Below are 56,257 nucleotides of genomic sequence, written 5' to 3'. Positions count from 1 at the left end.
ATGCACCAGATGCGAGCCGAGTACGGCGCCGACGGCGAGGCCGGCGGGGTGCGGCTGTGGCACATGGTCCGGGGCGGGCAGAGCGAGGCGATGTGCGGCCGCGAGCTCGATCCCGGGGCTCCGGTGCGGGAGGCGGTGGACTGGGGGAAGACCCCCGAACTGTGCTGCCACACCTGCGGGGCGTACTTCCTGCGCGAGCAGCCGTACCTGGCGGCTGAGCACTCGTGAGGCCGGTGCGGCCGTGACGCCGGCGTCGCTGTGGTCGGCGCTACCGTGATCGGCATGGAGGAATCTTTCGTCCGGCCGCGGTCGTTGACCGGTGCGGCCGCCGGACTGAGGTCCGGTGCGCCGGGCCTGACCGAGCACGTGGACCGTCTCTGCGCGCTGGTCGAGCGGGTGGACCCGCTGATCCAAGCCTTCGTGCCGGAGCCCGGGCGGCACGGCCGACTGCGGGCGCGGGCGCGGGAGTTGGCGGCGCGGTACCCGGAGCCGGCCGGGCGGCCGCCGCTGTACGGGGTGGCGGTGGGGGTCAAGGACATCGTGCACGTGGACGGACTGCCGACGCACGGTGGTTCGGCGTTGCCGCCGGGGGTGTTGGCGGGTCCGCAGGCCGTGGTGGTGGACCGGCTGCTGGCGGCGGGGGCGATGGTCGCGGGCAAGACGGTGACCGCCGAGTTCGCGGCGAGCGCCCCGGGCCCGACCCGCAATCCGCACCATCCGGGGCACACCCCGGGCGGGTCCAGCAGCGGTTCGGCGGCGGCGGTCGCGGCGGGGCTGGTGCCGCTGGCGATCGGCACTCAGACGGTCGGTTCGGTGATCCGCCCGGCCGCGTACTGCGGGGTGGTGGGTTTCCGGCCGACGTACGGGCGGATCCCGATCGCGGGCGTGATCCCGAACGCGCCGAGCTTCGACACCCTGGGCGTGTTCACCGCCGACCTGGCGGGTGCGGCGCTGGCGGCCTCGCTGCTCTGCGACGACTGGCGGACCGGAGCCACCACGGACCCGCCCGTGCTCGGCGTGCCGGACGGCTCGTACCTGGAGCGGGCCGAACCGGCCGCGCTGCGGGCCTTCGAGGGGTGGGTGGAGCGGCTGGAGCGGGCCGGGTTGACGGTGCGTCGGGTGCCGCTGTTCCCGGACTTCGCCGAGGTCACCCGGCAGTTGCAGAACGTCAACCGTTTCGAGCTGGCCCGCAGCCACGCCGACTGGTTCGCCCGGTTCGGCGGCCTGTACCGGCCGGAGACGGTGGCGAGCATCCGGGTCGGCCAGGGCGTCGCGGCCGAGGACCGGGCGGCAGCGCTGCAGTTCCGGCAGCGGTTGCGCGAGCAGGTGGCGGCGGCGACCGCCGAGGCCGGGGTGGACCTGTGGCTGGCGCCCTCGGCGACCGGCGGTGCGCCGGAGGGCCTGCACAGCACCGGGGACGCGGTGATGTCGCTGCCGTGGAGCTTCCTCGGCCTACCCGCGCTGAGCCTGCCTGCCGGCCGGACTGCGGCCGGGCTGCCACTCGGCCTCCAGGTGATCGGCGCGGCGGGCGGCGACGAGCGGCTGCTCGCCCAGGCCGCCGTACTGGAAGGGGTGTTGGGTTAGGGCGTATGGGGGAGCGACTCAATCCGGTGGCCACCCGGGGCTCGGCGGTGGATGATCGCGGAACCGACCATCGTTGATCAGGTGATCGGATTCATTGCCGCTTGCCTGGAGGCTGCTGTCGTATGAAGCTCGTGGTCGAACTGCACGCGCAAGCCATGGAGTTGGCCGTCGAGGTGGTGGACACCGTACGGCCGGATCAGCTGGACCTGCCCACCCCCTGCGCCGGTTGGACGCTGCGCCGGCTGCTGGAGCACTGCGTCGGCCAGCACCAGGGCTTCGCCGCGGCCGCCCGCGGCGCCGGGCCCGACCTCGCGCTGTTCGCGGACGCCCCGGTCGACGCGGACCCGGCGGGCGTCTTCCGCCGGACCGGTGCCGACCTCACCGCCGCCTTCCGGGAGGCGGCCGCCGCCGACCGGGCGCTGTGGCTGCCCGAGATCCGCGACGGCGGACCGTTCCCGCTCGCGCAGGCGGTGGGCTTCCACCTGCTCGACACCCTGGTGCACGGCTGGGACGTCGCCGCCGCGCTCGGCACCGCGGGCGCGCTGGTCGCGGCGGTGGAGCGCGACGACGCCCTGGCCGACGCGCTGTCGGCGGTGACCGAGGCCGTCCCGAACACGCCTGAGGCCCGGGCGCCCGGCCGGGCCTTCCGTCCGGGCCTCGAACCCGGCGGCGCCGGCCGGTTCGACCGGGCCCTCGCACTGCTCGGACGAGACCCTGCCTGGAAGGCCTCCTAGGCCTTCCGGTCCCGGGACTCGTCCGGGAAGCGCGGCCCGCCGATCAGGAAGAGCAGCGCCGAGGTCGGAAAGCCGAGCGAGGCGGCCGTCAACACGATGAACTGCCAGAACATCTTCCGCTCCTCGTCAGTCCCGGGCCGCCCGGACACCCGTAGGTGGTGCCAAACCCGACCGGCCCCGATTGGCCGAATCGTCCAGTCGCTATTCGACGGTATGGCCGAATTGCCCCGGCTGCCACCGGGCGGCGGGCACCGGCCCGCGCCACACCGGCGCATGGGTCTGGGCGCGGGCCGGGGGCGGCGTCCACACTGTCGGGATGCAGCTACAGCTCGCAGGGGAAGCACGGCGGCCTGACCGCGAGAGCGAGGACTTCGCGGCGGCCTCGCCGGAGGCGCTGGTCCTGCTGGACGGCGCGAGTTCGCCGACCGGTCTGGAGTCCGGGTGCCGGCACGGAACGGCCTGGTACGTCCGTCGGTTGGGGGTGCACCTGCTCGCCCGGCTCACCGACCGCGTGGACCGCTCGATCGCCGAGTGCCTGGCCGATGCCATCGTGGAGACGGCCGCGCTGCACGGCGGCCGCTGCGACCTCGCCCACCCCAACACCCCCGCCGCGGTGGTGGTCGCGGCCCGGCGGCACGGCGAGTCGCTGGAGTACCTGGTGCTCGGCGACTCGCTGCTGGTGCTGGAGTTCAAGGACGGCCCGCCGAAGGTGATCGGGGACAACCAGCGCTTCCCCGACGGGGAGGGGCTGCGCCGCCAGGTCTGGGCGACCGTCCCCGGCACGGCCGAGCGGGCCGCGCTGCACCTGGAGTACGCGCTGGCGCTGCGCGCCGCCCGCAACCGGGGCAACGGCCCGTGGATCGCCGCCGCCAGCCCGCGCGCGGCCGAGCATGCCGAGACCGGCTTCGTCCGGCTGGACCGGCTGCACGCGCTGGCCGCCCTCACCGACGGCGCCTCGCGCTACACCGAGCGTTTCGGGCTCGGCAGTTGGGGCGATGTGCTGCGGCTGCTCGCGGAGTCCGGCCCGGGCGAGCTGATCGCCCAGGTCCGCGAAGTGGAGCGGACGGACGCCGCCTGCGAGCGCTGGCCGCGCGGCAAGACCCACGACGACGCCTCGGCCCTCTACGCGCTGCTGTAGCCGGGCCCGGACTCTCGCTCGATCTCCCACTGCCGTCACCTTGAAACGCCGACGTCGGTAATGGGCCGTTCCGCGTCAGGCCTTTCCATGATCTGCAAGGTGCCCGGAGTGGCCGTTCTGCCAGTTCGTGCGCTCACTGCAGGTCTTCGTGCGGGGTGTTGAGCAGCGGACTTGATCAGTTTGATATGGATTCGGATCGCCTACGACCAATGTGATCTACGATCAACTTCGATCAGGTTGCATCTGTTGTCGAATGGGCGTCGAAATGTCGTTCGATAAAGGCTTGTTGACATTGCATGGTGCAACATCTCGCTTTACTTGATCTCGATCTGTTGCCATTCTCGCCGTAAACGGCAACCCCCGGTGGAACCACCTGGACCACTACCTGGCCGACGGCAGCTACTTCGGTGACGCATACAGCGCCCAGTATTACCTCTGGTGGGACGGCGCGGTCCCCGACTGCCGCTAGTCGGGAGAGAGTTGTCGTGGCCCCGCCTCTCCGGCGGGGCCACGGCGGTGCGAAGCTTGGCGTCGACAGGCGACGTCGGACCTGAAGGTGGCGTGTTGAATGCGGATGAACAGGGCCCGAGTGGTCATCGCTGTAGTGGCTTTAGCGGTTCTCACCGCAGGCTGCAGCAAAGACGCGAAGACGGGCGGTGATTCCGACATCGTGGGCGAACCAGTAGTCCCGCAGATCGGAGCGGACCCGGCAGACGGCTCGCCGGTAACCCATCCGCTGGACGGTTACTCGGTCGGGGCCGAGGAGTCCGCGCTGATCTTCCGGGCCATGGGCCAGGCCACCCGGACCTGCATGACCGCCAAGGGGTTCGACTACGACCCCGGGCCGGCGTCGACACCTCCCCCGCCGACTCCCATCGACACTTCGCTCCTGGGCCTGCTCTCCGTCTCCGCTGCGCAGCAGACCGGGTACCACCTGCCGCCCAGGCCAGGCGGCAATGGCACCTCCGGTACGGGGAATCCGCCCGGGCAGGGCCCCGAATACCAGAAGGCCCTGTTGGGGGATCGCGGGATCAAGGGCGGTGCCGCCGACTCCAAGGCAGACCGGGGCTGCATGGGAGAGTTCGAACGGCGGCTCCAGGCGGAGGGCATCAAGGACACCGCCTCGGACTTGGTGGGCACTCTCCGTGGCAAGGCGTACGACCACGCCGCCGTCGACAGCCGAGTCCGCGCCTCGCTCGCGAACTGGCAGAGCTGCATGGCCAAGCTGGGTTACAACTACGCGAATCCGGTACAGGCGAGTTCGGCGGCCTGGCCGGAACAGGTGTCACAGGAGGAACGGGACACGGCGGTCGCCGACATGAACTGCAAGGGGCAGGTGAAGATGCTGGCCACCTGGGACGCCGTGCTGACCGCCTACCAACAGCTGTACATCAGCAGGAACGAGCAGGCCCTCCAAGCAGTCAAGGAGACCTCCCAGCAGCGGATTGCCGCAGCCAAGAAGCTGTTGGGCCAGGCATGACGGCGGTGGCCGGCGGCCACCGCCGTGGTTGGCTCCTGCTGCTCGTCCTGGCCCTCCTCGCCGTCGTCGGATTCGTTGGCACGCTCGCTGCGAACCGGTCGAGTAGCGAGAGCGGTGAGGCATTCACAGGTGAACGACTGCGCGTCCAGCAGGACTACAGTGACTACTGGAAGGCGATGCTGGTGGCCAATGAGTCCGGTGACGGCTCGGCACTGGCCGACCACGCGGCGGGGGAGCAACTGGAGATCCTGCGTGCGAACCTAGGCGCCCTGACTGGCGCTGGGCTCGTGGCCAAGGGGTCGGTTGACCACCAGATCCGGAGCATCACGGTGGACGGGAAATTGGCAACTCTGGTGGACTGCGTCGACGTTGGCAAGTGGATCCAGTACGAGGCGCGGAGCGGAAGTGTTCACCCCGGCCAAATGACGGACCGTCCGAAACAACTGGCGAGTTACACCCTCGCGCCCAGGGGCGGCCGCTGGCTGGTGACGCGGAGCGAGGTCCTCTCGGATTGCTGAACGCCGCCCCGGGGCGACTCCCGTGGCACTGCAGTACCAGCTCGGCCGCGGCCGCCATGGACGCCCTCGGCCAGTGGGCGGGGTCCTTGGGGGTCGGGGCGTTGCTCGTTCACGAACCCCCAGGGGGCGCTCCGGAAAGCGGCGCCACCACTTGCCAACCGCTGCGCCCAGATGCCGAGCTCGGCGGCGACCTCCTCATACGTCCTTCCGTCCGGGCAGCCGAGCACGATCAGGCGCCGCTGAGACATGCCTGCGACGACGCCGCCCACCTCGACCAGCGGGCCAGCGTCTCCTGGTCGTCGTCGGTGAAGATCGACTCGCCATCGGCCGACCCGTGCGCGGCAGGGGAACAGGCCGCAGATGACAAGCAGATCTCCGGCTCAGGACACTAGGTGCTTCTGAGCGCCTGCAGCGGGTCGGTGCGGGCCGCTCGCAGGGCCGGGTAGAGGCCGGCCAGGAGACCGACGACCGAGCCGATCAGCGGGGCGGGCAGGGTGGTGGCCGGCTGCAGCACGGCGGTCCACTCGCGGGCGGCGGCCACCCCGACCACCGTCACCACGCCGAGCCCGGTGCCGATCAGGCCGCCCAGGGTGCCGAGCGCCGTCGACTCGGTCAGGAACTGGGCCGCGATGTGGCCGGTCCGGGCGCCCAGCGAGCGGCGCAGGCCGATTTCCGGGGTCCGCTCCAGTACGGCGACCAGGGTGGTGTTGGCGATCCCGACCGCGCCCACCAACAGGCAGATCCCGGCCAGCGCGAGGAACAGTCCGGTCAGGTCGGAGGTCACCGTGTCCTGGAGGCTGTGCGGGTCCGGCGGCGGGACGACGGTGAATGCGTTCGGGGCGTCCGGCCGCAGGGCGAGCGGGAGTTGGTCGGCCACCACGGTCGCGGCGCCGACCCGGGTGGCGACCAGGCCCTGGGCGCCGTGGTCCGGCTGCGGGGCCGGGTTGCCGTACTTCTCCAGCGCCGTACTGGCCGGGATCAGCATGCTCAGCAGGGCGCCCGGCTGGCGCTGGACGTCCGAGTAGATCCCGATGACCGTGTACGGGACGCGGTCGATGAAGACGGCCGGCTGGGCGTCCAGCCGGCTCACCCCGAGCCGCTTGGCGGCGGCCTCGCTGAGCAGGACCACCGGTTGTGCGGTCTTCTGGACGAAGTCGTCCAGGGTCACCCCGGCGGTCAGGGTCGGCTCCATCGCGGCGACCGCGCCCGGGGTGGCCGCGAGGACGGACAGTCCGGTGCCCTCGTCGGGGCCGTCCGGCCGGCGGGAGAGCGTCGGAGCGCCGGGCACCGGCCACCAGACGCCGCCGGCCCGTACGCCGTCGATCGCGGCGATCCGGCGGTCGGCGTCGGCCGGGAAGTTGCTCGGCGGGTTGGTGCCGGGGGCGAGACCGTCGGTGTTCGGCCGGTCGGTCATGGTGACGGTGGTGGCCTTGGTCAGGCTGAACCGCTCGCCGATCTGGCCGCTGGCGGTCGCGGTCAGGCCGAGCACGGCGACGAAGGCGCCGATGCCCAGCACGGTGCCGAGCATGGTCAGCACCGAGCGGCCGGGGCGCTGCAGGACGCCGGAGAGCGCCTCGGAGAGCAGGTCGCGGGGGCTGAGGCGGGAGGGCGGCTCGGGGAGCACGCTGCGGCGGCGGCTCACCGGGGGCCTCCTGCCGGTCGGACGGCTTCGACCTCGTTGAGCGCGCCGTCGCGGATGGTCACCCGGCGCTCGGCGCGGGCGGCCACGGACGGGTCGTGGGTGATCACCACCAGGGTGAAGCCCTGCGCGTGCAGGGCGTCGAACTGCGCCAGCACCGCCTCGGCGTTGGCCGAGTCCAGGTTGCCGGTCGGCTCGTCGCACAGCAGCAGGCTGGGCCGGTTCACCAGGGCCCGGGCGATCGCCACCCGCTGGCGCTCACCGCCGGACATGGTGCTCGGCAGCGCGTCCGTGCGGTGGCCGAGGCCGACCAGGTGCAGCGCCTCCAGGGCTGCGGCGTGGCGGGCGCGGCGCGGGGAGCGGTTGTAGACCTGGGCGAGGACGACGTTCTCCTCGGCGGTGCGGTGCGGGAGCAGGTGGAAGGACTGGAAGACGAAACCGATCCGGCGCCCGCGCAGGGTTGAGCGGTCCCGGTCGCGCAGACTGCCGGTGTCGATGCCGTCCAGTTCGTAGCGGCCGGTGGTGGGGGTGTCGAGCAGGCCGAGCAGGTGCAGCAGGGTGGACTTGCCGGAGCCGGAGGGGCCGGTGACGGCCAGGTACTCGCCGCGGCGGACGGTCAGGTCGGAGGGGTGGAGCGCGACCACGGGTGGGCGGCCGGGGTGGGTGCGGCCGATGCCGGCCAGGGCGATGACGGGCGGTTCGCCGGAGGGCTGTTCGGCGACGGACGGTTCGACGGTCACCGGCCGACCACCACCTGGTCGCCGACGCGCAGTTCGGCGCCCTCCGTCGGGGTGACGGCCACCATGCCGTCCGCGGAGACACCGGTGGTCACCGGGACGGTGGTGCGGTTCCCGGCGGCGTCCACCCTGGTGACGGAGGCCCGGCCGGCCGCGTTCGTGGAGATCGCAGCGACCGGGACGGCGGTGACGGGGGCGCCCGCCTTGTCCTTGAGGACGGTCAGGCGGACGTTCTTGCCGTTCAGCGCCGCCGGCAGTGGGGTGTTCGGGGTGATCGTGAGCGGTATATAGCTCTGGCCGCCGGGCTGACCACCCGACTGGTTGCCCGGCGCCCCGGCCGCCGGAGCGCCGGGCTGGCCGCCGGGGGCGCCGCCGCCGGACGCACCGCCGCCGGACGCACCGCCGAGGGTGATCACCTTGCCGGCCGGGGGAGCGGTGGTCGGGGCGCCGACCTCGGCGATGGTGCCGGGGATGGTGGTGTTGGTGTCCTCGGCGAGGATCTCGACGGCCATGCCCGGCTTGACACCCGCCGCCTGGGTGGGCGCCAGCTGCCCGGTGACGGCCAGGCCGCCGCTCGTGATCGACAGCAGGGTGCCGGAGACGGGCGAGCCGACCGCGCCGTTGACGGCGGTGACGGCGGCCGGGAGGGTCGGAACGAACAGGACGTGGGCGGCCGGGACCATCGGGCCGTTCACCGCCCGGGCCTTGGCCAGGGCCGCCTGGTCAGCGGTCAACTGCTTGCTGGCGTTGGCGAGTTGCCGGTCGAGATCGCCAGTCAAGGCCTGGCCCTGGGGCTGTGGCTGCCCCTGGCCCTGTAACTGCCCCTGGCCCTGCAACTGTCCCTGGCTTTGCGGCGGGGCTTGCTGGGGGGCCTGAGGCTGGTTCGCGGCGTTCTTCTTCTGCGCGGTGAGGTTCTCCACCGTCTGCCGGTCGCTGTCCACCGCCTTCTGCGCCGTGTCCACCGCCTGCTGGGTGGTGGCGCCGGTGGTCGGCACCGGGTATCCGAGCTTGCGGTAGAACGCCGTCACCGCCGCGGCCGTGCCCGTCCCGTACGAACCCGTCTCGTCGTTGCCGGTCGAGTACCCCAACCCGGCCAGGGCGGCCTGGAGTTCGGACACGTCGAGGCCGGTGCTGCCGGGCTTGAGGTCGCGGTAGGCGGGCACCGCGCCGGGCAGGGCGAACAGCGGCTGCCCGGACACCTCGGCGAGCAGCTGCCCGGCCGCGACGGTGTCCCCCGACTTCACCCCCAGCTTGGAGGCGAACAGCCCGGTCACCTCGGTCGAGACCGCAGCCGGGACCACGTTGTACTGCGCCGGCGGGTACACCACCGCGCGCACGGCTATCGAGGGCGTCAGCACCTGACTGACCACCGGCGCGGTCAGCAGGCTGTTCGGCGGCGGCGCCGTCTGCGCGGCCCGCTCGGCCGGGGATTTCACCAGCGTCGCCGCCCCCACCCCGCCCACCGCCACCAACCCGGCGCCCAGCGCCACCCCTAATAACGCCCGCCGCCGCCGCGCGGTACGGGACCCGGCGGACGGTGGCGGCTGTTCAACGGTCTCATCGGTCGTGCCGGTCGTTGTCAACAGTGCCTTCTCCTCGATGGTGCCCCTTGGGAAGAGCATGACCCATCGGATGTCGTTGGGACGTAAGGAGGTTGAAGGCGATCGGCCGTCATCCCCCGTGAGTCGGCGACGAATCGGCGGCGTTCCTGAGTCTGACGCCCGGTTGCTGCCGGTACTCGGCGACCTCCGCCGAATTGGCTTCCACGTAATGCCTAGCATAGGCGTTGTGGACCGCCACGATGACCCTTATCGGATTGTCAGTTGACTCCGCTGGTCAAATTCCTTTACCGGAACCAAAGCCTCGCGAAGAATTGGGAGGCGCACGACGATGCCTCTGCCGTCTACACACTTCTGTAGACGGCAGAGGCATCGTGGCGGACTGCCAGGGGCTACCGGGCGTCGGTGGGGATGGTGCCGAGGCGGCCGGCCTGGAAGTCCTCCATGGCCTGCTGGAGTTCGCGGTGGCTGTTCATCACGAACGGGCCGTACCAGGCGACGGGTTCGCGGATCGGCAGGCCGCCGAGGAGGACGACCTCGAAGTTGGCGCTGCGCGAGTCCGGCTGCTTCTCGTCGGCGCGGATGGTGAGGGAGTCGCCGTCGCCGAAGACGACGGCCTGGCCCATGTGGAACGGGCGGCGCTCCTGGCCGGCCGATCCCTTGCCGGCGAGGCCGTAGGCGAGGGCGTTGAAGTCGGAGCGCCAGGGCAGGGTGACCTGGGCGCCGGGGTTGAGGGTCGCGTGGATCATGGTGATCGGCGTGTGGGTGGCGCCGGGGCCCTGGTGGCCGTCGATCTCGCCGGCGATCACCCGGAGGAGCGCGCCGCCGTCCTCGGAGGTGAGCAGCTTGACGCTGCCGCCGCGGATGTCCTGGTACTTCGGGGCGATCATCTTGTCCGAGGCGGGCAGGTTGACCCACAGCTGGAGGCCGTGGAACAGGCCGCCGGACATCACCAGCGACTCCGGCGGGGTCTCGATGTGCAGCAGGCCGGAGCCGGCCGTCATCCACTGGGTGTCGCCGTCGGTGATGACACCACCGCCGCCGTGCGAGTCCTGGTGGACGAACGTTCCGTCGATGATGTAGGTGACCGTCTCGAAGCCGCGGTGCGGGTGCCAGGGGGTCCCCTTCGGCTCGCCGGCCGCATAATCCACCTCACCCATCTGGTCCATCATGATGAACGGGTCGAGGTACTTGGTGTTGATCTTGGCGAAGGCGCGGCGGACGGGGAAGCCCTCGCCCTCGTAGCCCTCGGGGGCGGTGGCCACGGTGAGGACGGGCCGGGCGCTCGCGACGGCCGGGTCCGGGGTGGTCACGCGCGGAAGCGTCAGCGGGTTGTCGACGGTCACGGCGGGCATGTCGGCCTCCTTCGGGGGGTGTCTCGCCTACGTGCACGAGATTAGTTCAATTCTCAACAATAGGCAAGTTGAAAATTGAACTATGTGTGGACGGAGGAGCGCGGGACTCCCCTTCCAGGGTGGGCGGCCGCCCGCGAGGCGGTGGCCGACGGCCGCGCCGCGGTCGTCAGCCGTACATCCGGCGCATGGTGAAGTCGACCATCTGCTCGACGGCCTTGGCGTCGAACACCATCCGGTGCTCGCCCTCCATGTCCAGCGCGAAGCCGTAGCCGGTCGGCAGCAGGTCCAGGACCTCGGCGCCGGTGACGGTGAAGTGCTTGGAGTCCTTGCCGGCGTAGCGGCGCAGCTCCTTGAGCGAGCTGAACATCGGGATCACCGGTGTCGGGGTGTTGTGCAGCGCCAGGAAGCCGGGGCGGTCGCCGCGCGGGCAGTGCACCTTCGAGGTGATGAAGATCGCCTGGAAGTCCTCGACCGCCATCGAGCCGGTGGTGAAGGCCCGGACGGCGTCCGCCAGCGACGGCGGGGAGGGCTCGGGGTACAGCGACTGCTGGGACGCCTGCCCCTGTGCGCCGTACGCGTCGGGTCCGGGCATGCCGTTCATGCCCGGCTGCGGACCCGCCTGCTGCTGGTAGGGGTCACCCGGGTATGCGTTCTGGTCATATCCGTACACACGGACAGGCTAGCGGGAGCGCACCCGCCCGCGCTGGCGTCGATCCTGACAAGGAGTGGTCGCCCTGGCTGTGGGACGTGACCACGTTCATAGGCGATTCACCGCCAGGGGCTTGCCCAAGTTACCGCTGGGTAGCATCATGATGCCTACTGGTGGGTACGGGGCGCCCGAAAAGCGGCGGTCACCCGGAAGCGACGAACCGGAGAAAACAGGCCATGGGTCACTACAAGTCCAACCTGCGGGACGTGGAGTTCAACCTCTTCGAGGTGTTCGGTCGCGACCAGGTGTACGGCACCGGACCGTTCGCCGACATGGACGTCGAGACCGCGAAGAACATCCTGAGCGAGATCTCGCGCCTCGCCGAGAACGACCTCGCCGCGTCCTTCACCGACACCGACCGCAACCCGCCGGTCTTCGACCCGGAGACCAACACCGCCCCGATCCCGGCCACGTTCAAGAAGAGCTACCAGACCTTCATGGACGCCGAGTGGTGGCGCCTGGGCATCCCGGAGTCGATCGGTGGCCAGGTCACCCCGAACTCGCTGATCTGGGCCTTCGCCGAGCAGATCCTGGGCTCGAACCCGGCCATCTGGATGTACTCCTCCGGCCCGGCCTTCGCCGGCGTCATCGCCGAGGAGGGCACCGAGGAGCAGCTCGAGGTCGCCAAGCGGATGACCGACCGCCTGTGGGGCTCCACCATGGTCCTCACCGAGCCCGACGCGGGCTCCGACGTGGGCGCCGGCCGCACCAAGGCGATCAAGCAGGAGGACGGCTCCTGGCACATCGAGGGTGTGAAGCGCTTCATCACCTCGGGCGAGCACGACATGTCCGAGAACATCATCCACATGGTGCTGGCCCGCCCCGAGGGCGGTAAGCCGGGCACCAAGGGCCTGGGCCTGTTCATCGTCCCGAAGTACGACTTCGACTGGGAGACCGGCGAGCTCGGCGAGCGCAACGGCGTCTACGCCACCAACGTCGAGCACAAGATGGGCCTCAAGGCCTCGAACACCTGCGAGATGACCTTCGGTGCCAAGCACCCGGCCAAGGGCTGGCTGCTCGGCGAGAAGGTCGACGGCATCCGCCAGATGTTCAAGATCATCGAGTTCGCCCGCATGATGGTCGGCACGAAGGCCATCGCCACCCTCTCCACCGGCTACCTGAACGCCCTGGAGTACGCCAAGGAGCGCGTGCAGGGTGCCGACATCTCGCAGTTCCTGGACAAGACCGCCCCGCGCGTCACCATCACCCACCACCCGGACGTGCGCCGCTCGCTGCTGACCCAGAAGGCCTACGCCGAGGGCATGCGCGCGCTGGTCCTGTTCACCGCGTCCACCCAGGACGACATGATGGCCGCCAAGCTGCGCGGTGAGCGCGACGAGGCCGCCGAGCGCCTCAACGACCTGCTCCTGCCGATCGTCAAGGGCTACGGCTCGGAGAAGTCCTACGAGCAGCTCGCCCAGTCCCTGCAGACCTTCGGTGGCTCCGGCTACCTGCAGGAGTACCCGATCGAGCAGTACATCCGCGACGCCAAGATCGACACCCTGTACGAGGGCACCACGGCGATCCAGGGCCAGGACTTCTTCTTCCGGAAGATCGTCAAGGACGGCGGCCAGGCGCTGACCGCCCTGAACGAGCAGATCCAGAAGTTCCTCGGCTCGGAGGAGGGCGGCGACGCCCTGGCAGCCGAGCGCAAGCTGCTCGCCACGGCCGCCGGTGACCTGGAGGCCATCATCGGCAAGCTGCTCGCCGACCTCTCCTCGGTCGAGCAGGACGTCAAGAACATGTACAAGGTGGGCCTCAACACCACCCGCCTGCTGATGGTCTCCGGCGACGTCGTGGTCGGCTGGCTGCTGCTGCGCCAGGCCGCGGTGGCCCTGGCCAAGCTGGAGGCCGGCGCCCCCGAGAAGGACGTGCCGTTCTACCAGGGCAAGGTCGCGGCGGCCCGCTTCTTCGCCAAGAACATCCTCCCGACCGTCGCTCCGCAGCGGGCGATCGCCGAGGGCATCGACAACGAGATCATGGAGCTGGCGGAGGAGGCCTTCTAAGGCCCGGCATCCACCTGTCGCCCGCCACCACCCTTCTTGGGACGCGCTGCGCGCGGCACCTCCTTGACCGCCTGACGAAAACCCTCACACCGAAGGGCCCGGCTGCCACCGGGCCCTTCGGTGTTCCGCGTTCGTTCGTCCCGCCGCCACCCCCGCCCGGTCCCGGGCCACGCGGCGGCGGAGGGTGCTGCTGGGAGTGGCGCTGGCCGCCGCACTGGTGGCGGTGGGCGGGGTGGGGGCGGCGACGCCGCGTCGGCCGCGCCCGGCATGGCGGGGCCGACGGGTGCGAACGCGTCGGACGGTTCGCACGGGACGGATCCTCTCCCGGGAGGTCCCGGAGGGCCAGGAATTTGGACTGGAACGTCGTTGTGAAATCGGCGAGTTGGCATAAGGCGTCTTACGTTTCGAGACGGCTGGATCGCTATGTGCTCAATCGGAGTCGATGCCGTGGTGGTGCGCGCCACACGGATGTCGGGTATCCGATCGAATGCCAGTGGTGAGCTCCGGACTCGGATCGGCTCGGGGTGGGGATGGAATCGCGCTCGGAGCTGCCGGTGAGGGAGTCGGTGCAGCGGCTGGAGGCACCGGAGGCGGGCTGAGCCGAGGGCGGGGACGGCCGTACCCGAACCACAGGAACTCTCCGGGCGGGCGGAGTTCGGCGCGGGGCGGTCCGCGAGTGTCCGGGTTCCGCATGGACGAGAGCTTCTGAATGCCATGTCCGTGTACGGGCATATGCTCAAGGAACGAAGCCGACTCCCCATCCGGCTTCGGCCCTCCCTCGACCCAGGAGCAGTATGTCGACCGCCGCCCGCCGGGCATTTTTCGACCGGACGCACACCGACGACCTGATCGCGTTCCTCGGCACCTCGCCGTCCCCGTACCACGCGGTCGCGAGCGCCGCCGAGCGCCTGGAGAAGGCGGGATTCCGTCAGGTCGCCGAGACGGACGCCTGGGACGGGGCGGCCGGAGGGCGCTACCTGATCCGCGGCGGCGCGCTGATCGCCTGGTACCTGCCGGAAGGGGCCGGCCCGGAGACGCCGTTCCGCATCGTCGGCACTCACACCGACTCGCCCAACCTGCGGGTCAAGCCGCTGCCGGACACCGGTTCGGCCGGCTGGCGGCAGGTCGCGGTGGAGATCTACGGCGGGGTGCCGCTGAACACCTGGCTCGACCGCGACCTCGGGCTGTCCGGCAGACTCGCGCTCAAGGACGGTAGTGCGCGGCTCGTCCAACTGGACGAGCCGCTGTTGCGCGTGCCGCAGCTCGCCATCCACCTGGACCGCCAGGTCAACGACGGCATGAAGCTCGACCGGCAGCGCCACGTCACCCCGATCTGGGGCCTCGGCCCGGTGGACGAGGGTTCGCTGATCTCCTACGTCGCCGAGCGGGCCGGTCTGGCCGTCGAGGACGTGGTCGGCTGGGACCTGATGACCCACGACGTCCAGCCCGCCTCCTACCTGGGCCGCGACCGCGAGCTGCTGGCCGCCCCGCGACTGGACAACCTGCTGTCGGTGCACGCGGCCACCGCCGCGCTCGCCGCCGTGGCGACCGCCGCGGCCGAAGGCGCCGTCGAGCTGCCGTACATCCCGGTGCTGGCCGCCTTCGACCACGAGGAGACCGGCAGCGAGTCCGACACCGGTGCGCAGAGCCCGATGCTCGGCAATGTGATCGACCGGACGATCCACGCCCGCGGCGGAAACCCGGAGGACCGCGCCCGGGCGCTGGCCGGCACCGTCTGCCTCTCCTCGGACATGGGCCACGCCGTCCACCCGAACTACACCGAGCGGCACGAGCCGGGCCACCACCCGATGCCGAACGGCGGGCCGATCCTCAAGGTCAACGTCAACAACCGCTACGCGACCGACGGCGTCGGCCGGGCGGTGTTCGCCGCGGCCTGCGAGAAGGCCGGCGTGCCGTGGCAGACCTTCGTGTCCAACAACGCCATGCCCTGCGGGACGACCATCGGCCCGATCACGGCGGCGCGGCTGGGCATCAAGACGGTGGACTGCGGCATCGCGGCGCTGTCCATGCACTCGGCGCGCGAGCTGTGCGGGGCGGAGGACCCGTACCTGCTGGCGAGCGCGATCAAGGCGTTCCTGGAGGGCTGAGCCCCCTGGTGAAGCGGCGGGGCCCGGCGGACGTGATGTCCGCCTGGCCCCGCCGCTTTCGGCTGCCGCCGCTTCCGGTTGCCCGGTTGCTCCGCTGCCCGGTTACTCCATCCCGGCCAGGACCAGCGGGAGGCGGCGGGCGCCGTCGGCGACCAGCTTCACCGGCACGCCCCAGTCCTGCTGGTGCACGTGGCAGGCCGGGTACTCGATCTCCGGGTCGTCGTCGCAGGAGGCCGCCATCGCCGAGACGTGCAGGACGCCCTCGGTGACCTGGTCGGAGAGCACCAGCTCACGGGAGAGGGCGGAGTCCGCGCCCGCGCCGGAGACCAGCAGCTCGGGCGGGGTGGAGCTGACCAGCAGGCGGGTGGACGGGCCGTAGCGCTCGTCCAGCTTCTGACCGCTCGGCGCCTCGAAGACCACGTCCAGTTGGAAGGCGCCGGGGGCGACCTCGGTGGCCGCGCGCCGGGTGCGGTGCGCCACCGACTCGACCTGGACGGCCTCCTCGGGCAGCCGCAGCCGGGTCAGCCGGTGCCGGGCCGACTCGACGACCACGATGTCGCCGTCCACCAGCACCGCGCCGGAGGGCTCGCGCAGGTCGGTGGCCAGGGTGGTGACCTCGCCGCTTGCCGGGTCGAAGCGGCGCAGTGCGTGGTTGTAGGTGTCGGCGACGGCCACCGAGCCGTCCGGCAGCACGGTGACGCCCAGCGGGTGCTGGAACAGGGCCTGGTCGGCCGCGCCGTCGCGGTGCCCGAAGTCGAACAGGCCGGTGCCGACGGCGGTTTGGACCGTCTTCGTTCCACGTGAAACGAACCGCAGCGCCGAGGTCTCGGAGTCGGCGACCCAGAGCCTCTCGCCGTCCGCGGAGACCGCCAGCCCGGACGGCTGGGCGAACCAGGCCTCGGCGACGGGGCCGTCCACCAGGCCCTCGTTGGTGGTGCCGGCCGCAACGCCGACGGTGCCGGCGGCCGGGTCGTACGCCCACAGCTGGTGCACGCCGGCCATCGCGATCCACACCCGGCCGTCGAACCAGGCGACGTCCCACGGTGAGGAGAGGTCCACCTCGCGGGCCGGGCCCTCGGTGGCCGAGCCCTGCCACCACTGGCGGCCGGTGCCGGCCAGGGTGGTGACGCTCCCGTCGGCCAGCCGGACGCCGCGCAGTGCGTGGTTGACGGTGTCGGCGACGATCACGTCGTAGTCGGAACCCTCCGGAAGCAGCGCGAGGCCCTGCGGCTCGCTGAACCGGGGGCTGGTGCCGTCCACCAGGCCGCGCTGGCCGTCACCGATCCGGCGCACCACCGTCTCGCCGTCCTCGGCCAGCTCCACCAGGCTGTGGTGGCCGGAGTCGGCGACCAGGAAGTTGCCGCTCGGCAGTCGGACCGCCTTGCCGGGGAACGTGAGGTCCCCGGCGGTCGGCTCGGGCGCCACGTACGGGCCGTCGCCGCGGCGCAGCGTGCCCTTGGCGGCGTGCTCGGCCTCCAGCTCCTCGACCAGCCGGGCGATCGCGTGGGCGTGCCCCTCACCGGCGTGCTGGGCGACCACGTACCCCTCCGGGTCGATCACCACCAGCGTCGGCCAGGCCCGGACGGCGTACTGCTTCCAGGTCGCCAGCGCCGGGTCGTCCAGCACCGGGTGGTGCACCTCGTACCGGGCCACCGCGTCCACCACGGCCTGGTGGTCGGCCTCGTGCACGAACTTCGGCGAGTGCACTCCGACGATCACCACGGTGTCGCGGTGCTTCTCCTCCACCTCCCGCAGCTCGTCCAGGACGTGCAGACAGTTGATGCAGCAGAAGGTCCAGAAGTCTAGTACCAAAATGCGACCTCGGAAGTCTGCCAACGACAGATCCTTGCCACCGGTGTTGAGCCATCCACCTGCGCCGACCAGCTCGGGGGCGCGTACACGTGCACGAGAAGCCATGCCTCAATCAAACCTCACGGGCGGTGTTCGCATTCCGGTGCGTGCCGAGACGGGAGGTCGTAGGTGCTGCCGCAGGTCAAGAGGCGTAGAAGAAGCCCCGTCCGTGCGCCGGGGGGCGCGCACGGACGGGGCCGGTTCGAGCCGTTACTCAGCGTGGGACGGGAACAACGAATCCTCGCGTCGGACCGGCATCACGTGAGCGGCCTGCGATCACCGCTCGCACCTCATCGGTGATGTCCTGCCGAGTGGCAGGGTCGGCGCTGTCGTACACCCGCCATTGCCCGTCCGGGTTGTCCAGCTGCTCGGGGGAGACGATCCCCCGGATGCCAAGGCGGCGAAGCGTGCTGGCCAACTGCTGGGCTTCGTTCTCGTCCATGGATCCCGCCCTTTCGCGTTCGGTGGGGCTCAGGTTAGTGGGCTTCGCCGCCCCCGCCACCACCTCCGCCATTGCAGTGCGACGCGCATGCGCCGGGGTTGATGGGTCCGCACCCGCCGGGCGCGGGAGTGTGGGAGCAGTTCGCGGCCACGGCCACCAGTGCGCGGGTCGGGCCCGTCCACAATTCGTAGTCGGGGGTGTACCCGGCCTCCTCGATGAGAGCGGCGGTTCGGGCGAGCACGTCCGGGTCATGCCGCGTCGGGTCGGGGCGCTCGGGGTAGTGGTGGACGAATCCGCCGAGCCGGTCGCACAGTCCGGCGTACGGGCGGGTGTGCAGGATGAGGGCGTGCCACCCCTCGTCAACCTGCTTGGACGGGGTGATGCTCACGGTGGGGAACGTGGCGGCAGCCGCCACGAACTTCAGCGCTTCGGTAACCAGGCGTTCGGCGTGGCTGGCAGCCATACCGGGGTCGTTGTCGATCACCGTTGCGGTGACACCCTCGAAGCACTCGGGGGTGAGTAGGGCGCGTACGTCGTGCATCTGTTCTCCCTTTCTCGAAGGGTGGTCGGCAGCCTTGTCGACCGAAACCCGACCCGTGACGGCCGGGAGCTTGTTGGGGTGCGCCTACTGATCCACCGACGTAGCCGGCTCGAACGGAAGTCTCGGCGGTCGCCCCGGACGGTTGCGTTCGTACTCGTTCTCGATGTGCTTCGGGCCAGCGCAGCGGATCGTCATGTAGACCGGCTTCCGGCCGTCGAAGCGCCGAATCAGAACCGCCGTGCACCGGACATCACCGGTCGTGGGGTCGGCGAGCTGATCCCGGCCAAGCACGGTCCACGTGCGTCTCTGGCCGTCTTTGAACTGTCCTTGCAAGGCAGGCAGTTTCAGACGCTCCACGCACTTGTCACGCTGAGGGCACCCGCAGCGCCCGGTGTTGGCCACTGTCAGGAGTCCCATCAAATCCCCCAGCGGGAGAGCCAGTTGACCCGTTCGAGGTCTCGGCGCAGACGGGCCATAGTCGGCGATTCCGGGACGGGCTCCAAGGGCGGCAGCTCATCGCCGTCCTGGTCGTCCTGAACGGTGTACGGCCCCGGGCCGCCCAAGAAGTGCGTCCAGCTTGCGGGAAGGCGCTCCCGTCCACTCATTCGAGTTCCCGGCGTACCACGTGCAGGCCGTCTCGGGAGAGCACCGGGACTGGGGGCGCTGTGGTGCGGCCCAAGAGGGCGGGCACGGGCTGAGTTGATAATCCGAGTTGAGCACACGGGCTGATCGCCTTAAGTCCTAAATCTCATGCTCCTAGCGGCACTTGCTCTGCGCCGGCCTAAGCTGTGAGGTACCCAACTCGACTTAGCGCAACGGATGCTGACGCTGGTCTGCCAGCGGGCCACTGGCGGGTGGTCCGGGAGGGGTCGGCGGGGGCGGGGTGCAGGTTGGGGGTGAGGCCGGCCGGGAGGGTCGGCGTGGTGGGGGTCTCGGCGGCCCAGCGGACGTCCAGGAGGACGTCCGTGGGGAGTGCCGGGCCGAAGACGGCGCGGGCGGAGGTCCAGTAGCCGGCTGGGTCGTCGATGTCGAAGGCGCTCTCCACCAGGCCGTGGCGGCGCAGCCGGGCGACGGCCGCGCCGCAGTGGGCGCGGAGCACGGCGAAGGTGTCCTCGGGGTACGGCGGGCGTTCGGCGGGGGTGAGGTGGAGCCAGTGGTCGTAGGGGCGTTCCGCGAACCGGTCCGGTGTGCCGCCGGGGGCGGGGGACGGCCCGATGCGGTCGGTGGGGTCGGCGGAGATGCGGACCCACATGGTGCTGCCGCCGTCGGGGGCGGTGGCCCGGCCCCAGGCCCGCGACTGCGCTTCGTAGGTGATGTCGAGCAGCCGGGCCAGCTCCTCGGCGGCGGGTGCGAGGCCCTCGGGCCAGCGCAGGTGAAGGCCGGCGTCCTCGGGCCTTCCGGGTGGCGGTGGGGCTCGGATGCTACGGCTGCGGAAGATCGGCCTGCCAGCGGATTTCGCCGTCCTGGGTGTGAGGGGTGGGGCGTAGGCCGAGGGCGCGGGCGATGCGGGCCGAGGCGTGGTGGTCGGGGTGGATGTGGGCGACGACGGTGGTGGTGCCGGCGGCGGTGAGGTGGGTGAGGAGGGTGCGGGCGGCTTCGGTGGCGAGGCCGCGGCCCTGCCAGGGGGTGCCGACCACCCAGGCGAGTTCGACTTCAAAGGCTTCGGAGGCTTCGGAGGCTTCGGAGCGGACGGTGGCCTGGACGTAGCCGGTCAGGGCGCTGTCGGCGCGCAGTCGCAGAACCCAGTTGCCCCAGACCTCGGCGGGGTCGGGGGAGCCGGCGGCCAGGCGGGCGCAGCGGGCGCGCATCTCCTCGGGGGTGGCCGGGCGGCCGCCGGTGAAGGTGTGCAGGGCGGGGTCGGCGAGGGCGGCGGTCAGTTCGTCGGCGTGTTCGGAGGCGAGCGGCAGCAGGTCGAGGCGCTCGCTGCGCAGCGGGGTGTCGAGGTCGGGTCGCATGACGGTATTGAACGCGGCCGCGCGGCGGTGCTTCGTGCCGGGTGGGGGGTCGGGTCGAATGGGGACCGACACCCGACGACGGAGGAGGCTGTGGTGCGGTACCTGGTCAGGGAGAAGCTGTTCGCGGTCGGCGACGACTACTGGATCGAGGACGACCGGGGGCACAAGGCCTTCCTGGTGGACGGCAAGGTGCTGCGGCTGCGGCACACCTTCGAGCTGAAGGACTCGCACGGGCGGGTGGTCGCGGTGGTGAAGGAGAAGATGCTCACCGTCCGCGACGCGATGAAGATCGAGGACGCCGACGGCGAGGTGATCGCGACCGTCCGGGAGAAGCTGTTCACCCCGTTCCGGGACAAGTACCTGGTGGAGCTGGCCTCCGGCGGCGAGCTGAAGATCCACGGGAATCTGATCGACAAGGACTACCGGGTCGAGAACCACCACGGCGACGAGCTCGCCCGGATCTCCCGCACGTGGTTCCGGGTCCGCGACACCTACGGCGTGGAGATCGCCGACGGCGCGGACACCGGGCTGCTGCTGGCCGTCGCGGCCTGCGTGGACCACCTGGTGGCGGAGGAGCACTGAGGCTTCCGGCCTCCGGACGGGCTTCCGGCTCCCGGCCCGTCGCTCACCCGCATGGAGTATCTTTTGCCAGCCCTTGACCATTCCGGTCGGGGGTCGGCGAGCGGACCCGGGGGCTGGAACCACGATGAACGACATTCTGCACGGGCTCGGCGCGGCGGCGGCCTACGGCGTCCTCGGGGTGGTGCTGCTGCTCCTCGGCGTCGGCCTGGTGGACCTGCTGACGCCCGGCAAGCTGGGCGACCAGATCTGGGTCGAGCGCAACCGCAACGCCGCCGTGCTGCTCAGCTCCGCGCTGCTCGGCATCGGCGGCATCGTCTTCACCGCGATCGTGTACACCTACGCCGACTTCGCCAAGGGCCTGGTCTCGACGGCCTGTTACGGCGTCCTCGGGCTGGTGCTGATGGCCGTCGCGTTCTGGCTGGTGGACCTGCTGACGCCGGGCAGGCTCGGCGCGATCCTGGTCGAGCCGGAGCCGCACCCGGCGGTGTGGGTGTCGGCCAGCTGCAACCTGGCCGTGGCGGCGGTGGTCTCGGCGGCGATCGCCTGACCGCGCCCACGCCGGGTGCGGTGGTGGCGGTACGCGCTACGCCGGGTGCGGCGCCCCGTCGAGGACGTGCTCCCGCCCCCAGTCCCCCAGCGGCTTCAGCGCCGCGTTGAGGTGCCGCCCCGCCTCGGTCAGCGCGTACTCGACCCGGGGCGGCACCTCGTCGTACGCCTCCCGGTGCACGATGCCGTCCGCCTCCAGCTCGCGCAGGTGGCCGGCCAGCACCTTCTCGGTGATCCCCGGCACCAGTCGGCGCAGTTCGCCGAACCGGCAGCTCGGGCGTTCGCCCAGGGCCCAGAGGATCAGCACCTTCCACTTGCCGCCGATCACGTCCATCGCGGCGTCGATCCCGCAGACGTACGCCCCCGGCCTCGGCACGGTTGCCATGCCCACCCCTTCCGACCTCGATGCTCACTTCAGGGTAACCACCCACTTCGAAGTGCGTACTTGATCGTTTCCTGCAGCGGCGAAGAGGCTGATCGGCATGGCACAGAACACAGTTGAGGACCACCGGACCCCGCTTACCCCGCTTACCCCGCTCACCCTGCTCGGCCTCGGTGCGATGGGCACCGCGCTGGCCGAGGCCTGGCTCGCCGCCGGGCACCCGCTGACCGTCTGGAACCGCACCGCCGCCCGCGCCGACGCGCTCGCCGTCCGCGGCGCAGCCGTCGCCGCCACCGCCGCCGAGGCCGTCGCGGCGAACCGGCTGGTCGTCGTCTGCCTGCTGGACGACGCCTCCGTGGAGCAGGCGCTGGCCGGCGCCGACCTGGCCGGCAAGGACCTGGTCAACCTGGTCACCAGCACCCCCGAGCAGGCCCGCGCCCGCGCCACCTGGGCCGACCGGCGCGGCGCCCGCTACCTGGACGGCGGGATCATGGCCGTCCCGCCGATGATCGGCGTCCCGGCGGCCGGGCCGTACGTCTTCTACAGCGGCTCGTCCGAGCTGTTCGAGGAGCACCGGGCGGCCCTCGCCGCCCCGGCCGACACCCGGTACGTGGGCGGGGACGCCGGGTACGCGGCGCTGCACGACGTGGCGCTGCTCAGCGCGATGTACGGCATGTTCGCCGGGGTCGCGCACGCCTTCGCGCTGATCCGCGACGAGGCCGTCGCGCCGGGCGACCTCGCGCCGCTGCTCAGCGGCTACGTCACCGCGATGTCCCGGACCATCGGCAAGACCGCCGAGCAGCTGGAGAGCGGCGACTACACCAAGGACGTGGTGTCCAACCTGGCGATGCAGGTCGCGGGCAAGGGCACGCTGCTGCGCACCGCCGAGGAGCAGGGGGTGAGCCCCGAACTGTTGGAGCCCTACTTCCGGTTGATGGAGCGCCGGTTGGAGCTCGGCAGCGGCGAGGAGGACCTGACCGGGGTCGTCGACCTGCTGCGACGGTGAGGGGCGGCCGGTAACGTACCGGCATGGATGACCTTGAAGAACGCGCCAACGTCGTCGCGTCCGGCTCTCGGCGGACCGGTGCGGGGGTGGGGGTCCGACGACGCCGCGCCGCCGACCTCGCCGACTGCGTCCGGGTGCTGGCCGACGTCCACACCGTCGACGGCTACCCCGCCGACTGGCCCGAGCGGCCCGCCGCCTGGCTCACCCCGGACGGCCTGCTGGCCGCCTGGGTCGCCGAGGCGGGGGGCCGGATCGCCGGGCACGTCGGAATCTCCCGCAGTGCCCCGGGTGATGTCGCCCCCGGACTGTGGAGCCTGCGGACCGGCGGGCGCCCCGAACTGACCGCCGTGATCGGCCGCCTGTACGTCGCTCCGGCGGCGCGTGGCCACGGGACCGGCGCCCGACTGCTGGCGAGCGCCGTGGTGCACGCGCGGGCGCTCGGGCTGCACCCCGTGCTCGACGTGCTCGCCACCGACACCGCCGCCGTGACCCTCTACCGCCGTCTGGGCTGGACCCTGCTCGGCAGCGGCGAACAGCGGTGGGCCTCCGGCCGTACGGTCCTGATCCACTGCTTCGCCGCGCCGAGGGGGTGAGCCGCTCCAGGCCCGCCCCCAGCCCGCTGGGCGTCAGCCCGTCGAGCGTCAGCCCGCCGAGCGCTCGGCGGCCGGGCGGCGGCGCAGGGCCGGGGTGGTGAGGGCCGGCGGCTGCCAGGCGCCGTCGGCCTGGTAGAGGTTCGTGCCGGGCGGCACGATGGCGTCGATCCGGTCCAGGACGGCATCGTCCAGGACCAGGTCGGCGCCCTTGAGAGCGGAGTCCAACTGCTCCATGGTGCGCGGGCCGAGGATCACCGAGGTGACCGCGGGGTGGGCCAGCGGGAAGGCCACGGCCAGCTCGGGCAGGGTGCGGCCGAGCTCCTCGGCGAGCTCGGTGAAGGCCTCGACCGCGTCCAGCTTGGCGGCCGTGGCGGGCAGCGCCGGGTCGAAACGGCCCGGGTTGATGGCGGCGCGGCCGCGGGTGAGGTCGATCTCCAGGCCCTTGCGGTAGCGGCCGGTGAGGAAGCCGCCGGCCAGCGGGCCCCAGGTCAGCGCGCCCATCCCGAGCTGCTGCACCACCGGCAGCACGTCCCGCTCCACGCCGCGGGCGAGCAGCGAGTACGGCGGCTGCTCGGTGCGGAAGCGCGGCAGGGCGCGGCGCTCGGCGACGTGGTGGGCGTCCACGATCTGCTCGGCGGGGAAGGTCGAGCAGCCGAAGGCGCGGATCTTGCCGGCCCGGACGAGGTCGCCGAGGACGGAGAGGGTCTCCTCGATGTCCGTGGTGTGGTCCGGCCGGTGGATCTGGTAGAGGTCGATCCGGTCGGTGCGCAGTCGGCGCAGGCTCTCCTCGACCTCGCGGACGATCCAACGCCGGGAGTTGCCGCCCCGGTTGCGGCCCTCGCCCATCGGGAAGTGCGCCTTGGTGGCGAGCACGATGTCGTCCCGGTCGCCGCGGGCGGCCAGCGTCTTGCCGACGATCTCCTCGGACTCGCCGGCCGAGTAGATGTCGGCGGTGTCGACGAAGTTGATGCCCCGGTCGAGCGCGGCGTTGACGATCCGGGCGCAGTCGTCGTGGTCCGGGTTGCCGATCGCGCCGAACATCATCGTGCCGAGGCAGTAGGCGCTCACCTCGATGCCGGTGCCGCCGAGGACGCGGTAGCGCATGGTGGTGCTCCCCCTGGTGGTGGGTCGGTGATGCGGTGGTGCGTCAGAGGCTAGGAGTTGGAGTGCACTCCAAGGCAAGGGCCTGCCGTGGGTCCCTCGGGCGGGGGAGCCGGATCGTCGTTCCGACGGACGCCGGGGTGCGGCGGCGCGGGCGAGCCTGGGGCCATGACGAAGCAGGGGTGGGTCGGGAACGGTCGGGCGGCGGCCGGTTGGGGCGTCGGCTACGGCGCGTTCGGGCTGGGCTGTGCGCTGAGCGGGACCGAGCTGTGGGGCGCCTCCTGGTCGGGGTGGGTGGTCGCCGGGGTGGGCCTGGCGGCGGCCGTGGCCGGGTGGGCGGCGGTACGGCTGGGGCCGGTGCGGTGGCTGACGGGGGTGCTGTGGCTGCTGTGCGGGCTGGCCGCGGTGGCGGCCTGGAGCCTGCTGATGGATGTGGTGACGCTGATGTTCGGGCAGAGCGTGGACAGCGTCCCGGACGCGGTGCACAAGGCGCTGGCGGCGGTCGGGACGCTGCTGCTGGCCGGTGCCGCCCGGGCCCGGCGGCCGGTCGTCCGAGCGGCGGCTCCCCCCGCCCCGTCGTCGGCCCCGGCCACGGTCCAACTCACGGCCTGGGCTGGGACTTTGGCCTTCGTTCCGTATGTGGTGATGAAGCTGATCTGGGCCTTCGGCGGCAGTTTCGCCGGGATCAGCGGCGACCAGATGTACGCCGGCTATGTGCACAACGGCTCCTCCGGGCTCTGGCTCGCCCTGGAGCGCTGGGGGCTGGACGGCACGGTGCTGCTGGCGGCGATCGGGGTGTTCCTGCTCTGGGGGCTGGTGCGGCCGTGGGGGCAGGTGTTCCCGCGCTGGACCCTGCCGCTGCGCGGCCGTCGTGTCCCGCGGTGGCTGCCGCTCACCCCGGCGCTGATCGGCGCGGCCACGCTGGTGCCGTACGGGCTGGTCGGGATCGGCTACCTGGCGCTGTGCGCGGTCGGGGTGTTCGGCATCCGGCAGGGCGAGCTCGCCACGGCCGAGCAGGCGCTGCAGGTGGGCTGGGTCGGGGCGTGCGCCTTCGCCGGGTACGGCGTGGCGCTGGCGGTGGCGGCCCGCTCGTACTGGCGGCGGACCGCGGAGTGAGAGGAGGTGTTTGCTGAGATGGCAACAAAGCTTGCCGACACGGGATGGTCGGTCGCAGCCTGGCGATGGAGGTGAGCGCCATGAGTGAGACGAGGACGACGGAGCGCTACGACGTGGTGGTGGTGGTCGGCGCGGGCGCGGCGGGCCTGAGCGCCGCCCTGGTGCTGGGCCGGGCCCGGCGTCTGGGCGGTCGGCAACGTCGCCGACCCGCGCGCCCAGGTGGTCACCGCCGCCGGGATGGGCGCGGCCGCCGCATTCGCGCTGGACCACGACCTCGCGGCGGAGGAGGTCGAGCGGGCGGTCGCCCTCCTCGCCGATCGGCGGGGCCGCGCGTCCGACGCCGCCGTACCCGCCTGAGCGGGAAGCTTCCGTCGACCCACTGACAACCCCACGACCCACCACCCGGGAGGAGAGGCCATGTCCTCGCACCAGCACCAGGACCAGCACCAGCACGGCCACGGCCATCAGCACGGCCACCACCACGGACACGGCCACGTCCACGTCCCCGCCGCCGACCTGGACTGGGACGCCCTCGCGGCGCACCTGGAGCAGGAGGCCGACCTGCGCGCCGGAGCCGTCACCGAGGCCGCGCGCTGGCTGTCCGGCCTGTCCATCCTGTCCGGCCCGTCCGGCGGAGACGGCGTACGGAGGGTCCTCGACGTCGGCAGCGGTCCCGGGGTGATCGCCGGGCTGCTCGCCGAGGTCTTCCCGGCGGCCGAGGTGGTCGCCGTCGACCAGTCGACCGCCCTGCTGGAGCGCGCCCGGACCCGCTCCGGCGGTCGGCTGGGCACCCAACAGGCCGACCTGCCCGCCGAGTTCGAGAAGCTCGGCGAGGCCGACCTGATCTGGTCCGGCAACGCGATCCACCACCTCGGCGACCAGCAGGCCGCCCTCACCGCTCTGGGCGCGCGGCTGCGGCCCGGCGGCCTGCTGGCCGTCGCCGAGAGCGGCCTGCCGCCGCGCTTCCTGCCCCGGGACTTCGGCCTCGGCCGGCCCGGCTTCCAGGCCCGGCTGGACGCGGCCCACGAGGACGGCTTCAGCGCCATGCGCGCCGAACTGCCGGACACCACCGAGGAGATCGAGGACTGGCCGGCCATGCTGCGCCGGGCCGGACTGGTCCCCAGCGGCACCCGCACCTTCCTGGTCGACCACCCGGCGCCGCTCGCCCGTCCCGTCCGGGAGTACCTGCACACCCAGCTCCGCCGCCGCCACGACCAGCTGGCCGAGGCGCTCATCCCGGAGGACCGCGCCACCGTGGAGGCCCTCCTCGTCGAGGACGCCCCCACCGGCATCCTGAACCGCCCGGACGCCTTCTACCTCTCCGCCATGACCGTCCACACCGCCCGCCGGCCCTGACTCCGGGCCCGCGGGCACCCGAGCCGCCCCGTCGCCGTGCTTCCGAGGCCGCGGCGGTGGGGCTCCGGGCTGCTGCCGGGCCTGCCGTCCGGGCTCCCGCCGCCGTCGCGGCTCCGGGACACCGCCCGAGCGCCCGCTACCGTCGGGGCATGACAGCGAACCAGCAGGGCTTCGTCGTGGTGACCACCACCCACGAGAGCGAGGAGCAGGCCCGCTCCCTCGCCGCCGCCGTGGTGCGGGAGCGCCTGGCGGCCTGCGCGCAGGTGTACCCCGTCCGGTCGGTGTACTGGTGGGACGCCGAGGTGCAGGACGCCGAGGAGTGGCGGATCGACCTCAAGACCCGGGCCGAACTCGCCGACCGCCTGGCCGGGTTCATCGCCGGGCGGCACTCGTACGCGACGCCCGAGGTGATCGCCGTGCCGGTGGTCTCCGGCAGCCCCGGCTACCTGGCCTGGGTGGCGGAGGAGACGGCCGGACCGCTCAGGACGTGACCTCCAGGAAGGCCAGCACCGCCCGCGCCCGGCGGTGGTCCTCCTCGGAGGGCGGCAGGTCGAGCTTGAGGAAGATGTTGGCGGTGTGCTTCTTCACCGCCCGTTCGGTGATCACCATCCGCTCGGCGATCGCCGCGTTGGAGTGCCCCTCCGCCATCAGCTCCAGCACCTCGCGCTCACGGGGCGTCAGTCGGTCCAGCGGCTTGCGCCGTTCGGTGCTGCTGACCAGCATGGCGATCACCTGAGGATCCAGTGCGGTGCCGCCCGCCGCCACCTGCTGGACCGCCTCCACGAACTGGTCGGGGTCGAAGACGCGGTCCTTCAGCAGGTAGCCGATCGCGCCGCTGCCGTCGGCGAGCAACTCCTTGGCGTAGAGCTGCTCGACGTACTGGGACAGCACCAGCACCGGCAGCCCGGGGATCTGCCGCCGTGCCGCCAGCGCCGCCTGGAGGCCCTCGTCGGTGAACGTCGGGGGCAGCCGTACGTCGACCACGGCCATGTCCGGGCGCTCGGTGAGGAGGGCCTGCAGGAGGTCCGGCCCGGTGTCGACCGCGGCCACGACCTCGAAGTCGTAGGCCTGCAGCATCCGGACCAGACCGTCCCTCAGGAGGAAGAGGTCCTCGGCGAGGACAACTCGCACGGCAGCTCCATGGTCAGGGTCGTGGGGCCGCCGAGCGGGCTGTGGACGGCCAGGACTCCGTCGAAGGTGGCAAGCCGCCGTTCCAGGCCGCGCAGCCCGGTGCCGCGCGAGGGGTCGGCGCCACCCCTCCCGTCGTCGATGACCTGGGCCTTCAGCAGGCCGTCCTGGTACCAGAGTTGGACGTCCACATGCTCGGCGCCGGAGTGCTTGGCGGCGTTGGTCAGCGCCTCCGAGACGGCGAAGTGGAAGGCCGACTCGACCGGCGCCTCGGCCCGGCCCGGCAGTTCGGCGACCACGGTCACGTCCAGCGGGCTGTCCATGCCCAACGCCCGTACCGCGTCGGCCAGTCCGCGGTCGGCCAGGACCGGCGGGTGGATGCCGCGGACCAGGTCGCGCAGCTCGTTGAGCGCGGCTGCGGAGGCCTGGCGGGTTTCGGCGAGCAACTCCTTGGCGGCGGCCGGGTCCCCGCCGCCCTGATGGGCTCGCTGCACGTCACCGCCGGCGACGGCCGGCTCACCGTCACCGGCCCGGTCACCCGGGACCCGGAGGCCGAGGAGACCCACTGGGAGCAGATCGAGCCCGGCCTGTTCCAGCAGGTCGGCGGTACCGGGCGGATCGCCTTCCGAACCGGCGCCGACGGCGCGGTGACGGCCCTGCTGACCGACGCCGATCCGACCATCGCCTGGTACCAGGCCCCCGGCCTGCACCGGATCACCGCCCTGGCCGGCCTGGCCGTGCTCGCCCTGACCCTGCTCGGCTGGACGGTCGGCGCGCTGGTGCGACTGGTGCGCCGCCGGGGCCGGGCAGGCCAGCCGGCCGTACGGCTGCTCGGCGCGGCCCTCGGCACCCTGCTGCTCGCCGCCACCGCCTGCTTCGCCCTGCTGACCGCGGACCCCAACGCGCTCAACCAGGCGCTGTTCCTGGCCGACTCGCCGCTGTTGACCGTCGTCCCGGCGCTGGTGCTGACCGCCCTGGCGCTGACCGCGCCGCTGCTGGTCTGCGCGGTGCTGGCCTGGCGCCGCCGCTGGTGGGGCGTCCCCGGGCGGCTGCACTACACCGCCCTGACGCTGGCGTCCCTGCTGCTCCTGCTCCTCGCCGGGGCGTACGATCTGGCCGGGACCAGCGCGCTGGACCTGCTCGGCTGAGTGCGGCAAGCGGCAGGCAGGGCCCGGGGAGCTCCCCTGGCCCTGCCTGTTCGTCGTCCTAGCCCTCGATCAACCCTCGATCAACCCTCGATCAACCTTCGATCAGCCCTCGACTAGCTGTCGGCGCCGCCGAAGCGCGCCGTCCAGGCCGCCAGGTCCTCGTCCGTGATCTTCGCGAACAGCACCGGCGGCACCGTGAACGCCGTCCCCACCGGGATCAGGTCCAGCGCCCGCGCGTCCTCCGCGCCGACCCAGGTACGGGTGGCCGCCGGCGAGTCCTCGGGCAGGGCGAAGGCGCCGCGCATGGCCGCCGCCGCGGTCGGGATGAACGGCTCGGAGACCACCGCGTACAGGTGGATCAGGTTCATCGCCGTCCGCAGGGTCAGCGCCGCCGCCTCCGGGTCGGTCTTCACCTGCAGCCAGGGCGCCTTCTCGTCCAGGTAGGCGTTGCCCGCGCTCCACAGCGCGCGCAGGCTCTGCGCCGCCTTGCGGAAGTTGAGCGCGTCCAGCTGGGCCTCGTACTCGGCCAGCAGGGCGGCGATCTGCTCGCCGAGGCGATGCTCGGCCTCGCCCGCCGGGCGCCCGCCGGGGACGTCGTCGCCGAAGCGCTTGCGGCTGAAGGAGAGCACCCGGTTGACGAAGTTGCCGAGGGTGTCGGCGAGGTCCTTGTTGACCACCGAGGCGAAGAGGTCCCAGGTGAAGCTGGAGTCGTCCGACTCGGGCGCGTGCGCCATCAGGAAGTAGCGCCAGTAGTCGGCCGGCAGCAGCTCCAGCGCGACGTCGGTGAAGATGCCGCGCTTCTGGCTGGTGGAGAACTTCCCGCCGTAGTACGTCAGCCAGTTGAAGGCCTTGACGTAGTCGACCTTCTTCCACGGGCGGCGCGAGCCGAGGATCGTCGCCGGGAACATCACGGTGTGGAACGGGACGTTGTCCTTGGCCATGAACTCGGTGTAGCGGACGGTCCGGTCGGCCTCGTACCACCAGGACTTCCAGTCCCGCAGGTGCCCGGCCGGGGCGGCGTCCGCCCACTCCTTGGTGGCGCCGATGTACTCGATCGGGGCGTCGAACCAGACGTAGAACACCTTGCCCTCGGCGGCCAGTTCGGGCCACACGTCGGCCGGCACCGGGACGCCCCACTCCAGGTCACGGGTGATCGAGCGGTCCTGCAGGCCCTCGGTCAGCCACTTGCGGGCGATCGAGGAGGCCAGCACCGGCCAGTCGTCGCCGTTGGCGGCGATCCACTGCTCGACCTCCTCGGTCAGCTTCGACTGCAGCAGGAACAGGTGCCGGGTCTCCCGGACCTCCAGGTCGGAGCTGCCGCTGATCGCCGAGCGCGGCTCCAGCAGGTCGGTCGGGTCGAGCACCCGGGTGCAGTTCTCGCACTGGTCGCCGCGCGCCTTGTCGTAGCCGCAGTGCGGGCAGGTGCCGACGATGTAGCGGTCCGGCAGGAAGCGGCCGTCGGCGTTGGAGTACACCTGGCGGACCGAGCGCTCCTCGATGAAGCCGTTGCGCTGCAGCTCGCGGGCGATCTCCTGGGTGATCTCCCGGTTCTGCGCCGAGGAGCTGCGGCCGAAGTGGTCGAAGGAGAGCCCGAAGCCGTCGTACACCGCCTTCTGCGCGTCGTGCGCCCGGGCGCAGAACTCGGCGACCGGTAGCCCGGCCTCCTGCGCGGCCAGCTCGGCGGGCGTGCCGTGCTCGTCGGTGGCGCAGATGTAGAGCACCTCGTGGCCGCGCTGGCGCAGGTAGCGGGAGTAGACGTCCGCCGGGAGCATGGACCCGACCATGTTGCCCAGGTGCTTGATCCCGTTGATGTACGGAAGGGCGCTGGTGATCAGGTGGCGAGCCATCCTCGGATGCTCCGATTTCTCCCGCACGCGCACCCCACCCGGAGTGCTGTGCCAGGCGCAGGGGTCCACTGTGGGCTGCCAAGCCTACCGCCGTAGGGGCCCGCGCAGCGGCCGCGTCGTACGGCGTCGGCCTCACGGCCGGGTGAAGTCGGCGTACCGGTCGAACTCCCCGTCCTTCACCCCGCGGACGAACGCCGCCCACTTGCGCGGCGTCGTCCGCACGATCGCCTCGGGGCGGTCCGACTCGCGGATCTCCACCAGCCCGCCCGCCGCTCTGACCTCGACGCAGTCGGTGCTCTCACCGCTGGCCGACGACTTGTGCCACACGTTCAGCCATATGTTCATGAGAAGTCTTTCAGTAAGGCCCGGATGAAGTCCCGGGACCCTTCCGTCCCGAGCGCGATCGCCGCGGTCTTCTCCTTGATCCGGCGGTAGGAGTCCAATTCGGCTTCGGTGTGCACGAACTTCGGACCGTGGGAGAGGTCGATCTGGACGGTGTCCAGCTCCGGGACCGGCCCGCGGGCGAGATAAAGGCTCTCGCCGGACCCGGTGTAGGTGGGGACGCTGAACGGGATCACCCGGATGTCCAGCCCCGGTCGTTCGGAATTCTCCAGCAGGCTCTGCAACTGCTCGCGCAGCACTTCCGGACCGCCGAACTGCATCCGCAGCGCGGATTCGTGCAGGATCGCGCTGTACGGCTTCGGGTGGTCGACGAAGATCTGCTGGCGCCGGATCCGGAATGCCATCCGGGCCTCCGCCTCCTCCCGGACGTGCGAGGGGAGGCGCTCGAACACCGCGGCCGCGTACGCCGGGGTCTGCAGCAGGCCGGGGACGAAGGTGCTGTTCAGGATGGACAGCGAGACCGCGTGGTGTTCCATCTCCGCGATGTCGATGATCCCGCTCGGCATCCGGCCCCGGTAGCCGTCCCACCAGTACTTCCGCCGGTCCTGCGTCATCGCGAGCAGCCCGTCCAGGTACGGGCCGTCGGCACAGCCGCAGGTGCTCGCCCAGACCCGCAGCCGCTCGGCGCTGATGCCCGACTTCCCGTTCTCCATCTGGGAGATCTTGGGCAGGTCGGTGCCGATCGTGGCGGCCAGGCTTTTGGGCGTCACGCCCACGCGTTCGCGCATCTTGCGCAGCTCGATCCCGAGGCGCTGCTGGCGCACGGTCGGCGACAAGCGGGGTGGCATGACTCTCTTCTCCGGATCGAGGCTACGGTCGATGCTTCCGGTGAAGTGTGCCGTGGACACCGGGCCCGAGCTAGCGAAACGGGGGATACCCCACGATGGAGTGAACGTTCACTCGCTCGGTAGCAACTCTGGCACCCTGACTCTATGGTCGTCCGTGTCACTCGCTGACTTGTTGTCGCCTAAACAGTCGCCAAGTCGCCAATCAGCCCTGCCGATCAATCGTGATGACACATCAGATGCATGGTCAGGGCGTTCGACATCACCGACCGGAGACAGCCGTGCCCCTTTCCTCGCCTATCCGCCTTCCGCGCCCCCTTCCCCACCGCATTTCCGCAACCCGGTGAACGCCCTCCTGGTCGCCGGGTTGTCCACCCTCCTCCTCGCCGTCCTCTTCGTCGGCTGGCTGGTCTGGCTGGTCAACATGCGACCCCGGTTGCCCCGCCCCGCAAAGCGCGACTTCACCCCCCGCCATTCCGTTCCCAGCGAGCGGAAATAACCCCCGGCCCGGGCCCGGGCACCCGCCCCGAACCTGCCGACCCTCCGCTGTCGTACGATCACCGGCGATGCCGACAGGGGCGTTCGTCGGGGGAGCCGGGGGGAACAGATGGAGCCGCTGCACAGCACTGACCCGGAGGCGGTCGGCCCGTACCGCCTGATCGCCCGGCTCGGGGCCGGCGGCATGGGGCAGGTGCACCTGGCCCGGTCCGCCGGCGGACGCACCGTGGCGGTCAAGGTGGTCCGCCCCGAACTGGCCCAGGACCACGAGTTCCGGGTCCGCTTCCGCCGCGAGGTAGCCGCCGCCCGGGCCGTGGACGGCGCCTACACCGCACCTGTCACCGACGCCGACCCGGACGGCCCCACCCCCTGGCTCGCCACCGCGTACGTGCTCGGCCCCTCGCTCACCGAAGCCGTGCACGAGCACGGGCCGCTGCCCGAACCCTCGGTCCGGGCGCTCGGCGCCCGGCTGGCCGAGGCCCTGGAGGCGATCCACGGCGCCGGGCTGGTCCACCGCGACCTCAAGCCCTCCAACGTGCTGCTCGCCGCCGACGGCCCCCGGGTGATCGACTTCGGCATCGCCCGCGCGATGGACGGCGACAGCATGACCCAGACCGGCATCGTGGTCGGCTCGCCCGGCTTCATGTCCCCCGAGCAGGCCTCCGGCCGTCCGACCGGCGCCCCCGGCGACGTCTTCTCGCTCGCCTCCGTCCTGGTCTTCGCGGCGACCGGCCACGGTCCCTTCGACAGCGCCTCCGGCGTCGCCGCCCAGCTCTACAAGGTGGTGCACGAGGAACCCGACCTCACCGACGTCCCACCCGCCCTGCGCGCCATCCTGGAGCACTGCCTCCGCAAGGACCCGGCCCTGCGCCCCCTCCCGGCCCACCTGCGCGCCTGGCTCGCCACCGGCGCCCCCGCCACCGAATGGCTCCCCGCCCCGGTCGCCGCCGCCCTGGCCCGCCACGCGGCCGCGGTGATGAACCTGGAGGCCCCTCTTCGGACCCCGGCGCCCCCGGCGGTCCCGCACGTCCCCTACGGCCCGGCACCCACGTATGTCCCCACTCAGCTGAACGCCCCGACCCCGCCCCGCCCCTCCCGCCGCCGCTTCCTCCTGGCCGGCGGCGCCCTCGCCGCCACCGCCGCCGTCGGCGGAACGACGTGGGCCCTCACTCGCCCCGACAAGCCGGGTGGCGGCACCCCGGGCGGCAGCACCCCGGGCGGGAGTCCCTCGGTCGGCCCGAGCCTCCCGGCGGCGCCGAAGCCGGCCTGGACCATGGCCACCGAGGGCAAGTACTCGGGGCTGCGTCCGCCGCTGGTGGTGGGCGACCGGGTCGTCCTCCGGGCCGACGACACCTTCGGCGTGGACGCCAACCTCGGTGTCACGGCCTGGCAGCACACGTCGAGCGCCAGCTACCTGGTGGGCGGGGGCGACCTGTACGAGGCGAGTGCCAAGCTTGAGCGGATCGCACCGGAAGACGGTTCGGCGAGCTATGCCGCGTCCACCGACCTCGGCGGGGGCAGGACGGTCGAGATCAATGCCCTCCTCGCCGCGACCGAACAGGCGGTCTTCGCCACGGTGAGGACCGGCAGCGGGGGCGCCGCCACCGACACCCCGGGACTGGTGGCCTTCAAACACGATCTCTCCAGTCGGCTCTGGTACCAGGAGGACCGGGAAGTCGGGGGCGACCCGTACGCCGCGCTCCAAGACCACGTCGGCGTGGTCAGCGGCACCACCCTGCTGCACCTGGACAACAAGTTCGCGGTGGTCGCCCGCAGCACCGTCGACGGCAAGCGCCTGTGGCGGGTTGAGACCGGGAGCAAGGCCTCGTGGCCGGTGTGGTGCGACGACCAGCGCGCCTACTGTGCCGTGGACGGCTACCACCTCCAGGCGGTCAACCTGGCCGATGGCAAGCAGGTGTGGCGCCTCGACAGCGAGCACGGGCGGATCGGCAAGCTCCTGGTGGCCGGTGGCACGGTGTACCTGAACGACGGCTCCCAGAGCATCACCGCCTGCGACGCGGCCACCGGAAAGCCCCGTTGGACCTGCGCGACCCCCGGGTACCCCAACTGGAACGTCGACATGGTCCTGGTCAAGAGCACCCTCTACGTCGCCGGGTCGACCACCCCCGGGGAGGCGGGCAAACCGTGCGTCCACGCCATCGACATCACGACCGGCCGCCTCCGGTGGATCTTCACCGACCCGACCTACCAGCCGGGCACGGCGGACGAACGGACCCTGGAGAGCTGCCAACTGGCCGCCAACGGCACGTTCCTCTTCGTCTGGCTCAAGAAGACCCTGACCGCCCTCCCGGTGGCCTGACCATCCCTCACCCGCGCGAAAGGCGTTCCGTCAGGCGGGACTTGGCGGCCGGCCACTCGTCCGCGAGCATCGAGAAGTAGGCGCTGTCGCGCCAGGTGCCGGTGGGGCGGAGCCGGTGGCGGCGGAGGACGCCCTCGAACTGGGCGCCGAGGCGCAGGATCGCGTTGCGGGAGCGCTCGTTGAGGGCGTCGGTCTTCCAGAAGACGCGGCCCATGCCGAGGTCCTCGAAGGCGTGGGTGAGCAGCAGCAGCTTGGCCTCGGTGTTGACCGCGGTGCGCCAGACCGAGCGGGCGTACAGGGTGCCGCCGATCTCCACGGACTCGTCCTTCGTGCTGAAGTCGTGGTAGCCGGTGATGCCGACGGCGGTGCCGCTCGCGAGGTCGACGGCGGCGAAGTGCACCGATTCCCCCTCGGCCGCCTCGGCGATGCGGGCGTCGAGGATCCTGCCGAGTTCCTCCTCCGAGGCGGGCGGGAGGTTCATGGTCCAGCGCCAGACCTCGGGCTCGGAGCCGACGGTGGCCCACAGGTCGGCGAGGTGGCGGCGCTCCAGCGGCTCCAGGCGGATGTGGCGGCCGGTGAGGGTGACGGGTGCGGGCAGCTTCGCGGTCATGATCCGAACGTAGCGTGACTCTGCACTAGATGCAATGGATCTTTGAACTAGTGCAAATAAGTCCGAAGGTCGAAGCGAAGGGCCCCGCAGGACGAATCCCACGGGGCCCTCGAAGCGCTCGGACGGCGCTCAGGCTCGGACGGCGCTCAGGCTCAGATGAACGAGTTGATCTGGATCGTCTCGTCCCGGCCCGGGCCGACGCCGATGGCGGAGATCGGCGCGCCGGACATCTCCTCCAGCGCCTTCACGTACGCCTGGGCGTTCTTCGGCAGCTCGGCGAAGGTCTTCGCCTTGCTGATGTCCTCGTTCCAGCCCGGCAGCGTCTCGTAGACCGGCTTGGCGTGGTGGAAGTCCGACTGGTTGTAGGGGAGCTCCTCGACCCGCTTGCCGTCGATCTCGTACGCGACGCAGACCGGGATCTGCTCCCAGCCGGTCAGCACGTCGAGCTTGGTGAGGAAGAAGTCGGTGAGGCCGTTGACCCGGGTCGCGTAGCGCGCGATGACGGCGTCGAACCAGCCGCAGCGGCGGTCGCGGCCGGTGGTGACACCGCGCTCGCCGCCGATGCGGCGCAGCGCCTCGCCGTCCTCGTCGAACAGCTCGGTCGGGAACGGGCCGGAGCCGACGCGGGTGGTGTAGGCCTTGAGGATGCCGATGACCCGGTCGATCTTGGTGGGGCCGATGCCGGCGCCGGTGCAGGCGCCGCCCGCGGTCGGGTTCGACGAGGTCACGAAGGGGTACGTGCCGTGGTCGACGTCGAGCAGGGTGCCCTGGCCGCCCTCCAGCAGGACGACCTTGTTCGCCTTGAGCGCCTCGTCCAGGACGAGGGTGGTGTCGGCGAGGAAGGGCTTGATCTTCTCCGCGTAGCCCAGGTACTCCTCGACCACCAGGTCGGCCGGGATGGTGCGGCGGTTGTACAGCTTGACCAGGATCTGGTTCTTGTCGTGCAGCGCCGCCTCGATCTTCTGGCGCAGGATCGACTCGTCGAACAGGTCCTGGACCCGGATGCCGACGCGGTTGATCTTGTCCGCGTAGGTCGGGCCGATGCCGCGGCCGGTGGTGCCGATCCGGCGCTTGCCGAGGAAGCGCTCGGTGACCTTGTCCAGGGTGCGGTGGTACGGCGTGATCAGGTGGGCGTTGCCCGAGATCAGCAGCTTGGAGGTGTCGATGCCGCGCTCGTTCAGGCCGGCCAGCTCGGAGAGCAGCACGGCCGGGTCGATCACGACGCCGTTGCCGATGACCGGCGTGACGTTCGGGCTGAGGATGCCGGAGGGGAGCAGGTGCAGGGCGTACTTCTGGTCGCCGATGACCACCGTGTGACCGGCGTTGTTGCCGCCCTGGTAGCGGACGACGTAGTCGACGGAGCCGCCGAGGAGGTCGGTGGCCTTCCCCTTGCCCTCGTCTCCCCACTGAGCGCCAACGAGCACGAGTGCCGGCACAGGCGTACACCCCTTCCGGTTGGGGCATCCTGCGTAGGCCGCTGTCTGCCCCGAGATAGACGAAGCCCCTGGCGCAATGGCGCAAGGGGCTCTTGCACCGAGAGATTACCTGAGGAAGGACCGGTCGTGTCGTCCCTGTCCACGCCTGCAACCAGCGGCCCCGAGCCGATCCTGCTGCTCCTCGACCCGGTGGCCCGGCGGACCGACGGCGAGTCGGTGCGGATCGCGAAGGACGTGCTCTGCGGGGGTACGGACGTCAAGGTGGCCTATCCGGAGAGCCCGTCCGAACTCGACCGGGTGCTTTCGCACCGGGGTCGGCGGCGACCGGTGGTGATCGGTTCCGATCTCGCCCTGCAGCGGGTGCTGCAGGCACTGCATCGCCACCGTGAGCTGGGCGCGGATCCGGTGGGCATGGTTCCGGTAGGGCGCACGGAGGAGCTGACGACGGCCCGTGCGCTCGGCGTGCCGGGGGAGCCGGTACGGGCCGCGCGCGCGGTGCTCTCGGGCGCGCCGCGCACCTTCGACCTGCTGGTGGACGACGGTGGCGGGGTGGCGCTGGGCGGGGTGCGGATCACCGGTGGCGGTACCCGCCGGTTGGTGGGTCGTCCGGGTGGCTGGCGTTCGCTATGGGCGAAACTGGCTGCGGCTGAGCAGGCGAACGCACTCGCCTCGGAGGCCGTCGATTGCAGCCCCCGGGTCCGGGTCGAGGCGGACGGCCGGCTGCTCGCGGACGTGCACCGGCCGGTCCGACTGGTGCAGCTGACCCTGCCGGGTGGCGGCGGGGACACCGAGGGCGCCGGGGAGGACGCCGAGGGCGTGCTGGAGGTGGTGGTCCGCGCGCCGGGGGCGCTCGTGCGCGCCCGGGCCGCGAGCGTCTCGGTGGTCGGCCGCGGCTTCGGCTACGAGGCGGACGGCCACCCGGTCGGCCCGGTCCGCGCCCGGACCTGGACGGTGCACCCGGGCGCCTGGGGGCTGCTGCTGCCGGCCGCGTGAGGACGCGCGCGAAGACCCGTACGAATGCCCGCGCGAAGACCCCCGCGAAGACCCGCGCGAAGGCCGCCGAGGAGGGGGCCCGCCGCGTGAACCCCGGCTGAACCCCGGGTGAGCAGGCTCACGTTCGAGCCCGCCCCGACAACCACCGTTCCACACACGGAACTGCGCACCGAACTCCCCAACAGGCGCGAACCGCAAGGCCAACCGCCACCCGCCGGAATTCCCCCCACCCGAAATCCCCAGCCCGTAAGGGGTTTTGTCTACGCGCGTTACTCCGCGAGGACCGGACAAACCCGCAGTCCCGCGTTCCGGAAGCCTGTGCCAACTGCCCTAGACTCGAAGGCGTGCCACGTGGTGACGGAAGACTCAACCACGATCTTCTTCCCGGCGAGAAAGGCCCCCAGGACGCGTGTGGCGTCTTCGGTGTCTGGGCTCCCGGCGAGGAGGTCGCCAAGCTCACGTTCTTCGGCCTTTATGCCCTGCAGCACCGCGGTCAGGAATCCGCGGGCATCGCAGTGAGCAACGGCTCCCAGATTCTCGTCTTCAAGGACATGGGACTCGTCTCCCAGGTCTTCGACGAGGCCTCGCTGGGGTCGTTGCACGGGCATATCGCCGTCGGACACGCCCGCTACTCGACCACCGGTTCCTCGGTCTGGGAGAACGCCCAGCCGACCTTCCGGGCGACCGTGCACGGTTCGCTGGCCCTCGGGCACAACGGAAACCTGGTGAACACCGCCGAACTGGCGGCCATGGTCGCCGAACTGCCCGGCGAGGAGCACGTCTCCCGCTCCGGCCGGACCGCCGCGACCAACGACACCGACCTGGTGACCGCCCTGCTGGCCGGCCACCCGGACCTCTCCATCGAGGAGACGGCCAAGGTCGTGCTGCCCAAGGTCAAGGGCGCCTTCTCGCTCGTCTTCATGGACGAGAACACGCTCTACGCCGCCCGCGACCCGCAGGGCATCCGCCCGCTGGTGCTCGGCCGGCTGGAGCGCGGCTGGGTGGTCGCCTCCGAGACGGCGGCGCTGGACATCTGCGGCGCCTCCTTCATCCGTGAGGTCGAGCCCGGCGAGCTCATCGCCATCGACGAGAACGGCATGCGCAGCTCCCGGTTCGCCGAGGCCAAGCCCAAGGGCTGCGTCTTCGAGTACGTCTACCTGGCCCGCCCCGACACCTCCATCGCCGGCCGCAACGTGCACCTCTCCCGCGTGGAGATGGGCCGCCGCCTGGCGAAGGAGGCCCCCGTCGAGGCCGACCTGGTGATAGCGACGCCCGAGTCCGGCACCCCCGCCGCGATCGGCTACGCCGAGGCCAGCGGCATCCCGTACGGCTCCGGCCTGGTGAAGAACGCCTACGTGGGCCGCACCTTCATCCAGCCCAGCCAGACCATCCGCCAGCTCGGCATCCGGCTCAAGCTGAACCCGCTGCGCGAGGTCATCGCCGGCAAGCGCCTGGTGGTCGTGGACGACTCGATCGTCCGCGGCAACACCCAGCGCGCGCTGGTGCGGATGCTGCGCGAGGCGGGCGCCGCCGAGGTGCACATCCGGATCTCCTCGCCGCCGGTGAAGTGGCCCTGCTTCTTCGGCATCGACTTCGCCACCCGCGCGGAGCTGATCGCCAACGGGATGACGGTGGAGGAGATCGGCCGCACGCTCGGCGCCGACTCGCTCGCCTACATCTCGATCGACGGCATGATCGAGGCCACCAAGCAGCCCAAGGACAAGCTCTGCCGGGCCTGCTTCGACGGCGAGTACCCGATGGAGCTGCCGGACCCGGCGCTGCTCGGCAAGCTCCTGCTGGAGGCCGAGATCAAGGGCGGCCAGCAGCAGCCCGCCGTCCGCGGCAAGCCGACCAGCGGCAGCGACCTGGACGGCGTCCAGTCACTGCTCGGCGGGGCGGGCGCGGCCGACGCGCTGCGCCGCCCGTAACGAGTCCACGGTGGGGTCCCGCGAACCGGGACCCCACCGCTGTTCCACCCCCCTCCGCTGTAACGAACCGCCCCCACCAGACCCGAAAGGGCCGCACGCAGTGACCTCCCACCCGTCACCCCCCGCCACCCCTAACGGAGACGCTTCGCGTCACACCTCCAGTGGCGCCACCTACGCCGCCGCCGGTGTCGACATCGAGGCGGGCGACCGCGCCGTCGAGCTCATGAAGCAGTGGGTGAAGAAGGCCAACCGCCCCGAGGTGGTCGGCGGTCTCGGCGGCTTCGCCGGCCTCTTCGACGTGTCCGCCTTCAAGGACTACGAGCGCCCGCTGCTGGCCTCGGCCACCGACGGCGTGGGGACCAAGGTGGCCATCGCGGCCGCCATGGACAAGCACGACACCATCGGCCACGACCTGGTCGGCATGGTCGTCGACGACATCGTGGTGTGCGGCGCCGAGCCGCTGTTCATGACCGACTACATCTGCGTCGGCAAGGTCGTCCCGGAGCGGGTCGCCTCGATCGTCAAGGGCATCGCCGAGGGCTGCGCGCTGGCCGGCTGCGCCCTGGTGGGCGGCGAGACCGCCGAGCACCCCGGCCTGCTCGGCCCGGACGAGTACGACGTCGCGGGCGCCGGCACCGGCGTGGTCGAGGCCGACGCGCTGCTGGGCGCCGAGCGCGTCCGGGCCGGCGACGTGGTGATCGCGATGGCCGCCTCCGGCCTGCACTCCAACGGCTACTCGCTGGTCCGCCACGTGCTGCTGAACGAGGCCGGCTGGAAGCTGGACCGCAAGGTCGAGGAGTTCGGCCGCACCCTCGGCGAGGAGCTGCTGGAGCCGACCCGGATCTACTCGCTGGACTGCCTGGCGCTGATCCGCGCCACCGAGGTGCACGCCTTCTCGCACGTCACCGGCGGCGGCCTGGCGGCGAACCTGGCCCGGGTCATCCCGGACGGCCTGCACGCCCGCCTGGACCGCGGCACCTGGACCCCGCTGCCGGTCTTCCGGACCGTCGCCGAGGTCGGCAAGGTGGCCACCCTGGAGATCGAGAAGACGCTCAACATGGGCGTCGGCATGGTCGCCGTCGTCCCGCCGCACTCGGTGGACGTGGTGCTGTCGATCCTGGAGGACCGCGGCGTCGAGGCCTGGCTGCTCGGTGACATCGTCGAGCGCACCGACGCGCACGAGGGCGGCGCGGCCCTCTACAACGCCTACGAGGGCTTCACCGCGGGCTGAGCCGCCGGGAATGCGGGCTGAGCTCGTCGAAGACCGTGAGAGGGCCCCTCCGGCGCGCCGGAGGGGCCCTCTCACGTCCCCCGGAGGGGGAGACGTCAGGCGGAGCGCTCCCCTCGTCGGAGGGGGACGGTACGCGGGAACGCCGAAGACCGGTCCGGCGCCGTGGGCGTCGGACCGGTCCGGTGAAGCTGTGGGTTACGAGCGGCGGGAGGCCCGCGACGGCCCGGCACCCGGCTCGTTGTCGTCCTCGTCGTCGACGGCGTAGCGGGCGGCGTACTCCGCGTACGGGTCGTCGTCCTCTTCCTCGACCGGCTCCGGCTCGATCGAAGGCGTGGACGGCGATACGCCCAGCTCGTTGGACAGACGGTTAGCGTCGAACCCGCCGCTGTTGTACTTCAGCTCGCGGGCGACCTTCGTCTGCTTGGCCTTGGCCCGGCCGCGCCCCATGGGTCGACCCCCTCAACGATGGGGCTCACGGCCCCGAGTCTGACACGTGTTCATGATCAGGACCGGCCTGCCCGAATGGGAGGACCGTCCCTTGGAGCATTAACGGTACCTGTTTCCGCCGCTGGACGGTACGTCGTCGGTGTGACGTGGCGCGCACCGACTGCACCCGAGACCAAGTCTTCCCAGGTCAGGGGAGGTTTTGCGGCGATTTGCGCGCTGTCCGGAGGTGTCTGAGGTCCGTCGTTCCAGGACTGATTATCCCCCCTAGGGGGACCTCGGATCACCCGTTCGGGCGGAGAAGTGAGAATCCGGTTCCACATCGTGATGCGCGGGGGTCTGGGCCCCTCCTGCCCGAGGGCGGGCAAGGAGGGCGGGTGGAGCCCCCCGCGCATCCGATCATCGGAGCGGGTCCGATCAGCCGCGGCGGGCGCCCGGCAGCAGGACCGTGCGCAGCGCGCTGATCTCGCGCATCCGCTTCTCGGCCAGGCGGTCGGCGGCGACCGCCGGCGGGATGCCGTCGGAGGCGGCCCGGGTGAAGATCTCCAGGGTGGTGTCGAAGATCTTGGTGGCCTTGTTCTTGGCCCGCTCGAAGTTGAAGCCGTCGATCTCGTCGGCGACCTGGATCACGCCGCCGGAGTTCACCAGGTAGTCGGGGGCGTACAGGATGCCGCGGTCGGCCAGGTCCTTCTCGACGCCCGGGTGGGCCAGCTGGTTGTTGGCCGCGCCGCAGACGATGGAGGTGCCGAACTCGCCCAGGGCGGCGACGACGGCGTCGGTCAGCGCGCCGCCGAGGGCGCAGGGGGCGTAGACGTCCAGCTTGGCCTGGAGCAGGGCGGCGGTGTCGGCGACCACCTCCACCTCCGGGTGGGCGGCGCGCACGCGGTTGACGGCGGCCTCGAAGGGGTCGGTGACGACGACGGTGGCGCCGTCCGCGACCAGGTGGCCGACCAGGTAGTGGCCGACCTTGCCGACGCCGGCGACGCCGACCCGCTTGCCGCGCAGGGTCGGCTGGCCCCAGCGGGCCTGGGCGGAGGCGCGCATGCCCTGGAAGACGCCGAAGGCGGTCAGGATGGACGAGTCGCCGGCGCCGCCGTGCTCGGGCGAGCGGCCGGTCACGAACTCGGTCTCGCGCGCGATGACGTCCATGTCCTGCACGTAGGTGCCAACGTCGCAGGCGGTGATGTAACGGCCGCGCAGGGACTCCACGAAGCGGCCGTAGGCCCGGAGCATCGCCTCGTTCTTGTCCTTGTTCGGGTCGCCGATGATGACGGCCTTGCCGCCGCCGAGGTCCAGCCCGGCCAGCGCGTTCTTGTAGGACATTCCGCGGGACAGGTTCAGCGCGTCCTCCAGGGCCGCCTCCTCGGAGGCGTACGGGAAGAAGCGGGTGCCGCCGAGGGCGGGGCCCAGCGCGGTGGAGTGGATGGCGATGATCGCCTTGAGCCCGGAGCTGCGGTCGTGGCAGAGGACGACCTGCTCGTGGCCGTCGCCGGGGGCGCCGTCCTGCTCGGTGCGGAAGATCCTGCTGAGCACGCCGGGTGCGGGGTGCGTGGCGGGGGTCTGTACGTCGGTCACTGTGGTGACTCCAGTAGGGAAGGCCCGCTGCTGTGGTGCGGGCGCCTATGGCGAAGAGTAGTCGCGCCCGGGCCGCCGATCCGCCCTCTTGTCCGAGCTTGTGCCGGTTGTCCGAGGGGTGAGACGGGAGAGGTGCGCGGTGCGGGCGCGAACGGTTCGGGGGCGCGCCCTCCCGGGGCCGGGCGGCCCGTGCGACCATGCAGGACGTGACCGTCGTACGTACTTCCGTACAGCCGCCCTACGCCGCCCACCTGCGGGTCTACGAGCCGCTGGCCGCGTACCCGGAGCCCGAGCGGGCGCGTTGGCAGGCATACGCGGCGGAGCACGGGCCGGACGCCGCGCAGGCGGCGCAGCCGGTGGCGGCGGCGGTGCTGGAGGAGCAGCGGGAGGCGCTCGCGGAGCTGGCCGCCCGCACGCCCCGGGCGCTGCCGGAGCGGGAGAGCGGGCGGGCCTACCTGCGGGTGGTGGACGGCGTACTGTACGTCTGCCCGTGGGCGACCAGGCTGCGGAGCTGGCAGGCGCTGGAGGAGCTGCGGGAGGGGGCTCCGGTGGCCCTGCTGGACGCCGCGGTGCCGCCGGTGGCCCGGGCGGCCGCCGAGGCGGACCGGGAGCGCTGGCGGGCCGAGCACCCGGACGCCCGGCCGTGGATCCTGACCAGCCGGTGGGAGGTGCCGGTGCGCTGGTTCCTGCCGTTCGGGGACGAGGACCGGTGCTTCGTGCCGGGGGGAGGGGGAGCGGAAGGGGTGAAGGGGGAGCGGGGGCGGCCGGCGGCGCTGTTCTACCTGGTGCCGATGGCCCAGGCGCGGCGGCGGGTGGCGCGGGCCTTCCGGGCGCTGCGCGAGGCGGTGCCGGACGGGGAGTTGGTGCGGGGGGCGGAGCGGGTCGGACGGTGGCTGGAGGAGTTCCACCCGCGCTCGCTGGTGGAGCTGGACTACGGGGGGCTGGTGCATCTGCTGGGGCCGGAGCGGCTGTTGGCGGACCGTTCGGCGGGGGAGCTGGAGGAGGGGCTGCGCGCGCTGCGGGCGGGGGACACCGCGGAGGCGCTGCGCGTGTACGGGGAGCTGACGGCGCGGTGGCGCCGGGTGTTGGTGCTGCGGCACGCGAACTGACGTCCGATCGCCCGTGTATGACTGTAAGAGTCCTCGGGGTACGACTCCGATGACCAAGGTCCCGGTTCGGGTCAATAGCTGCCGAACGTGACACTACTCACCGTTGACGCGAACTTACCCCTATGTGCAAAAATGGGACAACCAGCCCAACTTCACGTGAGCGTGCCCACTTTTGGGTGGTTCTGGAATCGATGCGTGCTTTGCGGGGAAACGGTAGGGTCTGGTCCCCTCGTAACCTGATGTCACCATCGCGTGACTGTCCGTTATGGGGTGGTCCATCGCCATCCGTCGGCCTTGAGCCCGTGAGGGGTCAATTTTGGCGGTTTGGTCGATAGGGCTGGACGGATGGTGTAGTTGTAGACACCAGGACAAGCCGTTCGTCCTATAACCGACTCGGCCCGTCTATGCCATTTCGGGCATCGCGGGCCAAGGTGCAGAATTTGAAGGATAGAACCGCCCTGGTTCGGTTCTCCCGAGGAGGCCGCTCATGACCGCTCGTACCCCTGATGCTGAGCCGCTGCTGACGCCGGCAGAGGTTGCCACCATGTTCCGCGTGGACCCGAAGACGGTCACCCGCTGGGCCAAGGCCGGCAAGCTGACGTCGATTCGCACGCTCGGTGGTCACCGCCGTTACCGTGAGGCGGAGGTGCGCGCTCTGCTGGCCGGGATTCCCGCTCAGCGCACTGAGGCCTGATAGGCCAAAGGCTCTTTAAAGGGGCCGCTAACCGGACTCCGCCGGGTCCGGTTAGCGGCCCCTTTGTCGTGCCCGGCGCCCGGCTCCCGGGCGCCTTCCGGTCGGTCGGAATGGCGAGCTCCGGATAACGATTTGATGCGAATGGGGCGGGGGGGATTTACAGTGAATAACAGTGCAATTTTACATATTAAATTACTGGGGTCTCCGAGGGGTCTTTCCGGGTCCGATTCACGGAGGGGGTGAGTGACGACTGTCACGCGGTTCGTCACTTGTGGTCTGGACCTAGTCCGGGGTACGAGCCGGACGGCAAAAACGCGAGAGGCCCGGAACCTGACGGTTCCGGGCCTCTCGCACTACGGCGATCCCGACGGGACTTGAACCCGCGACCTCCACCTTGACAGGGTGGCGAGCTAACCAACTGCTCCACGGGACCAGAGTGTTCTGATCTCGTTCACTCGCTTGCCGCGCTGCGAACAAGACAGATCGTAGCCCATGGTGGGCCCCCAGGTCGAACTGACTCCTGAAGGCCCACCCGCAGCTCAGGGCGTCGCCCCGCCGCCCGGGTCAGAGCGTCGCCCGGGCGGCCTCCATCGCCTTCACGATCCGCTTCTCCGAGACCGGGCTCGGCGTGCCCAACGACTGGGCGAAGAAGCTGACCCGCAGCTCCTCGATCATCCAGCGGATCGCCCGCACCTCCTCCGACGGTCGGCGTCCGGCCGGCACCGCCGCCAGCAGCTCCCCGTAGGCCTGCTGCACCTGCTGGACCTTCAGCAGCTGCTGGGCGTCCCGCTGGGGGTGGTTGGGCAGCGCCTCCAGCCGGCGGTCCACCGCCAGCAGGTAGCGCTTGAGGTCGGGCAGCCGCTGCCAGCCGGTGGCCGTCACGAAGTCCGGGTGCACCAGCGAGGCCAGGTGCAGCCGGATGTCGTTCACCGCGTTCAGCAGCACCGGGCTGCTCACCGTCTTCAGCCGGGTCGAGGCCTTGTGGAAGGCGATCAGCGCGGTGGCCGTCTTCAGCGTGGTGTCCGCGGACAGGTCGTACAGGTCCGCGCGCACCTTGTCGTGCAGCTTGCCGAAGGCCGCCTCGTCCCAGGCCGGGCCGCCGTTCAGGGCCATCAGCCGGTCGGTCGCGGCCGACACGATGTCCTCGAACAGGGCGGTGATCGAACCGTGCGGGCTGTGCGAGAGCGCCAGCTTCGCCTGGTTGCCCAGCCGCCCCTGGATCGACTTGGCCGGGGAGTTGACGGTCAGCATCAGCAGCCGGCGGGTGCCCTCCCACATCGCCCGGGCCTGCGCCTCCGGGGTGTCGAACAGCTTGACGCCGACCGAAGCCCCCTCGTCCACCAGCGCCGGGTAGGCGCGCAGCGAGTGGCCGCGGGAGCGCTGCTCGAAGGTGCGCTGGAGCACCGGCAGCCCGGCCGGCCAGGCGGTCAGCCCGCCCTGCTCGATGCCCTGGCCGGAGGCCGCCGAGGAGAGCGTCTCCTTCAGCTTCGGCTTGAGCCTCAGCCGCAGCTCCTCCAGATCCTTGGACTCGGCGAGCTTGCGGCGGCCGTCCACCACCCGGAAGGTCACCTTGAGGTGGTCCGGCACCCGCTCGTCGTCCCAGGCCTCCGGCGGCACGGTGACCGCCGTCAGCCGCTTCAGGGCGTGCTCCAGCGACGGCAGCAACGGCTCCTGGCGGTCCTTCACCCCGCGCAGCGCCGCCTTGGCGAAGTCCGGCGCGGGGACGAAGTTGCGCCGGATCGCCTTCGGCAGCGACTTGATGTACGCGGTGACCAGCTCCTCCCGCAGACCGGGGATCTGCCAGTCGAAGCCCTCCGCGGTGACCTGGTTGAGCACCGGCAGCGGGATGTGGACGGTCACGCCGTCCGCGTCGCTGCCCGGTTCGAACTGGTAGGTCAGCTTGAAGCGCAGCTTGCCCTGCTGCCAGTGGTCCGGGTAGTCGGCCTCGGTGACGCCGCCCGCGGCGTCGTTGATCAGCATCGACTTCTCGAAGTTCAGCAGGTCCGGCTGCTCGTGCCGGGCGTTCTTCCACCAGGAGTCGAAGTGCCGGGTGGAGACGATGTCGTCGGGCAGCCGGGCGTCGTAGAAGTCGAACAGGGTCTGGTCGTCCACCATGATGTCCCGGCGGCGGGCCCGGTTCTCCAGCTCCTCGACCTCGCCGAGCAGCTTGCGGTTCTCGGCGAAGAACCGGTGGTGGGTCTCCCAGTCGCCCTCGACCAGGGCGTTGCGGATGAACAGCTCGCGACAGAGCTCCGGGTCGATCCGCCCGTAGTTGACCTTGCGCTGGGCGACCACCGGAACCCCGTAGAGGGTCACCTTCTCGTACGCCAGGACGGCGCCGGCCTTCTTCTCCCAGTGCGGCTCGCTGTAGCTGCGCTTGATCAGGTGGCCGGCCAGCGGTTCGACCCACTCCGGCTCGATCTTGGCGTTGATCCGCGCCCACAGCCGGGAGGTCTCCACCAGCTCCGCCGACATCACCCAGCGCGGCGGCTTCTTGAACAGGCCGGAGCCCGGGAAGACCGCGAAGCGGGCGCCGCGCGCACCGCCGTACTCGCGCTTCTCCACGTCGAACAGACCGATGTGGGAGAGCAGGCCGGCCAGCAGCGACTGGTGGATCCGGTCCGCGTCCGGCTCGGCATCGGGATGCGGCTCCTCGATCGTGACGCCCAACTGCTTCGCGACGGTGCGCAGTTGGGTGTAGATGTCCTGCCACTCCCGTATCCGCAGGTAGTTGAGGAACTCGGCCTTGCACATCCGGCGGAAGGCCGAGGAGGAGAGCTCCTTCTGCTGCTCCCGGATGTAGCGCCACATCGACAGGTAGGCGAGGAAGTCGGAGGTCTCCGAGTTGAACCGGCGGTGCCGGTCGTCCGCGGCCTGACGCTTCTCGGCGGGGCGCTCGCGCGGGTCCTGGATGGAGAGCGCGGCGGCGATCACCATGACGTCGCGCACGCAGCCGTTGCGGTCCGCCTCCAGCACCATGCGGGCCATCCGCGGGTCCACCGGGAGCTGGGCGAGCTTGCGGCCGAGCGGGGTCAGGCGCTTGCGCGGGTCCTTCTCGTCCGGGTCCAGCGCGCCCAGCTCGTGCAGCAGGTGCACGCCGTCCTTGATGTTGCGGGAGTCCGGCGGGTCCAGGAACGGGAAGGCGGCGATGTCGCCGAGGCCGGCCGCGGTCATCTGCAGGATCACCGAGGCCAGGTTGGTGCGCAGGATCTCGGCGTCGGTGAACTCGGGGCGGGAGAGGAAGTCCTCCTCCGAGTACAGCCGGATGCAGATGCCGTCCGAGGTGCGGCCGCAGCGGCCCTTGCGCTGGTTGGCGCTGGCCTGGCTGATCGCCTCGATCGGCAGCCGCTGCACCTTGGTGCGGTGGCTGTAGCGGGAGATCCGGGCCGTGCCCGGGTCGATCACGTACTTGATGCCGGGGACGGTCAGCGAGGTCTCGGCCACGTTGGTGGCCAGCACGATCCGGCGCAGGTTGGAGCGCTGGAACACCCGGTGCTGCTCGGCCGAGCTGAGCCGGGCGTACAGCGGCAGGATCTCGGTGTTGCGCAGCTTCAGCTTGGTGAGCGCGTCGGCGGTGTCGCGGATCTCGCGCTCGCCGGAGAGGAAGACCAGGATGTCGCCCGGGCCCTCGTCCTGCAGCTCCTGGGCGGCGTCGCAGATCGCCTGGACCTGGTCCCGGTCGCGGTCGGCGGCGTCGTCGTCCTCGTCCTCCTCCAGGACGGGCCGGTACCGGACCTCGACGGGGTAGGTGCGGCCGGAGACCTCGACGATCGGGGCGTCGCCGAAGTGCCGGGCGAAGCGCTCCGGGTCGATGGTCGCGGAGGTGATCACGACCTTGAGGTCGGGACGGCGGGGGAGCAGCTGCTTGAGGTAGCCGAGCAGGAAGTCGATGTTGAGGCTGCGCTCGTGCGCCTCGTCGATGATCAGGGTGTCGTACTGGCGCAGATCGCGGTCGGTCTGGATCTCGGCCAGCAGGATGCCGTCCGTCATCAGCTTGACCAGGGTGTCCTGGCCGACCTGGTCGGTGAACCGGACCTTCCAGCCGACCGCCTCGCCGAGCGGGCTGTTCAGCTCCTCCGCGACGCGCTCGGCCACCGTGCGGGCGGCGATCCGGCGCGGCTGGGTGTGGCCGACCAGGCCGCGCACGCCGCGGCCCAGCTCCAGACAGATCTTCGGGATCTGGGTGGTCTTGCCGGAACCGGTCTCACCCGCGACGATCACCACCTGGTGGTCCCGGATCGCCTCCAGGATGTCGTCCTTCTTCTGGCTGACCGGCAGCTCGGCGGGATAGCTGATCCTCGGGACGGCGTTCCGGCGCTGCTCGATCAGCAGCTCGGCGCGGTCGATGTCGGCGGCGATCTCGGCGGCGACCTTCTGCCGGGCCTCGGCCTTGCGGACCCGGCGGGCCCCCTCCAACCGGCGCCCGATCCGGACCTGGTCGCGCAGGGTCAGCTCGGGCAGGCGGGCGGCCAGCTCACCGATTCCGGGACCCTCGGCGGGTGCGGGGGCGGACTGGACTGCGGGAGAACTCACTGCGGGCATCCCTCTAGGTTCGCAAGGAGGTACAGCGGAGCGCACCTCGGTTTTCGAGCCCCTCCAGTGTCACAGCCGCCGGCGTGGAATCGCGAACGACGGGCAACGGTCGGCCGCGGTTCCGGGCTCTAGGGGGTCGAGGAGGTGCTCATGAGAGCCCAGAAGACCGCCCGGGACGAGGAGTTCCGGGCGTTCGCCGGCAGCGCGTGGTCACGGCTGCTGCGGACGGCGTACCTGCTGGCGGGGGACCGTCACGGCGCCGAGGACCTGGTCCAGCAGGCCCTGGAACGGGCCTACGTCCACTGGAACAAGGTCCGCGCCGCGGACGACCCGAACGCCTACGTGCGCCGGATCCTGATCAACGAGCACGCCCGGCGGTTCCGGCGCAGACCGACCGAGTACCTGGTCGAGGCCTTCCCCGACCGGCCCGGCCCGACCGGGCCCGATCCGGACGACCGGGCCGTGCTGCTCGCCGCGCTCGCCGCCCTGCCGCCCCGCCAGCGCGAGGCCGTCGTACTGCGGTACTGGGAGGACCTCAGCGAATCCCAGACCGCGGCGGCCATGGGCTGCTCGGTCGGCACGGTGAAGAGCCAGGCGGCCAGGGGACTGGCCAAGCTCCGGGAGATCTCCTCACTCAGCGAGCTGACGACCATCGGAGGCGGAAGATGAGCAACGAGGACATGGCCGGGGCCGAGGCCGCGGCGTCGTACGGGCTGAGCGACGTGGCCGAGAGCCTTGAGATCGGCGCCGTGCCGTACGACCGGCTGCTGGCCGGGGGCCGGCGCCGACTGCGGCGCCGGCGGCTGCTGACCGGTGGCGCGGCTGCGGTGCTGGTCGTGGCCGTGGCCGGGGCGGGGACGGCGATCGGCGGGTACGGGCGGGGAGCCGGCGGCGCCCCGGCGGCCGCCGTTTCCTCTGCGGCTGCGATCGCTTCGGGCGGATCGTCGGCCTCGGGTGCGCCGACGGTCGCGGGTGCGCCGACGGCGGTGGCCACCCCGACGGCTTCGGCCGCTGCGTCCGGGCCCGCGCGGGACCCGTTCACACCGATCCGGGTCAAGGTCCGCGACGGCACCGTCAACGGCCACGCCCTGGAGGCCTGGGTCGCCCTGTGGCCGGCGGCCCCTACCGCGGAGGACGGCCTCAAGCAGGGCCGGCTGATCTGGGAGGAGCGGCGCGCCGCCGACGCGGACCTGTCGTCGAACCCCGAACAGAGCGGCAACCCGGCCTGGGATCCGCACAGGGACCGGGTCGACGTCTATCTGACCGCGGACGGCAAGCGGCAGCCCGGAGACTTCGTGGAGGCGACCACCGCCCCGGGCGGGACGGCGAAGGGCGGATCGGAGGACGTCATCAAGGGCGTGATGCTCAACCGCGTGGTCGGGGAGGCGGGCCGCCCGGACATGGTGGTCGTCCCGGTCGGACCCGAGGTCGCGAAGGTCGTGGTCACCTGGAAGACCGGCGGCTCCGTCGAGGCGGTGCCGGTCGCGGTCGGGGACTCCCCGGTCCACTGGTACGCCGTCGTCCGCAGGCCGGGCTCCACCGACAACACCGCCACCTCCTACGCCGCGGACGGGTCGGTGCTGCGGAGCCAGACCACCTGGTGGTGATCCGGCGCCCGGGCACGGGTTGAGCCGCCGCCGCACCCGATTGTCAGTACCGCACGTCACAGTGGACCGGTGGCGTGACGAGGCGTCGACGATCGGGAAGGCGGTGGCCGATGGGCGGCGCGAAGGGTCTGTCCGAGGACCGGTGGGGGCGGATGCGCGACGTGCTGTCCGGGCACGTCGAGCGGGGCGGGGTGCCCGGCCTGGTGGCCGCCGTCGCGCGGGACGACGACCTCCACGTCGAGGTGCTCGGCAGCCGGGACACGGCCGGCACCGCCCCGATGCGGCGGGACACCCTCTTCCGGATCGCCTCGATGACCAAACCGGTCACCGCGGTGGCCGCGCTCACCCTGGTCGAGGAATGCCTGCTGCGGCTGGACGACCCGGTCGACGACCTGCTGCCCGAGCTGGCCGACCGCCGGGTGCTGCGCCGGCCGGACGGCGAGCTCGACGACACCGAGCCCGCCGTCCGGCCGATCACCCTGCGCGACCTGCTCACCTTCGGCCTCGGCTACGGCTTCGCGATGCTCCCGCCGTCCGCGCCGATCGTCCGGGCGACGGCCGAGCGCGGCGTCGACGTCCGGCCGCCCCGGACGGACTACCCCGAGCCGGACGAATTCCTGCGCCGCCTCGGCGAGTTGCCGCTGCTGCACCAGCCCGGGGCGGGCTGGCACTACCACACCGGCTCGACCGTCCTCGGCATCCTGCTCGCCCGCGCCTGCGGCAAGCCGCTCGGCGAGGTGCTGCGCGAACGCGTCCTCGACCCCCTCGGCATGCGGGACACCGGCTTCACCGTCCCCGCCGACCAAGTGCACCGGCTCCCCGTCGAGTACGTGCGCGACCGGGCGAGCGGGCGGCTCGTCCCGTACGACGACCCGGCCGACAGCGCCTGGGCCCGGCAGGCGCGCCTCGACGACGGCGGCGGCGACCTGGTCTCGACGCTGGACGACTACCTCGCCTTCGCCCGGATGCTGCTGGCCGGCGGCGAGGGCGCCGGAGGCGTCCGGGTCCTCTCCCGGCCGGCCGTCGAGCTGATGACCACCAACCACCTCAGCGCCGTCCAACTCACCTCCTCCGCGCCGCTGTTGGGGCGTGACGAGCTCACTGGCTGGGGCTTCGGCGTCTCCGTCGCCACCACCCGCACCGGCCTCGCCGCCCCCGGCCGCTACGGCTGGGACGGCGGACTCGGCACGGTTTGGTTCAACGACCCGACCGAACGGCTGACCGGCGTCCTGCTCACCCAGCGGATGTTCGAGAACCCCGCTCCACCGGCCGTGGCGCGCGACTTCGAGGTGCTCGCGTACCAGGCCCTGGCGGGGTGAGCGCGGCCTCGTCGGCGTCCGGGAGCCAGTCGCGGACCGGGTCGTACTCCAGCCACCGGCTGCGGGCCGCCTCCGTCGTGAACGCCTCCAGCAGCTCCTCCAGCCGGGGGTGCGGGTCGGTGCCCGGGTCGGCCCGCCAGAGCAGCGACCAGGCGTAGAGCGGGGTCGGGCCGGCCAGCGGGACGGTACGGACGCCGGGACGGTCGGGGAGCGGGCCGTCCGCGGGGACGAGCGAGAAACAGGTCGGATCGGCCCGGACCTGCTCGACGAAGTGCTCCAGGCCCAGATTGGTCGAACCGACCCGGTCGGTGATGCCGAAGCGGGCGGCGAAGCGGGTCAGGAAGTCCAGCCGGTCCACCGCCGCCGGATAGCGCAGCACACTGCCGCGCAACTCCACCGGGCTCAGGGTGTCCCGGCCCGCCAGCGGGTGATCGGCGGACAGCAACGCGTCCACCGGCTCCAACCGGACCAGCCGGTGCCTCAGCCCGGCGTCGGCGCCGTCCGGCAGGGCGTGCACCCGGCCGAACCCCGCATCCGACTCCCCGCGCAGCAGCGCCGCCGCGACCGACGGCAGATCCCGCCCCGGCACCGGCTCCACCTCCAGCCCCGGCGCCGCGTCCACCGCCTGCGCCAGCGTCCGCATCGGCGCGTACAGGTGCCCCCACACATCGATCCGCAACGGCCGCCCGGCCCCCCGCACGGACGCCACCGCCCGCTCCCCCTGCGTCAGCACCCGCCGGGCCGGCTCCAGGAACCGCAGCCCCGCCCCGGTCAGCCCCACCCCGCGGGCATCCCGCTCCAACAACCGAACCCCGAGCGTCGCCTCCAGCCGCGCCACCCGCTTCGACAGCCCCTGCTGACTGATCCCCAACCGCCCGGCCGCCCGCCCGAAGTGCAACTCCTCGGCCGTGACGACGAACGCCCGCACCTGCCCCAGATCCAGATCCACCCGGGCACCTTAGGCGGTGGGCCGGGCGCGCGGGCGGCGTGGAGGCGCCGTCGGTGGGGCGTTCACGGTGTGGGCCTTCGCGGCGCTGCTCGGGGGGCCGGTGCTTTCCGGCCCGTGGCGCACCCCCCTTCCTCCCCGCCCGACAACCGTCGGTTGTCGTCGCCCGCCGCCGGTTGTTGGACCGGCCGGTGGCGGGCGCGGTGAGCTGGAGGCCGATCAAGCGGAGGGAGTGCGGGGATGAAGGCGCTGGTGGCGGAGGGCGGGACGGTGCGGCTCACGGAGGTGGAGCAGCCGCGGCCGGGGGCCGGGGAGGCGCTGGTGAAGGTGGAGGCCTTCTCGGTGAACCGTGGCGAGACCTTCCAGCTGGAGGCGCCCCGGCCCGGGTGGCGGCCGGGGAAGGACGTCGCCGGGCTGGTCGTGCAGGCCGCCGCCGACGGGTCGGGGCCAGGGGTGTGCCGACGGGTGGTCGGCCATCCGCCGGCAGGGGGGTGGGCCGAGTACGTGTGCGTGCCGACCTCCTCGCTCGCCGAGCTGCCCGACAGCCTGGACGCCGTACGGGCCGCCGCGCTGCCGCTGGCCGGCCTCACCGCGCTGCGGCTGCTGCGGACCGCCGGGGCGCTGGCCGGGCGGCGGGTGCTGATGACCGGGGCCTCCGGCGGGGTGGGGCACTACTTCACCGAGCTGGCCGCCGCGGCGGGGGCCGAGCTGACCGTCGTCACCGCCTCCCCGGAGCGCGGCCACCGGCTGGCCGAACTGGGGGCCGCCGAGGTGCTGCACGACCTCGGCGAGGCGCGCGGCCCGTACGACCTGGTGCTGGAGTCCACCGGTGGCACCGCCCTGCCGCTCGCACTGGCCCGGCTGGCCGGGCGCGGCACCCTGATCTGGTTCGGCCAGGCCTCCCGGACGCCCGCCACGCTCGACTTCTTCGACTTCTTCAAGGGCCCCGAGTCGGCCACCCTGCGGCACTTCCACTACGCCGACTCCGACGTGCCCGACGGCGAGGACCTGGCCACCCTGGTGCGCCTCGCGGCGGAGGGCCGGCTGACCCCGGAGCTCGGCCGGGTCGCGCCCTGGGCGGAGACCGCCGCCGTGCTCACCGACCTGCGAGAGCGCCGGATCCGCGGCAAGGCCGTTCTGACCGTCGCCTGAACCCCGCCCGAAAGGAACTCCCACCGTGTCCGTCCTCGACACCCCCGGCCTGTTGCCCGCCTTCGTCGCGGAGAACCGCCCCCGCGCCCACGGCGCCGGCCTCGACCCGTACGAGTACACCCGGGTGACCGCCCCGCTGACCACCCTGCGCGACTGGCCGGCCGCCTTCGGCGCCGCCGGGCGCCGGTACGCCGTGGCGGCCGAGCGCGCCGCCGCCGAGGGCCGTACGGTCACCGCCGGAACCGCCTACCGCGACGCCGCCCGCTGGTTCCACGTCGCCGGGCTGCTCCCGCACCCCGACCGGGCAGCCGCCGCCCGGCTCGCCGCCGAGGCCGACGAGGCGATGCGGCGGGCGCTGGTGCTGCTGGAGCCGACCGCGGAGCGGGTGGAGGGCGAGGGCTTCGCGGGCTGGCTGCGCCGCCCGGCCCCGGAGGGTGAGCCGGCCCCGGTGGTGGTGGTCGTACCGGGCATGGACTCCGGCAAGGAGGAGTTCCACGCGGTCGCCGAGGCCCTGCTGGTCCGGGGGGTCGCGGTGCTCGCGATCGACGGGCCCGGGCAGGGCGTCCTGGCCGCCACGAGCGCGCCGGAGCCGGACTACCACCGGGTGGTCGGCCGCGCCCTGGACGCGCTCGCCCACCGCGACGGCCTGGACCCCGCCCGCACCGCCGTGATCGGCCTCAGCCTGGGCGGCTACTACGCCGCGACGGCCGCCGCCCGTGAGCCGCGGCTGCGCGCCGCGGTGACGGTCAGCGGCCCGTACCGGCTGGACTGGGGGCACCTGGTCCCGTTCGTCACCGAGACCCTCGCCCAGCGCTGCGGTGGCCCCGAGGCGGCCCGCGCCTTCGCGGCCCGGGTCGACCTGACCGCCCTCGCCCCGGCGATCACCCTCCCCCTCCTGGTGGTCGAGGGCGGTGAGGACCGCATCCCGGGCGTCACCAACGCCACCGCCCTCGCCTCACACGCCCCGAACGCCGAGCTCCTCCTCGTCCCCCACGGCAACCACCTCCTGGGCACCGCCCTCCCCGACTGGCTCCCCGCCACCGCCGACTGGCTCACCACCCGGCTCGCCTGAGCGGACCCGGATCCGTCGGCGTCGGACACCCGGCGTCGGGACCCGGCCGCCCGGAACGACGAAAGCCCCCGTAGCGAACTCGCTACGGGGGCTTTCCGATTGTGGCCAGGGCCGGGGTCGAACCGGCGACCTTCCGCTTTTCAGGCCAACCTGGGGGCGCGCTATGCCCCGGTTCGGGTGATTCCGTCGTCCGTGGAAGGCCGCCTTCGGCCCTCGTCGTCCATGCCGGTTGGCGTCAGCGTTGGCGTCCACCGGCTCGGACGAGTCGGTTGGGCTCACCAGTCGAGGGCGCGAAGCCGCTGGTTCGTCCGGTGCAGGTCGAAGCGGGTCGGGTCGAAGCCGGCCGCTGTTTCGAGGCATGGACGACCAAGACCCACCTCATCCTCGACCTGCGCAGTGAGGACGAGAGCGGAGACTGGGACGAGGGTGCCGAGGACTCACT

General features: G+C 71.9%; 51 protein-coding genes, 1 tRNA gene and 1 pseudogene (1 of these 53 cut by a window edge). 29 read left to right on the top strand and 24 right to left on the bottom strand.

The genetic code is table 11. The features are described 5' to 3' along the window. From ACH4E7_RS02780 to ACH4E7_RS02755, 6 genes are all read left to right on the top strand, one after another. Positions 1–228, top strand: the 3' portion of a protein-coding gene (locus tag ACH4E7_RS02780) for a hypothetical protein (RefSeq protein WP_396247201.1). The gene continues 3 nt to the left of window position 1, outside the view; 228 of the gene's 231 nt are visible here — the last part of the coding sequence; its start codon lies off the left edge, out of view; it ends in the stop codon at positions 226–228. Positions 229–282: 54 nt separating this feature from the next. After that, positions 283–1,584 carry an amidase gene (locus tag ACH4E7_RS02775; protein ID WP_396247200.1) on the top strand — a complete coding sequence of 434 codons (1,302 nt, stop codon included), beginning with the start codon at positions 283–285 and terminating at the stop codon, positions 1,582–1,584. Positions 1,585–1,706: 122 nt separating this feature from the next. Next, positions 1,707–2,318 (top strand): TIGR03086 family metal-binding protein, encoded by a 612-nt coding sequence (locus tag ACH4E7_RS02770; RefSeq protein WP_396247199.1) that lies wholly within the window; start codon positions 1,707–1,709, stop codon positions 2,316–2,318. Between the two features lie 316 nt (positions 2,319–2,634). Continuing rightward, positions 2,635–3,456: an integrase gene (locus ACH4E7_RS02765; RefSeq protein ID WP_396247198.1), complete on the top strand. Its 822-nt coding sequence runs from the start codon at positions 2,635–2,637 to the stop codon at positions 3,454–3,456. A 670-nt stretch (positions 3,457–4,126) separates the two neighbouring features. Beyond that, a complete protein-coding gene (locus tag ACH4E7_RS02760) occupies positions 4,127–4,936 on the top strand; it encodes a hypothetical protein (protein WP_396247197.1) in 810 nt (269 codons plus the stop codon). Further along, on the top strand, positions 4,933–5,454 hold the full coding sequence (locus tag ACH4E7_RS02755) for a hypothetical protein (RefSeq protein WP_396247196.1): 522 nt from the start codon (positions 4,933–4,935) through the stop codon (positions 5,452–5,454). The genes ACH4E7_RS02760 and ACH4E7_RS02755 overlap by 4 nt, the downstream gene beginning before the upstream one ends. Before the next feature lie 388 nt (positions 5,455–5,842). Here ACH4E7_RS02755 and ACH4E7_RS02750 read toward each other — a convergent pair whose 3' ends face one another. The 5 genes from ACH4E7_RS02750 to ACH4E7_RS02730 form a co-directional block, all read right to left on the bottom strand. After that, positions 5,843–7,096: an ABC transporter permease gene (locus ACH4E7_RS02750; RefSeq protein ID WP_396247195.1), complete on the bottom strand. Its 1,254-nt coding sequence runs from the start codon at positions 7,094–7,096 to the stop codon at positions 5,843–5,845. Next, positions 7,093–7,833 (bottom strand): ABC transporter ATP-binding protein, encoded by a 741-nt coding sequence (locus tag ACH4E7_RS02745; RefSeq protein WP_396247194.1) that lies wholly within the window; start codon positions 7,831–7,833, stop codon positions 7,093–7,095. The genes ACH4E7_RS02750 and ACH4E7_RS02745 overlap by 4 nt, the downstream gene beginning before the upstream one ends. Further along, positions 7,830–9,452, bottom strand: coding sequence for a peptidoglycan-binding protein (locus ACH4E7_RS02740; RefSeq protein WP_396247193.1), 1,623 nt, complete (start codon positions 9,450–9,452; stop codon positions 7,830–7,832). Before ACH4E7_RS02740 ends, ACH4E7_RS02745 begins: the two co-directional genes overlap by 4 nt. Positions 9,453–9,781: 329 nt before the next feature. Beyond that, positions 9,782–10,744 carry a pirin family protein gene (locus ACH4E7_RS02735; RefSeq protein WP_396247192.1) on the bottom strand — a complete coding sequence of 321 codons (963 nt, stop codon included), beginning with the start codon at positions 10,742–10,744 and terminating at the stop codon, positions 9,782–9,784. A 166-nt stretch (positions 10,745–10,910) separates the two neighbouring features. Then, positions 10,911–11,414 carry an SseB family protein gene (locus tag ACH4E7_RS02730; protein WP_380609006.1) on the bottom strand — a complete coding sequence of 168 codons (504 nt, stop codon included), beginning with the start codon at positions 11,412–11,414 and terminating at the stop codon, positions 10,911–10,913. Positions 11,415–11,629: 215 nt separating this feature from the next. Here ACH4E7_RS02730 and ACH4E7_RS02725 point away from each other — a divergent pair, with 215 nt between their 5' ends. Together ACH4E7_RS02725 and ACH4E7_RS02720 are read left to right on the top strand one after the other, a co-directional pair. Then, a complete protein-coding gene (locus tag ACH4E7_RS02725; RefSeq protein ID WP_396247191.1) occupies positions 11,630–13,459 on the top strand; it encodes an acyl-CoA dehydrogenase in 1,830 nt (609 codons plus the stop codon). Positions 13,460–14,253: 794 nt separating this feature from the next. Further along, positions 14,254–15,567 carry a M18 family aminopeptidase gene (locus tag ACH4E7_RS02720; RefSeq protein WP_396247190.1) on the top strand — a complete coding sequence of 438 codons (1,314 nt, stop codon included), beginning with the start codon at positions 14,254–14,256 and terminating at the stop codon, positions 15,565–15,567. A 102-nt stretch (positions 15,568–15,669) separates the two neighbouring features. Here the strand turns inward: ACH4E7_RS02720 and ACH4E7_RS02715 are convergent, their stop codons facing one another. From ACH4E7_RS02715 to ACH4E7_RS02695, 5 genes are all read right to left on the bottom strand, one after another. Continuing rightward, positions 15,670–17,484, bottom strand: a complete 1,815-nt coding sequence (locus tag ACH4E7_RS02715; protein ID WP_396247189.1) for an NHL domain-containing thioredoxin family protein — start codon at positions 17,482–17,484, stop codon at positions 15,670–15,672. 148 nt (positions 17,485–17,632) lie between these two features. After that, a complete protein-coding gene (locus ACH4E7_RS02710) occupies positions 17,633–17,860 on the bottom strand; it encodes a hypothetical protein (RefSeq protein WP_396247188.1) in 228 nt (75 codons plus the stop codon). A gap of 34 nt (positions 17,861–17,894) precedes the next feature. Next, a complete protein-coding gene (locus ACH4E7_RS02705) occupies positions 17,895–18,401 on the bottom strand; it encodes a glycine-rich domain-containing protein (RefSeq protein ID WP_396247187.1) in 507 nt (168 codons plus the stop codon). 781 nt (positions 18,402–19,182) lie between these two features. Further along, positions 19,183–19,653: a hypothetical protein gene (locus ACH4E7_RS02700; protein ID WP_396247186.1), complete on the bottom strand. Its 471-nt coding sequence runs from the start codon at positions 19,651–19,653 to the stop codon at positions 19,183–19,185. A gap of 169 nt (positions 19,654–19,822) precedes the next feature. Beyond that, positions 19,823–20,356, bottom strand: coding sequence for a GNAT family N-acetyltransferase (locus ACH4E7_RS02695; protein ID WP_396247185.1), 534 nt, complete (start codon positions 20,354–20,356; stop codon positions 19,823–19,825). A 93-nt stretch (positions 20,357–20,449) separates the two neighbouring features. Between ACH4E7_RS02695 and ACH4E7_RS02690 the strand changes: the two genes are divergently transcribed. Together ACH4E7_RS02690 and ACH4E7_RS02685 are read left to right on the top strand one after the other, a co-directional pair. Next, a complete protein-coding gene (locus tag ACH4E7_RS02690) occupies positions 20,450–20,938 on the top strand; it encodes an LURP-one-related/scramblase family protein (RefSeq protein ID WP_396247184.1) in 489 nt (162 codons plus the stop codon). Positions 20,939–21,062: 124 nt separating this feature from the next. Further along, positions 21,063–21,485, top strand: coding sequence for a DUF350 domain-containing protein (locus ACH4E7_RS02685; protein WP_396247183.1), 423 nt, complete (start codon positions 21,063–21,065; stop codon positions 21,483–21,485). Between the two features lie 36 nt (positions 21,486–21,521). On the opposite strand, the gene ACH4E7_RS02680 is transcribed toward ACH4E7_RS02685, so the two are convergent. Beyond that, on the bottom strand, positions 21,522–21,869 hold the full coding sequence (locus ACH4E7_RS02680) for a winged helix-turn-helix transcriptional regulator (RefSeq protein WP_396247182.1): 348 nt from the start codon (positions 21,867–21,869) through the stop codon (positions 21,522–21,524). Positions 21,870–21,966: 97 nt separating this feature from the next. Between ACH4E7_RS02680 and ACH4E7_RS02675 the strand changes: the two genes are divergently transcribed. After that, entirely contained in the window at positions 21,967–22,872 is a 906-nt protein-coding gene (locus tag ACH4E7_RS02675; protein WP_396247181.1) for an NAD(P)-dependent oxidoreductase, read from the top strand. Positions 22,873–22,895: 23 nt separating this feature from the next. Next, complete coding sequence (locus ACH4E7_RS02670; RefSeq protein WP_396247180.1) at positions 22,896–23,465, top strand: GNAT family N-acetyltransferase; 570 nt, start codon at positions 22,896–22,898, stop codon at positions 23,463–23,465. Between the two features lie 48 nt (positions 23,466–23,513). Here the strand turns inward: ACH4E7_RS02670 and ACH4E7_RS02665 are convergent, their stop codons facing one another. Then, positions 23,514–24,569: an aldo/keto reductase gene (locus ACH4E7_RS02665; protein ID WP_396247179.1), complete on the bottom strand. Its 1,056-nt coding sequence runs from the start codon at positions 24,567–24,569 to the stop codon at positions 23,514–23,516. A gap of 165 nt (positions 24,570–24,734) precedes the next feature. On the opposite strand from ACH4E7_RS02665, the gene ACH4E7_RS02660 reads away from it, so the two are divergent. The 4 genes from ACH4E7_RS02660 (at position 24,735) to cutA (ending at position 27,529) form a co-directional block, all read left to right on the top strand. Beyond that, positions 24,735–25,682 (top strand): hypothetical protein, encoded by a 948-nt coding sequence (locus tag ACH4E7_RS02660; RefSeq protein ID WP_396247178.1) that lies wholly within the window; start codon positions 24,735–24,737, stop codon positions 25,680–25,682. A gap of 219 nt (positions 25,683–25,901) precedes the next feature. After that, on the top strand, positions 25,902–26,039 hold the full coding sequence (locus ACH4E7_RS02655; RefSeq protein WP_396247177.1) for a hypothetical protein: 138 nt from the start codon (positions 25,902–25,904) through the stop codon (positions 26,037–26,039). A 60-nt stretch (positions 26,040–26,099) separates the two neighbouring features. Beyond that, complete coding sequence (locus tag ACH4E7_RS02650) at positions 26,100–27,038, top strand: class I SAM-dependent methyltransferase (protein WP_396247176.1); 939 nt, start codon at positions 26,100–26,102, stop codon at positions 27,036–27,038. Positions 27,039–27,187: 149 nt separating this feature from the next. After that, positions 27,188–27,529 (top strand): divalent-cation tolerance protein CutA, encoded by a 342-nt coding sequence (cutA, locus tag ACH4E7_RS02645; protein WP_396247175.1) that lies wholly within the window; start codon positions 27,188–27,190, stop codon positions 27,527–27,529. Here cutA and ACH4E7_RS02640 read toward each other — a convergent pair. Next, positions 27,519–28,169: a LuxR C-terminal-related transcriptional regulator gene (locus ACH4E7_RS02640; RefSeq protein ID WP_396247174.1), complete on the bottom strand. Its 651-nt coding sequence runs from the start codon at positions 28,167–28,169 to the stop codon at positions 27,519–27,521. The genes cutA and ACH4E7_RS02640 overlap by 11 nt on opposite strands. Beyond that, a pseudogene (locus tag ACH4E7_RS02635) lies at positions 28,133–28,633 on the bottom strand (sensor histidine kinase); the annotation flags it as partial. The gene ACH4E7_RS02640 and the pseudogene ACH4E7_RS02635, both read right to left, overlap by 37 nt. 12 nt (positions 28,634–28,645) lie before the next feature. Between ACH4E7_RS02635 and ACH4E7_RS02630 the strand changes: the two are divergent. Continuing rightward, positions 28,646–29,314 carry a hypothetical protein gene (locus ACH4E7_RS02630; protein ID WP_396247173.1) on the top strand — a complete coding sequence of 223 codons (669 nt, stop codon included), beginning with the start codon at positions 28,646–28,648 and terminating at the stop codon, positions 29,312–29,314. A gap of 113 nt (positions 29,315–29,427) precedes the next feature. Here ACH4E7_RS02630 and metG read toward each other — a convergent pair whose 3' ends face one another. From metG to ACH4E7_RS02615, 3 genes are all read right to left on the bottom strand, one after another. Further along, on the bottom strand, positions 29,428–31,161 hold the full coding sequence (metG, locus tag ACH4E7_RS02625) for a methionine--tRNA ligase (protein ID WP_396247172.1): 1,734 nt from the start codon (positions 31,159–31,161) through the stop codon (positions 29,428–29,430). 132 nt (positions 31,162–31,293) lie between these two features. Next, positions 31,294–31,506 carry a DUF397 domain-containing protein gene (locus tag ACH4E7_RS02620; RefSeq protein WP_396247171.1) on the bottom strand — a complete coding sequence of 71 codons (213 nt, stop codon included), beginning with the start codon at positions 31,504–31,506 and terminating at the stop codon, positions 31,294–31,296. Then, on the bottom strand, positions 31,503–32,351 hold the full coding sequence (locus ACH4E7_RS02615; RefSeq protein ID WP_396247170.1) for a helix-turn-helix domain-containing protein: 849 nt from the start codon (positions 32,349–32,351) through the stop codon (positions 31,503–31,505). The genes ACH4E7_RS02620 and ACH4E7_RS02615 overlap by 4 nt, the downstream gene beginning before the upstream one ends. Positions 32,352–32,691: 340 nt before the next feature. On the opposite strand from ACH4E7_RS02615, the gene ACH4E7_RS02610 reads away from it, so the two are divergent. After that, positions 32,692–32,847 carry a hypothetical protein gene (locus ACH4E7_RS02610; RefSeq protein ID WP_396247169.1) on the top strand — a complete coding sequence of 52 codons (156 nt, stop codon included), beginning with the start codon at positions 32,692–32,694 and terminating at the stop codon, positions 32,845–32,847. A gap of 108 nt (positions 32,848–32,955) precedes the next feature. After that, on the top strand, positions 32,956–35,166 hold the full coding sequence (locus ACH4E7_RS02605) for a PQQ-binding-like beta-propeller repeat protein (RefSeq protein WP_396247168.1): 2,211 nt from the start codon (positions 32,956–32,958) through the stop codon (positions 35,164–35,166). Between the two features lie 7 nt (positions 35,167–35,173). Here ACH4E7_RS02605 and ACH4E7_RS02600 read toward each other — a convergent pair whose 3' ends face one another. Both ACH4E7_RS02600 and ACH4E7_RS02595 read right to left on the bottom strand, forming a co-directional pair. Then, complete coding sequence (locus tag ACH4E7_RS02600) at positions 35,174–35,776, bottom strand: GNAT family N-acetyltransferase (protein ID WP_396247167.1); 603 nt, start codon at positions 35,774–35,776, stop codon at positions 35,174–35,176. 152 nt (positions 35,777–35,928) lie between these two features. Further along, positions 35,929–37,212 carry an adenylosuccinate synthase gene (locus ACH4E7_RS02595; RefSeq protein ID WP_355673658.1) on the bottom strand — a complete coding sequence of 428 codons (1,284 nt, stop codon included), beginning with the start codon at positions 37,210–37,212 and terminating at the stop codon, positions 35,929–35,931. A 126-nt stretch (positions 37,213–37,338) separates the two neighbouring features. On the opposite strand from ACH4E7_RS02595, the gene ACH4E7_RS02590 reads away from it, so the two are divergent. The 3 genes from ACH4E7_RS02590 (at position 37,339) to purM (ending at position 41,364) form a co-directional block, all read left to right on the top strand. After that, complete coding sequence (locus ACH4E7_RS02590; protein WP_396247166.1) at positions 37,339–38,205, top strand: diacylglycerol kinase; 867 nt, start codon at positions 37,339–37,341, stop codon at positions 38,203–38,205. A 344-nt stretch (positions 38,206–38,549) separates the two neighbouring features. Continuing rightward, a complete protein-coding gene (gene purF / locus ACH4E7_RS02585; protein WP_355673656.1) occupies positions 38,550–40,133 on the top strand; it encodes an amidophosphoribosyltransferase in 1,584 nt (527 codons plus the stop codon). 100 nt (positions 40,134–40,233) lie between these two features. Then, positions 40,234–41,364: a phosphoribosylformylglycinamidine cyclo-ligase gene (gene purM / locus ACH4E7_RS02580; RefSeq protein ID WP_396247165.1), complete on the top strand. Its 1,131-nt coding sequence runs from the start codon at positions 40,234–40,236 to the stop codon at positions 41,362–41,364. Positions 41,365–41,559: 195 nt separating this feature from the next. On the opposite strand, the gene ACH4E7_RS02575 is transcribed toward purM, so the two are convergent. Beyond that, positions 41,560–41,811 carry a DUF3073 domain-containing protein gene (locus tag ACH4E7_RS02575; protein ID WP_396247164.1) on the bottom strand — a complete coding sequence of 84 codons (252 nt, stop codon included), beginning with the start codon at positions 41,809–41,811 and terminating at the stop codon, positions 41,560–41,562. Between the two features lie 414 nt (positions 41,812–42,225). Continuing rightward, positions 42,226–43,383, bottom strand: coding sequence for a Glu/Leu/Phe/Val dehydrogenase dimerization domain-containing protein (locus ACH4E7_RS02570; RefSeq protein WP_355673653.1), 1,158 nt, complete (start codon positions 43,381–43,383; stop codon positions 42,226–42,228). Positions 43,384–43,580: 197 nt separating this feature from the next. Here ACH4E7_RS02570 and ACH4E7_RS02565 point away from each other — a divergent pair, with 197 nt between their 5' ends. Further along, on the top strand, positions 43,581–44,492 hold the full coding sequence (locus ACH4E7_RS02565) for a hypothetical protein (protein WP_396247163.1): 912 nt from the start codon (positions 43,581–43,583) through the stop codon (positions 44,490–44,492). Between the two features lie 487 nt (positions 44,493–44,979). Beyond that, positions 44,980–45,186 (top strand): developmental transcriptional regulator BldC, encoded by a 207-nt coding sequence (bldC, locus tag ACH4E7_RS02560; protein WP_014137253.1) that lies wholly within the window; start codon positions 44,980–44,982, stop codon positions 45,184–45,186. Positions 45,187–45,545: 359 nt separating this feature from the next. On the opposite strand, the gene ACH4E7_RS02555 is transcribed toward bldC, so the two are convergent. Next, a tRNA-Asp gene (locus ACH4E7_RS02555) sits at positions 45,546–45,619 on the bottom strand. A 131-nt stretch (positions 45,620–45,750) separates the two neighbouring features. Further along, a complete protein-coding gene (hrpA, locus tag ACH4E7_RS02550; RefSeq protein ID WP_396247162.1) occupies positions 45,751–49,728 on the bottom strand; it encodes an ATP-dependent RNA helicase HrpA in 3,978 nt (1,325 codons plus the stop codon). Between the two features lie 141 nt (positions 49,729–49,869). Between hrpA and ACH4E7_RS02545 the strand changes: the two genes are divergently transcribed. The 3 genes from ACH4E7_RS02545 (at position 49,870) to ACH4E7_RS02535 (ending at position 52,645) form a co-directional block, all read left to right on the top strand. Then, complete coding sequence (locus tag ACH4E7_RS02545; protein ID WP_396247161.1) at positions 49,870–50,388, top strand: SigE family RNA polymerase sigma factor; 519 nt, start codon at positions 49,870–49,872, stop codon at positions 50,386–50,388. Next, on the top strand, positions 50,385–51,326 hold the full coding sequence (locus tag ACH4E7_RS02540; protein ID WP_396247160.1) for a hypothetical protein: 942 nt from the start codon (positions 50,385–50,387) through the stop codon (positions 51,324–51,326). The genes ACH4E7_RS02545 and ACH4E7_RS02540 overlap by 4 nt, the downstream gene beginning before the upstream one ends. Positions 51,327–51,436: 110 nt before the next feature. After that, a complete protein-coding gene (locus ACH4E7_RS02535; RefSeq protein WP_396247159.1) occupies positions 51,437–52,645 on the top strand; it encodes a serine hydrolase domain-containing protein in 1,209 nt (402 codons plus the stop codon). On the opposite strand, the gene ACH4E7_RS02530 is transcribed toward ACH4E7_RS02535, so the two are convergent. After that, complete coding sequence (locus ACH4E7_RS02530) at positions 52,560–53,594, bottom strand: LysR family transcriptional regulator (RefSeq protein WP_396247158.1); 1,035 nt, start codon at positions 53,592–53,594, stop codon at positions 52,560–52,562. The two genes, ACH4E7_RS02535 and ACH4E7_RS02530, sit on opposite strands and share 86 nt — an antisense overlap. A gap of 237 nt (positions 53,595–53,831) precedes the next feature. Between ACH4E7_RS02530 and ACH4E7_RS02525 the strand changes: the two genes are divergently transcribed. Further along, positions 53,832–54,743 (top strand): zinc-binding dehydrogenase, encoded by a 912-nt coding sequence (locus tag ACH4E7_RS02525; RefSeq protein WP_396247157.1) that lies wholly within the window; start codon positions 53,832–53,834, stop codon positions 54,741–54,743. Between the two features lie 25 nt (positions 54,744–54,768). After that, positions 54,769–55,815: an alpha/beta hydrolase family protein gene (locus tag ACH4E7_RS02520; protein ID WP_396247156.1), complete on the top strand. Its 1,047-nt coding sequence runs from the start codon at positions 54,769–54,771 to the stop codon at positions 55,813–55,815. Positions 55,816–56,257: the final 442 nt, after the last annotated feature.

This window comes from Kitasatospora sp. NPDC018058, assembly GCF_044327205.1.
Classification (GTDB): domain Bacteria; phylum Actinomycetota; class Actinomycetes; order Streptomycetales; family Streptomycetaceae; genus Kitasatospora.
The sequence above is the reverse complement of the archived record's forward strand: the minus strand, read 5'-3'. Positions and strand labels throughout refer to the sequence as shown.

Coding starts and splice junctions, on each gene's coding strand:
- ACH4E7_RS02680 (WP_396247182.1), bottom strand. CDS start 21,869: ATGGCAACCGTGCCGAGGCCGGGGGCGTACGTCTGCGGGATCGACGCC.
- ACH4E7_RS02565 (WP_396247163.1), top strand. CDS start 43,581: ATGCAGGACGTGACCGTCGTACGTACTTCCGTACAGCCGCCCTACGCC.
- ACH4E7_RS02615 (WP_396247170.1), bottom strand. CDS start 32,351: ATGCCACCCCGCTTGTCGCCGACCGTGCGCCAGCAGCGCCTCGGGATC.
- ACH4E7_RS02715 (WP_396247189.1), bottom strand. CDS start 17,484: ATGGCTTCTCGTGCACGTGTACGCGCCCCCGAGCTGGTCGGCGCAGGT.
- ACH4E7_RS02605 (WP_396247168.1), top strand. CDS start 32,956: ATGGAGCCGCTGCACAGCACTGACCCGGAGGCGGTCGGCCCGTACCGC.
- ACH4E7_RS02575 (WP_396247164.1), bottom strand. CDS start 41,811: ATGGGGCGCGGCCGGGCCAAGGCCAAGCAGACGAAGGTCGCCCGCGAG.
- ACH4E7_RS02670 (WP_396247180.1), top strand. CDS start 22,896: ATGGATGACCTTGAAGAACGCGCCAACGTCGTCGCGTCCGGCTCTCGG.
- ACH4E7_RS02540 (WP_396247160.1), top strand. CDS start 50,385: ATGAGCAACGAGGACATGGCCGGGGCCGAGGCCGCGGCGTCGTACGGG.
- metG (WP_396247172.1), bottom strand. CDS start 31,161: ATGGCTCGCCACCTGATCACCAGCGCCCTTCCGTACATCAACGGGATC.
- ACH4E7_RS02675 (WP_396247181.1), top strand. CDS start 21,967: ATGGCACAGAACACAGTTGAGGACCACCGGACCCCGCTTACCCCGCTT.
- ACH4E7_RS02755 (WP_396247196.1), top strand. CDS start 4,933: ATGACGGCGGTGGCCGGCGGCCACCGCCGTGGTTGGCTCCTGCTGCTC.
- bldC (WP_014137253.1), top strand. CDS start 44,980: ATGACCGCTCGTACCCCTGATGCTGAGCCGCTGCTGACGCCGGCAGAG.
- ACH4E7_RS02660 (WP_396247178.1), top strand. CDS start 24,735: ATGACGAAGCAGGGGTGGGTCGGGAACGGTCGGGCGGCGGCCGGTTGG.
- ACH4E7_RS02700 (WP_396247186.1), bottom strand. CDS start 19,653: ATGTGGGTCCGCATCTCCGCCGACCCCACCGACCGCATCGGGCCGTCC.
- ACH4E7_RS02735 (WP_396247192.1), bottom strand. CDS start 10,744: ATGCCCGCCGTGACCGTCGACAACCCGCTGACGCTTCCGCGCGTGACC.
- ACH4E7_RS02765 (WP_396247198.1), top strand. CDS start 2,635: ATGCAGCTACAGCTCGCAGGGGAAGCACGGCGGCCTGACCGCGAGAGC.
- ACH4E7_RS02740 (WP_396247193.1), bottom strand. CDS start 9,452: ATGCTCTTCCCAAGGGGCACCATCGAGGAGAAGGCACTGTTGACAACG.
- ACH4E7_RS02665 (WP_396247179.1), bottom strand. CDS start 24,569: ATGCGCTACCGCGTCCTCGGCGGCACCGGCATCGAGGTGAGCGCCTAC.
- ACH4E7_RS02685 (WP_396247183.1), top strand. CDS start 21,063: ATGAACGACATTCTGCACGGGCTCGGCGCGGCGGCGGCCTACGGCGTC.
- ACH4E7_RS02775 (WP_396247200.1), top strand. CDS start 283: ATGGAGGAATCTTTCGTCCGGCCGCGGTCGTTGACCGGTGCGGCCGCC.
- ACH4E7_RS02545 (WP_396247161.1), top strand. CDS start 49,870: ATGAGAGCCCAGAAGACCGCCCGGGACGAGGAGTTCCGGGCGTTCGCC.
- hrpA (WP_396247162.1), bottom strand. CDS start 49,728: ATGCCCGCAGTGAGTTCTCCCGCAGTCCAGTCCGCCCCCGCACCCGCC.
- ACH4E7_RS02705 (WP_396247187.1), bottom strand. CDS start 18,401: ATGCACGACGTACGCGCCCTACTCACCCCCGAGTGCTTCGAGGGTGTC.
- ACH4E7_RS02600 (WP_396247167.1), bottom strand. CDS start 35,776: ATGACCGCGAAGCTGCCCGCACCCGTCACCCTCACCGGCCGCCACATC.
- ACH4E7_RS02720 (WP_396247190.1), top strand. CDS start 14,254: ATGTCGACCGCCGCCCGCCGGGCATTTTTCGACCGGACGCACACCGAC.
- ACH4E7_RS02710 (WP_396247188.1), bottom strand. CDS start 17,860: ATGGACGAGAACGAAGCCCAGCAGTTGGCCAGCACGCTTCGCCGCCTT.
- ACH4E7_RS02770 (WP_396247199.1), top strand. CDS start 1,707: ATGAAGCTCGTGGTCGAACTGCACGCGCAAGCCATGGAGTTGGCCGTC.
- ACH4E7_RS02630 (WP_396247173.1), top strand. CDS start 28,646: ATGGGCTCGCTGCACGTCACCGCCGGCGACGGCCGGCTCACCGTCACC.
- ACH4E7_RS02725 (WP_396247191.1), top strand. CDS start 11,630: ATGGGTCACTACAAGTCCAACCTGCGGGACGTGGAGTTCAACCTCTTC.
- ACH4E7_RS02650 (WP_396247176.1), top strand. CDS start 26,100: ATGTCCTCGCACCAGCACCAGGACCAGCACCAGCACGGCCACGGCCAT.
- ACH4E7_RS02620 (WP_396247171.1), bottom strand. CDS start 31,506: ATGAACATATGGCTGAACGTGTGGCACAAGTCGTCGGCCAGCGGTGAG.
- cutA (WP_396247175.1), top strand. CDS start 27,188: ATGACAGCGAACCAGCAGGGCTTCGTCGTGGTGACCACCACCCACGAG.
- ACH4E7_RS02695 (WP_396247185.1), bottom strand. CDS start 20,356: ATGCGACCCGACCTCGACACCCCGCTGCGCAGCGAGCGCCTCGACCTG.
- ACH4E7_RS02525 (WP_396247157.1), top strand. CDS start 53,832: ATGAAGGCGCTGGTGGCGGAGGGCGGGACGGTGCGGCTCACGGAGGTG.
- ACH4E7_RS02535 (WP_396247159.1), top strand. CDS start 51,437: ATGGGCGGCGCGAAGGGTCTGTCCGAGGACCGGTGGGGGCGGATGCGC.